The sequence below is a fragment of the Celeribacter naphthalenivorans genome, from assembly GCF_020524585.1.
Classification (GTDB): Bacteria; Pseudomonadota; Alphaproteobacteria; order Rhodobacterales; family Rhodobacteraceae; genus Celeribacter; species Celeribacter naphthalenivorans.
On sequence record NZ_JAIVLK010000001.1, the window covers coordinates 223,061 to 278,193 of the forward strand.

The window sequence follows — 55,133 nt, forward strand, 5'->3', positions numbered from 1 at the left end:
GTCATGTTGCCCACCGTGTCGCCCAACTGGCCCTTGATCAGCGCAAAATCGGCCTTCAGCCAGCTCTCGCGGACATACATTTTGCCGTCGAACTCTTCGGTCGGCTTGCCTTCGGCCAGTTCCGTGCCGAAGGACGTCGGAGTGTAGAACGCCGGGATGCCTGCGCCCGCTGCACGGATGCGTTCGGCAAGCGTACCCTGCGGCACGAGCTCCAGCTCGATCTCGCCGGCGAGGAATTTCTCGTTGAACGCTTCGGCGTTGGACGAGCGCGGGAAGGAGCAGATCATTTTTTTGACCATGCCCGCCTTGATCATCGCGGCGATGCCGATGTAGCCGTTGCCCGCGTTGTTGTTGATCACGGTGATGTTTTTCGGGCTGCCGGTGGCGCGGAAACGGTCGATCAGCGCGTGAATAAGCTCGATCGGCGCGCCGGAGCCGCCGAAACCGCCGATCATCACCTGTGCGCCATCGGGGATATCCGCGACTGCCTTGGCCACGGTAGAGATGGTTTTGTCCATGAGATCCTCCAAATTATGCGTTTGGATGTAGACCTCCCTTTGGGGGACGACGAGTCATTTTGTGCGCATCTTGACATTTGTTCGGATGTTGCGAAAAGTCGTTCGCATGGTGAACAAAGCGACAAGCAAATCCTCCGATACCATCTCATCCTTGGCAAAAGGCCTGCGGGTTCTCGAGTGCTTCGGAGCGCAAACGCCGAAGCTGTCGATCACCGATGTGTCCAAAATGACCGGGCTTGACCGGGCCACCTCGCGGCGCTGTCTTTTGACTCTGCACGCGGAGGGCTATGCGGATTACGACGGCAAGTTTTTTACGCTCACGCCGCGCACTTTGCGGTTGGGGATGGGGGCGATCTCGTCCCTGCCGCTGCCGCAGATCGTGCAGCCTTGGCTGGATCAACTGACCGAACAAATCGGGCAGAGTTGTTCCGTGTCGATCCTCGATGGCACCGAGATTGTCTATCTCGCCCGCGCGGCGCAGAAGCGGGTGATGTCCATCGGGCTCATGCCCGGCTCGCGTTTGCCGGCGCATTGCACCTCGATGGGGCGCATCCTGTTGGGGGCTTTGCCGGTCGAGGACGCCCGCGCGATTGTCGAGGCCTCAGACCTGTCGCCGCGCACGCGGTTCAGTGTCACCGACCCGGACGAGGTGATGAAGCGCATCGAAGAGGCACATGCCCAAGGTTATGCGATCAACGATCAGGAGGTGGAGATCGGGCTGCGCTCCATCGCCGTGCCGCTGGTCGACGGGCATGGTAAAATCGTCGCTGCGCTCAACACCGGCATGGCCGCGACGCAGGACAAGGCGCAGGCAATGGTGCCGATCTACCTGCCGAGACTTTTGAAAGTGCAATCGGGGCTGCGCCGCGTGCTTTAAGTGCGCAATCTAATCGAGAGATCGCGCGGTGATCGCCTCGGCGACTTCATCGGCAGTCTTGAGCGTGCGCACGACCAAAGGCACGAGCAAAGCCAACATGTTGCGCTCCAACCCACGCGCGCGCTGTGCCTCTCGGACCTCGTCGAACTGCGCGCGGATCAGCGGGATGAACCGCCAGACCAAAGACATGGCGAGCGCGATCTTGTCCTTTGGCACCCACGCGGGCGCACGGGACAGAAGCGCCATGATGCCCTCGGTGAACTCGCTGGCACGCGTCGTGTAGGTCACCAAAGCGGCGGCCAGCAGAAGCGCCATGAGGCGCAGCGTGACATAAACCGCCATCGAGAGACCCGCGAGCCAGAGCTGGGCGGCGAAGATAATCACGAGGACAAAGAGGGCGGGGCGGATCGCGGTAAAGGCGTCGCGGGGGCTGAGACCGGCTGCGCCATAGCCAAGCGCGACGAGCAGAAGTCCCAGCGTCAGTACGACAGGATGCGTGACGACAAAAAGCGCCGTGCAGTAGAGAAACAGGATCGCCAGTTTCCACGCCGGGCGCGCACGGTGCAGTAGGCTGTCGCCGGGGATGTAGAGGTCCGTCAGCATCCGCCCAAATCTTCGCAGAGTTTCCGGTAGGCGGGGATGACCTCTTCGGGGGGGCCATCGGCGTAGATGCCACCTTCTGCGATATGCAAAACCCGGTCGAACCCCGCGAGCAGGTCGAGGTCATGCGACACGACCACAGCGGGCTGGGGCAGGGTGGCCAGCACGCGCATGAATTGCATCTTGTTGCGCAGGTCCAAAAGCGTGGTCGGTTCGTCGAAGACGATCATTTCGGGCTCGGTCACCAACACGCCCGCCAGCGCGACCATCTGCTTTTCGCCGCCGGACAGTTGATGCGTCAGACGGCCCTTGAGATGGGTGAGCGACAGGTCGCTGAGCACACGCTCGATACGTGCGGCAACCTCGGCTTTCGGCAATTTGCGGGATTTGAGGCCAAAGGCCAGATCTTCCTCGACCAACGGATAAACGATCTGGTTGTCGGGGTTCTGGAACATGAAGCCGACATGGCGGCGCAGGTCGTCTTCGGTGTCAGAAAACCGGACCATGCCGGAAGTGGGTTTCTCCAACCCGTTGAAAAGCCGGAGAAACGTGCTTTTCCCGGAGCCGTTGTTGCCGATCACGCCGATGCGGCTCTCGGTCAGCTCCAAGGTGATCTCCGACAGGATCTCGCGCGTGCCTTTGGTCACGGAGACCCTGTCGAAATGCATGGACATCAGGCGGCTTGTCCGATGATCGGGTAGGATTTCTTGACCGTGACCATAACGGCAGCGGCGACGAGCGCCTTGACGATGTCGCCGGGGATGAAGGTCACGGAGCCCATGAAGGCCTTGGAAATCGGCACGCCCGCCATGAGGCTGATGCCCGGAATGCCGATGGCGTAAAGGACGCCGATGCCGCCGACCACACAGATCAGCGTGGCGGAGACGAAAGACAGCCCGTCCCAGTATTTCTCTGTCATCCAGCCGATGACGAAAGCGGCGACGAGCCAGCCCAGAAGGAAGCCTGCGGTCGGGCCGAAGAACACCGAAAGACCGCCGCGACCGCCCGACAAAAGCGGCAGGCCGATGGCGACGAGCACCAGAAGAAGAAGGATCGCCAAGCCGCCCCGTTTCGCGCCCAAGACGCCGCCTGCGAGCATGACGCCCAAAGACTGCGCCGTGATCGGCACCGGCAAAATCGGCAGGGCAATCGGCGGAAACACCGCCATTACGGCGGTCAAAGCCGCAAACAAAGCAATCAAGGTGATGTCGCGCGTGGTCATGGGATCTCCTCCACAGAGTGCCGGTTTGGATCGGCTACATAGCTTTGGCGCAGAGTGATAAGCGCCCGCTTCACCTTTGGTAAACCCCCTTTTTCGACAGGTTTCAGTTTGCTTTGCAAAATTGCGGAAAATCTCTGCAAAACCGGCTTTGAACGTGCGTGGCTGCAAAGTTATGCAAGAATTTTCCCATATTTTCAGACCTTTCGGTCAAGTTTTTCGCTGTCAATTGGACGAATGTCGATCCAAGCCGCGCGCGGAAAAGTAGCTTAGCCCGGCCATGACGCCAGCTGTGGCGAGGCAAAGCCAAAGCCCGCCCAGTTGATAAGACAGGCCAGACAAAAGCGTGCCCAACAGCCGCCCCGCCGCGTTGGCCATATAGTAGAAACCGACATCCATCGTCACGCGGTCCTCACCGGAGAAGGCGAGGATGAGGTAGGAATGCACCGAGGAGTTTACGGCAAAAACAAAGCCGAAGATCAGGAGACCCGCGACCAGTGAGATGGTGAGCCAAAGCGTCGGCGCGCCTGCGATCAGGGCGAGCGCGGCCAGCACAAAGGGGATGGGCGTCAATAGTCCGACCCATTTGACCGCCATCCGCGCACCGGCCGCGTCGTCTCCGGCGGCGCCCTTGAGGAACCTGGGCGCGATGCCCTGGACAAAGCCATAGCCGATGATCCAGAGCGCCATGAAGGCACCGACGATGAAAAAGGCCTGACGCGCGCCTTCGGGGGTGCCGTCGGAAAAGATCGCTTTGAAATAGATCGGGATGCCAACGACGAACCAGACATCGCGCGCGCCAAACAGGAACATGCGGGCGAGGGAGAGCTGGTTGATGCGGTGATCCTTCGACCAGATCGCGGAGATTTTCGTGCCTTTCTTGCCGGTCGGAAGGCCCTTGGGCATGAACACTGCCACCGCCACGAGGATCACGGCGAGGACCAAAGCCATGCCCCAGACCGCCGCTTTGAACCCTGCGATTGCAAGCAGTGCGGCCCCTAAGAAAAAGCCAAAGCCTTTGACCGCATTCTTCGATCCGGTGAGCACGGCGACCCATTTAAAGAGGCTGCCGTCGCCCTTCGGGGCCAAGATTTTGACCGCCGATTTCGACGACATTTTCGCGAGGTCTTTGGCGACGCCCGAGGCGCCTTGCACGGCCATGACGTAGATCACCGAGGCCGACACCGACCAAGCGGGATCAAGCCCGGCGAGGGCGGCCAAGGCCCCGATCTGGATCACCAACCCGGCGTAAAGCGTTGAGGTCAAACCGAAACGCGCCGCCAGCCAGCCAGCAGAGAGGTTCGTCACGATGCCCGCGATTTCGTAGAACAGGAACAGATAGGCCAATTGGATCGGCGAAAACCCCAGCCCGTTGAAATGCAACAGAACCAGCATCCTGAGCGCGCCGTCCGAGAGCATGAAGGCCCAGTAGGCCGCCGTGACGGCCATATAGGCGCGTAAGGGATTTTCCGCCGTTGCCGTAGTCATCACATGGCACTCGCAACCATGCGGGCGATGTCCGCGAGGCGGCAGGCATAGCCCCATTCATTGTCATACCAAGCGTAGATTTTCACCTGCGTGCCGTTGATCACCATGGTCGATTGCGCGTCGACGATGGAGCTGCGCGGGTCGTTGACGTAATCGGTCGACACCAACGGGCGGGTCTCAAAGCCGAGGATGCCTTTGAGCGCGCCTTCGGAGGCCGCTTTGAACAGGGCGTTGACCTCTTCAGCAGTTGTTTCGCGTTCCACTTCGAAAACGCAATCGGTGATCGACGCGTTGAGCAAAGGCACCCGCACCGCATGACCATTCAGACGGCCTTTCAACTCCGGGTAGATCAAAGTGATCGCCGTTGCTGAGCCCGTGGTGGTCGGGATCAGGTTCATCGAGGCGGCCCGCGCGCGGCGCATGTCCTTGGCCGGGCGGTCGACGATGGTCTGGGTGTTGGTCACGTCATGGATCGTCGTGATTGAGCCATGTTTGATGCCGAGGTTTTCGTGGATCACCTTCACCACCGGCGCGAGGCAATTCGTGGTGCAGGACGCCGCCGTCACCAGATCGTGCTCTTGCGGATCGTAAAGGTCGCTGTTCACGCCGTAAACGAGATTGAGCGCGCCACCGTCCTTTACGGGTGCTGAGACCACCACCTTTTTGACCCCCGCCTCGTAATATGGGGCAATCCGTTCGGCGGTCTTGAAATAGCCTGTGCAGTCAATCACCAGATCGACGCCCAACTCCGCGAGCGGCAGGTTCTCGATCTGCGCCTCCCGAGTCAGCAACATATGCGTGCCGTTCACAGTCAGACTGTCGGCGTCATAGGAAATCTCGGCCCCCCAACGCCCGTGCACGGAGTCGAATTCCAGCAACAGCGCATGCTGTTCCGGGTCTCCGGCCAGATCGTTGATCAACACGATGTTCTCACCCAGCCCGCGATCAAACAGGTCGCGCAGCGCGAGTTTTCCAATGCGGCCAAGACCGTTCAGAGCAATTTTAACCATGATAAATCCTTAGATATCAGAGAGATCGTCAATCTTTTTTTGCAGCGAAAGACGGTCCAGTTTTTCAATGGGGAGCGCGGTAAAGACCTCGATCCTGCGGCGCAGCGCCTCATAGGTCTGTGCAAAGGCCAAAGCACGCTCAGCCTCTGATCCGGTCGCTTTCACCGGGTCCGGCAGGCCCCAATGCGCGCTCAAAGGCTGACCGATCCACGGCGCGCAGTCTTCGCTGGCGGCCAGATCACAGACGGTGAAGGTGAAGTCGAAAGCGGGGGCGTCTTCGTCCTGAAAGTCGGTGACATCTTTCGGATGCAATCCGGCGGTGAGATGCCCGTGACGTTCCAAAAGCGCGCGGGTTTGTGGGTTGATCTCAACGCTCGGACGGGTGCCCGCGGAAAACGCTTCGAACCGTCCGGCGCCCAGTTTATTCAACAGGGCTTCGGCCATGATCGAGCGCGCGGAATTGCCGGAACACAGGAACAGCACCCGGTAGGGCCGCGTCTCGTGTTCGGGCAGGGCGCTCAGGCACATCTCGGGCCGCCCGCGACAGCAATCGTTGACCAGATAGCTCACCAGCCCGTCGCATTGCGCCATGTCCACGCCGTAAAACAGCGACCGCCCCTCGCGCGTCGCGGTGATCAGCCCGGTGTGCAACAGATCGGAGAGATAGCCCGAGAGCGTGTTGGGTTTCATCTCGAGCGCTTCGGCGATTTCCGTCGGGCGCACGGGGCGCGGGGCAAAGCGCATCAACAGGCGAAACACGGAGAGGCGACCGGGATGGCCGAGGGCGGCGAAGGCCTGGGGCGCATTGTGGGCGTCAAAGGGCATGGGCGACTCGCTTACTATTCGATAATTCGTGAATAATGGAAATATGAACTATGGCCAAACCAAATCCCTCGATCCTCGCGTGAAATTTTTATGACAGGCCAATCCTGTCGCTCGGACATGCCGACGAGGTGAGACACCCCGCCGCAGATGGGCGGCTTAAGAGTGGCCTGCGATTGCATCCCCTGTCGCAACGTGCCAGCAAAGGGCAGATCTGTAAAAACAGCACACAGCCTGTAAAGCACAGCCTCTAAAGCACAGCGGGATCACACGCGCATGACACGACCAAAGAAACGCCGCCCGGTCGCGCCGGATCGGCAAAGGCTCAAAACGCTTTTGGCCGGGGAAAACCGCGCGATCAAATTGGCCTCTTACATGACCGCTGCCTCGGCGCTCTTGTGGTTGCCGCAGGCGGCGGTCGTGGCGGGGGTGTTTGCGCGGTTGTTGACGGGCGAGGGCGGTGTCACGGTTCTGACCGGCGTGATCGCCTTTCTGGGCTTTGCCGCGCTGCGTTTGATGCTCAATTACCTCGCCGAAGGCCTGCTGTTTCGCGCGGGCCAAAACATCGTTACCCGGACGCGGCAGGAGATTTTGGTGCGCGAAGCGAACAGTCTCGGCACCTCGCCTCTGGGCGGTCCCGGAGCGCTCGCGGCCTTGGCGGGCGAAAAACTCGACGCGCTTTTGCCCTATATCACCCGCTACGCCCCCGCCCAGACCCGCGTGATGACCGTGCCTTTCGCCATCCTCGCGATTGCCTTTTGGCAAAGCTGGGCCGTCGGGCTGGTCTTTGTCATTGCCGGGCCTCTGATCCCTGTGTTCATGGCGCTGGTGGGCTATGCCGCCAAGGAGGCCTCCGAGCGCCAAATGCAGGAAATCGGTTCTCTGGGCGATCTTTTGGTCGACCGGCTGGCTGCCCTTGCGGACATCCGACTTTTGGGCGCCGCCCCGCGACTGATCGAGCGCTTTGAACAGGCCGCCGACGATCTGCGCGACCGCACCATGGCGGTGCTGCGCATCGCGTTTCTGTCCTCGACCGTGCTCGAATTGTTCGCTGCTTTAGGCGTCGCCATGGTCGCCGTCTGGGTCGGGTTTTCGCTTTTGGGGGAGCTGAGCTGGGGCGCTTATGGCGGCGGCATCACGCCTTGGGGCGGGATTTTCCTTTTGCTTCTGGCGCCCGATTATTTCCAGCCGCTGCGCGATCTCTCCGCCGCCTGGCATGACAAAGCCGCAGCGCTGGCCGTGGCGGGTGAATTGGACGCGTGGCAAGCCCATGAGGCCGAGACGCTTTTGGGCACCGGCGACAAGGTCGCGCCGCTCGCGGGGCCCGCTCGTATTCGCACCTCGGGTCTTTCGGTGACGCGGGGCAGTCGGGTGATTGCCTATCCCGATGCCGACATCCTCCCCGGCGCGCGGGTGGCCCTTTCCGGTCCATCAGGCGCAGGAAAAACCACACTTTTGCGGGTGTTGGCGGGGTTGGAACGTCCGAGCCGCGGGGCGGTCGAGGTTGCCGGGCAGGCCTTGTCCGACGACACCGCCGACGCTTGGCGCGCGCGCCTTGGTTGGATGCCGCAGGCGCCGATGTTCTTGGGTCGCTCACTGCGCCACAACATCGCTTTCGGCGCGCCTTTGAGCGCTGACTTGATCTCCGACGCGGCCCTGAAACAGGTGCTCGCAGCGCTGCCAAAGGGCGACTTGACCGTTCTGGGCGAGACCGGCGGCGGGCTGTCGGGCGGCGAAGCACGCCGCGTGATGCTGGCCCGTGCTTTGGCCGCGCGGCCCGATGTGGTGCTCGCAGATGAACCCACGGCGGACCTCGATCATGAGACCGCCGACCGGGTGACCGAGGCGCTTTTGGCGCTGGCGGACCGTGGCGCGACCCTGATCGTTGCCACCCATGACGCGCGGCTCATCGCCCGAATGGATCAGGTGATCGAGATTGCGCCAGAAGGGGGACGCGCCCATGGCTAAGCTTTGGCATATCTTCTGCCTCATGATGCGGGGGGAGCGCAGATCTTTGCTGCGCGGGCTGGCGCTGTCTGCGCTGGTCTTGATCATGGGCGCCTCGCTTCTGGGTCTCTCTGGCTGGTTCATCGTCGCGGCCTCTGCCGCTGGTCTCGCTGGTGTCGGCGCCGTTTTCGACGTGTTCCGCCCCTCCGCCATGGTGCGCTTTCTGGCGGTCACCCGCACCGCGACCCGCTATGGCGAGCGGGTGCTGACCCATGATGCCACATTGCGCGCCTTGGCCAAGCTGCGGGTCACGCTTTTGGCGGCGCTCTCGACCCGGTCGCATGACCGTTTGATCCGGCTCAGAGGCGCGCAGGCGCTCAACCGGATCGTCGCCGATGTCGATGCGTTGGACGGCGTGCCCTTGCGGCTGTTCCTGCCGCTGATCGCCGGCGGCGCGACGCAGGTTCTGGCGCTTGCTGTGCTGTCTTGGTTGGTCGATTGGCGGGTGGCCGTGGCGGTTTTCGGGATTTTCACCCTCGGCGGCCTTGGTGTCGTGCTTTGGGGTGTGCGCGGGGCGCGGGTGCCGTCGCGTCGGGCGGAAAGTGCCGCGCAGGCCTTTCGGGCGCGCTTCATCGATCTGGTCTCAACCCGTGAAGATCTCGCGCTCTACGGACAATTGCCGGATCAGCTTGTGGCCTGCCGCGATGCCGAGACGCGGCGTCAAACGGCGGCCACCACGACCGATCTGCGCGAGCGTCAGGCAGGTGCCGCGCTGATGGTGGTCTCGGCTCTGGCAGCGGCCTCTGCGCTCTGGATCGGTGGCACGTTGGCGGCGGCTGGCGAGATCACACCAGCGCGCGCGGCCATCGGGTTTTTCACGGCGCTGGCTTTGATGGAAACCGTGGCGCCTCTGCGGCGCGCGGTGGCGGAGATCGGGCGAATGATCGGGGCCGCGCGTCGCGTGACGGCGCAGACCGAGATGCCGGACCTGCCCGACGCTTTGCCTTGGCCGGAGGGGCCACAGAGCCTGACATTTTCTTCCGTTACCTTCGCGCGCGGCACGGCGCGGCCGGTGCTGTCCGATTTCAACCTCACCGTCGCCCCCGGCGAATGGGTTGCGTTGAAAGGCCCGTCGGGCGTGGGCAAAAGCACGGTTTTGTTGCTCGCTGCTGGTGCTTTGCGCCAAGTAAACGGCGAAGTCTGTTTGAATGATCAACCTGTTACGGCATTTTTACCCGGTGCCACCACATTGGTCGGACAACGGGCGGCGCTGATTCAAGGGACGATTGCGGAGAACCTGCGACTGGCCGCACCTGAGGCGACGGATGAGGCGCTTTGGGCGGCGCTTGCGGCCACGGCTCTGGACAAGGTGGTCGCGGGCAAAGGCGGGTTGGACGCGCGCCTCGGGCCACGCGGCGCGGGGCTTTCGGGCGGTGAGACGCGGCGATTGGTTTTGGCGCGGGCGATTCTGCGCCAGCCCTCTGTGTTGCTCTTGGATGAGCCGACCGAAGGGCTTGATACCGAAACCTCGGACAGGGTGCTGGCGGGGATTCGTGCGGCTTTGCCTGAGGCGGCGGTGTTGATCGCGGCGCACCGCGCGGAAGAGCAGGGGGCGGCGGACCGAATTCTGTCGCTCTGAGAGAGGCCAGAAGGGCCGGCCCTCACGCGTAAGTGAACGCAAAGCGCCCCAATTTGCCGGAGGCGCGCCGCCATGTCGCGGTCACAATAAGATATATCTATAATATTGCATTTATTGACTTGGTTATTTTGACCTGGGTCAAAGTCCCCAAGCCTGTGGCGTTTTAAATCGAAGCTACAAACATGCATCTGCGAGACATCTTTTTCAGTCTCGCGCAAAAGGAGCAAGGGAACATGGAGTTCGGACTAGTTGAGCTGTCGCGCCTGCAATTCGCGATGACAGCCATGTACCACTTTCTCTTCGTGCCGCTGACGCTTGGTCTGTCGATCATCGTGGCGATCATGGAGACGGTCTATGTCATGACCGGTCGCCCGATTTGGCGACAAATGACGAAATTCTGGGCGACGCTGTTCGGGATCAACTTTGTGCTGGGGGTGGCGACGGGGATCACGATGGAGTTCCAGTTCGGCATGAACTGGTCCTACTACAGCCACTACGTTGGCGATATTTTCGGCGCGCCGCTGGCCATCGAGGGGCTTATGGCCTTCTTCATGGAAGCGACCTTTGTCGGGCTCATGTTCTTTGGCTGGGACAAAATGTCGAAAGTGGCGCATATGATCGTCACCTGGCTTGTGGCCATCGGCTCGAACTTTTCCGCGCTCTGGATTCTCATTGCAAACGGCTGGATGCAGAACCCGGTGGGGGCCGAGTTCAACCCGGACACCATGCGGATGGAGATGACCAACTTTTTCGAAGTGGTCTTTAACGAAGTGGCGCAGGCCAAATTCGTGCACACCGTGTCCGCCGGTTACGTGACCGCCTCGGTCTTCGTGCTGGGTGTCTCTGCGTGGTACTTGCTCAAAGGTCGCCACACCGAGTTGGCCCGTCGCTCCATCGCGATTGCAGCCGCCTTTGGTCTGGCTTCGGCCTTCTCCGTTGTCATTCTGGGCGACGAGTCGGGCTACAACGCCACGCATACGCAGAAAATGAAACTCGCAGCCATCGAAGGCATGTGGGAAACCCAAGACGCCCCGGCCTCCTTCACGCTGGTCGGCATCCCGGATCGCGAAGCGCGTGAGACGCATTACGCCATCCACATTCCTTACGCGATGGGTCTGATCGGTACGCGGTCTCTGACGCAGGAAATCCCCGGCGTGGATCAGCTTGTGGCTGAAGCGGGCGAGAAAATCCGGTCTGGTATCATTGCCTATGACGCGCTGATGACGATCCGCACTGAGCGCGATGCAACGCCTGCCGAGGTGCGCGCCACCTTTGAGGAACATTCCGCCGACCTCGGTTTCGCCATGCTGTTGAAACGCTATGTCGAAGATCCGCGTCAGGCCACTGACGAACAGATCGCCATGGCCGCCGATGACACCGTTCCGGGCGTCGGGCCGCTGTTCTGGGCCTTCCGCATCATGGTGGGGCTGGGCTTTAGCTTCATCGCGGTGATGCTCTACTTCTTCTACCGCACCTCGTTCAAAGGCATGCAATACCCGCGCTGGGCATTGCGCGCGGCTGTGATTATCATTCCGGCACCGTGGATTGCCGCGGAGCTGGGCTGGTTCGTCGCCGAATTCGGGCGTCAGCCCTGGACCGTGGACGGCGTTCTGCCGACGGCTCTGTCGGCCTCGCATCTGTCGATCACCGATCTGCTGATCACGCTTGCTGGCTTTGTGATCTTCTATTCGGTGCTCTTCGTGATCGAGATGAGCCTGATGATCAAATATATCAAAAAGGGCCCCTTTATGGATGTCGAGGAAACCGATGCATGGATGGAACGCCATGCCGCGCGCCTCAGCTCCAATGATCCGGCCCTCAAACCTGCGGAGTAAGCTACGATGATCCTGCATGAATTTATGACTTTCGAAGTCCTCCGCGTGATCTGGTGGTTGCTTCTGGGCGTCCTTCTGATCGGGTTCGCGCTGACGGACGGGTTTGACATGGGCGTGGGCGCGTTGCTGCCCTTCGTGGGCAAGACCGACACTGAACGCCGCATTGTGATCAACACCATCGGCCCGGTTTGGGAAGGCAACCAAGTGTGGTTCATCTTGGGCGGTGGTGCGATTTTCGCCGCCTGGCCGATCCTCTATGCCGTGTCTTTCTCGGGGTTCTATCTGGCGATGTTCCTCGTGCTGGCGGCGCTGATCCTGCGTCCCGTGGGCTTCAAATACCGCTCCAAACGCGAAAGCGCGCGGTGGCGGAACAACTGGGACTGGGCGCTTTTCGTGGGCGGTGCGGTTCCGGCGTTGATCTTCGGCGTGGCCGTGGGCAACGTGTTGCAAGGCGTGCCTTTCCACATCACGCCCGACCTTTTGATGCCGCGCTATGATGGCAATGCGATCTTGAAGCTTCTGGGCCTGTTGAATCCCTATGCGCTTTTGGCCGGTGTCGTGTCGCTCTCCATGCTCTTGATGCATGGCGCGGCTTGGCTTGGGCTCAAAACCGAAGGCGTCGTGCAACAACGCGCGCAGAGCATCGGCACCATCGCGGGTATCGTCGCCGCCGTCACCTATGCGCTTGCCGGTCTGTGGCTGGCCTTCGGCATCGACGGGTTCCAAATTGTCGGTGAGGTGGTGAAAGACGGGCCAAGCAATCCGCTCTACTCCGAAGTGACCCGTGGTGGGTCCTGGATGCAGGCCTATTCCGACCGTCCGTGGATCGCGATCGCGCCGGTGATGGCGTTTGTCGGGATCGCCATGGCCGTCATGGGGCTGCGCAAGGGCAAAGAGGTCTCGACGCTTCTGTGGTCGAAACTGGGCATCACCGGGATCATCTCCTCGGTGGGCCTGACGATGTTCCCCTTCATCTTGCCCTCCACCGTCGATCCCAACAGCTCGCTCACCGTCTGGGACAGCTCCAGCTCGCACCTGACGCTTTTCGTGATGCTGATCTGTGCGATCATCTTCATGCCGATCATCCTCGCCTACACCTCCTGGGTCTACAAAGTGCTCTGGGGCAAGGTCACCGAGGATGAACTCGACAGCAACGCTCAAAGCTACTGAGAAAGGACCGACCATGTGGTATTTTGCCTGGATCCTTGGCCTTCCGCTCGCTGCTCTCTTCGCGGTCTTGAACGCGATGTGGCTTGAAATGCGCGAAGATGCGCGTCTGGCCGACGAGCACGACGACAAGTCCTGAAACACCGCCTGACCTAAACGTTGGCAAGGTCATTCGACCTGACCTTGCCATAAACGCTTTCGTCCCTTCAGGTGGCCTGCTCCGGGGGTGTCGTTCCACCGCCCCCGGAGCGCCTTACACCAAACTGCTCCGCCCGCCATCGTGGGCGGAATTTTCCGCACCAAAACATGCATACATATGCATGCTATGATATATGGTATGCGCAAATATGGAGAGAGACATGCACGACACGAATTCCCCCCAGATCGGGCGCCGGGGTTTCCTTGGGCTCGCCGCCGGGGCCACGGCGCTGGCCGCCACATCCGGTGAGGTCCGCGCCGCCAGCGTGCCGACCAACGCCAAGATCGTCATCATCGGCGCAGGCGCCGGTGGCACCGCCTTGGCCAACCGCCTCGTAGACCGCCTTGAGGGCGCCCAGATTACTCTGGTCGATCCGCGCAAAGAGCACCTTTATCAACCCGGCCTGACGCTCGTCGCCGCCGGTCTCAAGCCCGCCGATTACGTGGTGTCCGAGACCACCGACTGGCTGCCGAAAGGTGTCACCCTCATTCAGGAAAAAGCCGCCGCCATTGACCCCGTCGCGAAAACCGTTTCGACCGAGGGTGGCCAGACGCTCTCTTACGATTTCCTCGTCGTGGCCCCGGGCCTGATCCTCGATCATGACGCCATCGAAGGGTTATCCCTTGATATGGTTGGCGAAAACGGCATCGGCGCGCTCTATGCGGGCCCGCAATATGCCGCCGCCACCTGGAAGGCCGCCTCGAAATTCATCGAGGAGGGCGGTCATGGTGTCTTCACCCGTCCGGGCACCGAGATGAAATGTGCTGGCGCGCCTTTGAAACACACCTTTCTGATCGACGACCGTCTGCGTCGTGCGGGCAATCGTGGCAAGGCAGAGATCACCTACGGCGCCCATGACAGTGCGCTTTTCGGGGTGCCGATTGTCTCGGAAAAAGTCCGCATGCTGTTTTTGGACCGAGACATCGCGCCGGTCTATCAGCACACGGTGAAATCCATCGACGCGGGCGCGAAGCGTGTGACCTTCAACACCGCCGAAGGCACCGAGGAGATGGACTACGACTATATCCACCTGATCCCGCCGCAACGCGCGCCTGAGGTGATCCGCCAGTCCGGCCTGTCCTGGGCCGACAAATGGACGGATCAGGGCTGGGTCGAATGCGATATGGCGACATTGCAGCACCTGCGCTACCCGGAGATCTGGGCGCTGGGCGATGTCGCCGGTGTGCCAAAGGGCAAAACCGCAGCCTCCGTCAAATGGCAGGTGCCAGTGGTCGAGGACCAGATCGTCTCCGCCATCGCAGGCACTGAGCCGAGTGAGACCTATGGCGGCTATACCTCCTGTCCGATGATCACCAAGATCGGCCGTGCGATGCTGGTGGAGTTCGATTACAACAACAACCTCGTGCCGTCCTTCCCGGGGATCATCCCGCCGCTCGAAGAGCTGTGGATTTCCTGGCTGATGAAAGAGGTGGCGTTGAAAGCCACCTACAACGCCATGCTGCGTGGCAAGGCCTAAGGGAGAGCGACGATGAAAGATCTGACTTTTTCGACCCTCATTGCCGTGTTCGAAGAGATTTTCGGGCGGGGGCTGTTCTGGGCCATGGTGATCATCGCTGCCGTGGTGACGCTGGGCTATCTGTTCGTGCTGATCCGCGACCGCGCGGTGAGCTGGCGCAAGTTCCTCTGGGCACAGCTCTCCATGCCGGTGGGCGCCGTGCTGGCCGTCTGGTTCGTCATGGCGATGACGCACTCTGCACCGTCTGACATCGGCGGCGCGGTGGATCTCATCGTCTTCCTCGGCGTGGCCGTCATGGGCGCGGTCGGCATGGCGATCCTCGTTTACACGCTCGAGTCCCTCGTCAAACCGCCCAAAACCAATCGCGAATCCTGAGGCCGTTTCGTTCCGAACGCGCCAAAGGGTGGGCGCCCCCGGTGTGCGGACCGGGGGCGTCTCTTTGTATCTGACAGGCCGCAACCCGCGTAGACCTCGGCGTTTTGCTTTACATCAAGGGGCGGCTCCGGTAATCGCGGGGACGAAAAATAAAGGGTACGACCGGCTTATGTGCGACACGTCCATCATCATTCCCTGCCGCAACGAGGCGGAAAACATCGGCGCTCTGCTCGATGAGATCACCGAAGCCTGCGCCAATATCGGCCCCTTCGAAATCATCGTGATTGACGACGCCTCCGATGACGGCATGGCCGATATTTTGGCGGGGCGGATGGGCGTGATGCCGCATCTGCGGGTGATCCGCCATGACCGTTCCGGCGGCCAATCCGCAGGCGTCCACTCCGGCGTGCGCGCCGCGCGTGGTACAGTGTGCTGTACGCTCGATGGCGATGGTCAGAACCCGGGCACCGAAGTGCCCAATATGATCGCGCCGTTCAGTGGTCCGAATGCCGCAAACATCGGCCTCGTCGCCGGTCAACGCGTTGGGCGTCAGGACACGTTCTCGAAACGCTACGCCTCGAAATTCGCCAATGCTCTGCGGGCGAAAATCCTCAAAGACGGCACGCGCGACACCGGCTGTGGGCTCAAGGCCTTCCGCCGCGACGATTTCCTGAACCTGCCCTATTTCGATCACATGCACCGCTATCTTCCGGCGCTGTTTGCCCGCGATGGCTGGGAGATCGCCCATGTCGATGTCTCGCACCGCGCGCGCGGTGGCGGTCGGTCGCATTACTCGAACCTGCAACGCGGTCTGGTGGGCGTGGTCGATCTCATGGGCGTGGCCTGGCTTTTGAAGCGCCGCAAGAAATCGCGTCCGACCGAAGTCACGTCGCCCGCCAATTCGGCCCGCTCGGAGGGCTAACCGATGCAATGGCTGATGACGATCCTGCATGTCGAGACGGTGGCGGAACTGTGGTGGGTGCTTTTTGGCCTCTCCGCGCAGCTCATGTTCACCGCGCGGTTTCTGTTGCAATGGATCGCCTCTGAACGCGCCAAGAATTCGGTGATGCCGGTGGCATTCTGGTATTTCTCGCTCGCGGGCGGGGTGATGCTTTTGATCTATGCGCTCTACCGCAAAGACCCGGTTTTCGTTTTGGGCCAAGCCCTTGGCGTCGTGATCTACGTTCGCAATCTCTGGCTGATCTATGCAAATCGCCGCGCCAACAATGCCGTCTCGGACTGAGCCGCAAAGCTGGCGTCCTCTGGCGCTGATCTTCATTGCCGTGGCCGTCGCGCTGCGGCTTTTGGCCTTGGGATTTGATCGCACCGATCTCTTTGTCGATGAGGTGCAATATTGGTTCTGGGGCCAGAACCTCGATTTCGGCTATTACTCCAAGCCGCCGCTGATCGGCTGGCTGATCCGTCTCGTCACCGATCTGGCGGGCTCGGATGCCGCCTTTTGGGTGCGGATGCCGGGGGCCGTGCTGCATGGGGTCACGGCCTATCTGCTGGGCGCTCTGGCTGCGCGGCTCTCCGGACGTGAGGCAGCGATTTGGACCGTGGCGCTCTATCTGAGCCTGCCCTTCGTGGCGCTTGGCTCCGTCATGATCTCGACCGATACGGTGATGGCGCCGTTTTATGCCGCCGCGCTCCTGTTCTTTTTCCGCACCATCGAGACCCGCCACCTGCGCGATGCGCTGGCCGTCGGCATTTTCGCAGGCCTCGCTTTCATGGCGAAATACGCTGCGATCTATTTTCTCATTGGCTCTGCGCTGGTGATGCTCACCCAGCCGGGTCTGCGTCCGGGGTGGCGCAATCTCATGGTGATGATCGCGGGATTTGTCGTCACCATCCTGCCGAATGTGCTGTGGAACCTGTCGCATGACCTGACCACCGTGTCGCATACGATGGACAACGCGGGCTGGGTCCGCACCGGTGCTGCCTTTGATTTCGGCTCGATGGCGGAGTTCTTTTTCAGCCAGTTCGGCGTCTTCGGGCCCGTGACCATGGGCGCGCTCATCCTTGCCTATCTGCGCCCGAAAAAGGGGGCGCATACGGCGCTCGTGCTGTTTTCCATTCCGGCGCTTCTGACCGTGACCGTGCAGGCGCTTTTGGAAAAAGCCTATGCCAACTGGGCCGTCGCCACCTATTTCTCGGGGGTGATCCTCGCCGTCATGGTCTTGCCGCGGCTCGGTCGCTGGATCGCTTTGGGCGTCAATCTGATGCTTTGCATCCTCCTGCCGATCCTCATTGTTCTGGCGCCCTGGCCACAAACCGGCGCGGGGGCTCCGCTGCTTGAACGCTATCTCGGGCGTCATGCCCTCTCGGAGAGCATTCTGGCCTTGGCGCAAGAGCAAGACCTGCCGGTTGTCAGTGGCAATCGCGATATTCTGGCCGATCTCTTTTACATCGGTCGCGACAGTGAGGTCGCGCTCTACGCGTTGCCGGAAACCGGGCGGTCTTCGAGCTATTATGCGCAAAACTTTGCCCTGCCAGAGACGGTGTCTGGCGATGTCTTGGTGATCGGGGGGCGGACGCCGCCCTGTGAGGCCGAAGAGGTCGAAGGGCTGGTGCTTGAGGGGCTTTACGCGGGCGATGATCTTGCCGCCTGGCGCGTGCCTGCCGCCTGTCTTTTGGAAATGGGCCGTTAAAGAAAAGAGCCGCTCAGTGGGCTGGCGGCTCAAAAGGTGTTCGGTATTTGGCTCTGTATTGGTTCAGTGCCCGGTGGTTTTGAACACCACCGTCACCGTTCGCAGGATCAGGCTCACATCGGTCATAAAGCTCTGTTTGCGGTGGTAGAGATTGTCGAATTTCACACGCGCCACAAAGCTTGTCTCGCCACGTCCTGAAACCTGCCACATGCCGGTGATGCCGGGGCGCATCTCGAAATAGGCGCGACCTTTGGCCTTTTCATAGAGCATCTGCTGGCTCGGCATGAAGGGGCGCGGGCCGACAAAGCTCATGTCGCCTTTCAGCACATTGAGCACCTGAGGCAATTCATCGAGCGAGGTCTTGCGAATGAACCGCCCGATCTTGGTGATCCGGGGATCGTGGCGCAGCTTTTGATAGGTGCTCCATTCCTTCGCGATCTCCGGGTTCTCTTTACAGAGCTGAACCAGAAGCTGGTCGGCATTCACCCGCATCGAGCGCAGCTTGTAGAACTGAAACATCCGCCCGTCGCGCCCGATCCGCCTCTGGGCGTAAAAGGCCGGCCCGCCATCCATTTTGACCAGCACGGCAAGGGTCAGGATCACCGGGATGACGGCAGGTGCGACGAGCAAAAAGAACATCACGTCGAACAGGCGTTTGCCGAAAGACTCGTAGAGAGAAACATGGAAGTGAGGCAAATCTACCGCATGAGCAGACGTCGTGAAAGTTCTGTCGGATTTGGATGGATACACCACAATTTCCTCCGAGACGCGTCTTTCGACATTTATATGCGAATTAAATTTCCATGCAACTCTGAGTTGTCCGCAACTTCAATGCTGCACCTGAATATTCCTACACCATATGGGCAATTTTTCCTATCGTCTGGCAAGGAGATTTTAGGGGGGGATTGTTAACTTCGATATTTTTTTGGTCTATATTCACGGGGAATTGGCATAAAACGCACGCGAAAAGAAATCGAAAAAGACAAAACATGGTAAATGCGATCTGCGGCGTGCGCGGTTTTTTTGTTCGATTGACGTAAGGGTCAAGTTGATTCGTTTTCTGCAATGCAGCGCTCGTATGACGTGTATTTTGGCTGGCCATGACAAGTCAGACCCTGCAAAGAGACTTGCTCAGGCAAAATGTGCACAGACAACATGTGCGTCAGAAGATATAAGGCCGGGCGACGAGGCAGGTGAGCCTTGGTGTGAGCGGTCGGGAGGGCAAACAGGCATGACAGCGCGATGTGACACGAGACCATCAGGGCGGTTCAGGCCGTCTGATGCCGGTGCAGGGTCCTTTGAGACGACATGGCGTTCTCATGTGGCGGGTGAGCCGTGTTGAGTGCCGAGGCCACAGGATTGGGGCCGGAGGAATGGCAGGCCATCGCCCTCTCGCTCAAAGTCGCCTTTTGGGCGGCGCTTGCGAGCCTGCCGTTTGGCATCTTCATCGCTTACGCTTTGGCGCGCTGGGATTTCCCGGGGCGGCAACTGCTCAACGGTCTGGTGCATTTGCCTCTCGTTTTGCCGCCTGTGGTGACCGGCTATCTGCTCTTGATGACCTTGGGCACCCGCGCGCCGCTCGGGGCGTTTCTGGAAAATTTCGGCATCGTCTTTTCTTTCCGCTGGACCGGCGCCGCGCTGGCCGCCGCGATCATGGGCTTCCCGCTGATGGTGCGCGCCATCCGCCTGTCGATCGAGGCGGTGGATGGCCGTCTTGAAGAGGCCGCCTCCACCTTGGGCGCCTCGCCGTTGCGGGTGTTTTTCCGCGTTACCCTGCCGTTGTCCTGGCCCGGCATTCTGGCCGGCGCGGTTCTGGCCTTTGCCAAGGCTCTGGGCGAATTCGGCGCCACAATCACTTTCGTCTCCAACATTCCGGGCCAGACCCGCACCTTGCCCTCCGCGATCTACGCCTTTCTCCAGGTGCCGGGCGGAGAAAGCGCGGCGTTGCGGCTGGTCCTGATCTCCATCGCTTTGGCCATGGCGGCGCTCATTCTCTCCGAAGTTCTGGCCCGTCGCGTGTCGAAGCGCCTGTCCGAGGGAGGGCGCTCATGACCCTGCGTGTCGATCTCAAACACCGCTTTTCAAGCTTTTCTCTCGATCTCGGGTTTGATGTGCCAGACGGTATCACCGTGTTGTTCGGTCGGTCCGGCTCCGGCAAATCCACGGTGCTGCGGGCCATCGCGGGGATTTTCAAACCGGAACATGCGCGGATCGTCCTGTCGGATCGTGTGCTTTGTGACAGTGAGGCCGGGCCTTGCCTGCCGCCGCACAAACGTCGGATCGGCATGATCTTTCAGGATGCCCGGCTGTTTCCGCATCTCACCGTGGCGCAAAACCTCGATTTCGGACGGCGGTTCTCCAAGCGTGACGTGCCGCAGGGCGAAGTCTCGCAAATGGTCGAAATGCTGGGCATCGGTGCGCTTTTGGACCGTCGCCCGGACGGCCTCTCTGGCGGGGAACAGCAGCGCGTTGCCATCGGGCGGGCACTTTTGTCCGGGGCCGAGATGATCTTGGCCGACGAACCTCTGGCCGCGTTGGACGAGGCGCGTAAGGCGGAAATCCTGCCCTATTTCGAACGGTTGCGCGATGAGATCGCCATCCCCGTGCTCTACGTCAGCCACAGCCCCGCAGAAGTCGCCCGCCTCGCCACCACGGTGATCGCGCTTGAGGCCGGTCGCGTGATCGGGCAGGGCAGCGCCGAGGCGGTGCTGGGCGATCCTGCCGTTTTGCCGGTGGGAACGGGCGGCGCAGGGGCGCTGATCCGGGCCACGGTGCGGGCACATCACGCGGATGGGTTGACCGAACTTGATGCCGGGGGCGAGGCGCTGTTCCTGCCGCGTCTCATGGCCGATCCGGGGCATCCGGTCCGCCTGCGCATCGCGGCGCATGAGGTGATCCTGTCGCCTGACCGTCCCGTCGGGCTTTCCGCACTCAACATTCTCAGCGGCACGATTGTCGAGATTTCCGAAGCCCAAGGCTCTGCCGTCTTGGTGGCGCTTCAAACCGGGGCCGGGCGGGTCTTGGCGCGGGTGACGACACGTTCGGTCGCGGCCTTGGGGCTGCGTGTGGGTGCGCCCTGCCACGCGGTGGTCAAAACCGCCTCGATTGCCCAAGACAATCTCACCTGAGGCGCGAAGCGGCGATCCCGACGGAAAACCGCGGGGCGTCGCGACAACTGGCGACATTTCCTGAAAGTTCAAGGTGGGGTAGACTTGCATATGGCATGAAATTTGCATACATATGCAAAATATTGAATGTTAGGCTCTCGCCTGACGCCAGAATCGAGGTCAAAATGCGCCGCACCCTTTTGCTCACGATGATGCTTCTGCCCGGATCAATGCTGGTCGGACATCCCGCCCTCTCTGAAACCCTGTCGCTCACGCCGCAGCCGATCACCGAATGGAAACCGGTCTACGCCGAGGTCGAGCCCCGCGATCAGGTGCCCGCAAGGGCGCGGATCGGTGGCACGATCACCACACTCGATGTGACCGAGGGCGATCTGGTCGAGGCGGGCCAACGTGTGGCGCTGATCGAAGACACCAAGCTTGTGTTCCAGATCGACGGCATCGACGCCCAGCTCGACGCCTACACTTCCCAGCTTGTGAAAGCGCAGGACGATCTGACCCGGGGCGAGTCGCTGTCGGAACGCGGCGTCATTTCGACCTCTAGCCTGCAGGCGTTGCAGACAAATGTCACCGTCCTCGAAGGCCAGATCACCTCGCTTCAGGCCGAACGCCAAGTCGTGTCGCGCCAGATCGAAGAGGGCGAGGTTCTGGCGCCTGAGGCCGGTGTGGTCCTTGATGTGCCGGTGTCGAAAGGCGCCGTGATCATGAGTGGCGAACAGGTGGCCCTGATCGGTGCGGGGGGCACCTTCCTACGTCTCGGCGTGTCTGAGCGCTACGCGGATCGCTTGACCGAAGGCGATACCATTCAGATTTTGGGTGCGGGCGAGGCTCAGACCGGCACGCTCGCGAAAATTTATCCGCTGATTCAAGGCGGTCGTGTCGAAGCCGATGTTGAGGTCGAGAACCTCGATGCCCGCTTTGTCGGACGCCGTGTGCAAGTGCAGCTCCCGGTCGGCAGCCATGACGCGCTTTTGGTGCCGCAAACCGCGCTGACCCAATCTGGCGGCCTCGATTTTGTCTCTGTCGAGATCGAAGGTCATCAAAGCAAACGTGTCGTCGTGCCGGGCAATGAGGTGATGCTGGACGGTGTTGCCTATGTCGAAATTCTGAGCGGCCTGTCCGAGGGCGATGCGGTGGTGATCGACCATGAATAATCCACACGGACCGTCGGGCGCGCTAGGCATTGCCGGCCATCTGACCCGCAGCTTCATCCTCTCTCCTCTCACGCCGCTCTTTCTATTGGCCGCGCTGGCCGTGGGCATGATCGCACTGATCTCCCTGCCGCGCGAAGAGGAGCCGCAAATCTCCGTGCCCCTCGTGGACATCCATGTCGAAACCCCGGGGCTCAAGGCGCAAGACGGGCTCAAGCTCGTCACCGAACCGCTGGAGACCATCGTCAAGGGCATCGATCAGGTCGAACATGTCTACTCGGATAGCCGCGACGACCACATCATGGTCACCGCGCGCTTTGACGTCGGCGTGCCCTCCGAGACCGCCATCGTGCGAGTTCGGGACAAGATCATGGCTAATCTCGATCGCCTTCCTGTCGGGATCAATGAGCCGCTCGTGGTGGGCCGGGGCATCAACGATGTTGCAATCGTGGCGCTGACTTTTAGCCCGTCAGAGGACAACGCGGCGATGACGGCCGCCGATCTGACGCGGGTCGTCAAAGAGGTCGAGGTTCAGCTTGCGCGGATCGAAAATGTCGGTCTGACCTATGTGATCGGCGCCACCGAAGAGGCGCTCCGCGTCGCCCCCGATCCGGAAAAACTGGCGCTTTATGGCGTCACCCTGCAACAGCTCTCGAACAAGGTGGCGGGGGCCAATTCCGCAAGCCCCGCCGGGCTTTTGCGCGATGGCGGCGAACAGGTCGGGTTGATCGTCGGCAAGACGCTGACGACGCCCGAAGAGATCGGCAATCTCGAGCTGACCGCCCGCGATGGGCGCACCGTCTATGTGCGGGACGTGGCAGATGTCGCTTTTGTCTCCGATCTCGATGAGCACTATGTCGCGACGCTGACGCGCGCCGGGGCACAGGGCGAGGACGCCGGGGAAGATGGCCCGGTCGTCGCGATGGACATGGACGCCCCGATCATGCGTCGCCCGGCGGTGACCTTGGCGATTGCCAAACGGGCTGGCGCCAATGCCGTGGTCGTGGCCGATGAGATTCTGCACCGCGTCGAGACCATGAAGGGCGAGATCATCCCAGACAGCGTCGATGTCGAGGTGACCCGCGACTATGGCGAAACCGCCAATGAAAAGGCCAATGAGCTTCTGTTCCACTTGGCCCTTGCGACGCTCTCCATCGTCGGTCTCGTGCTGATCGCCATCGGCTGGCGGGAGGCCATCGTGGTCGCCATCGTGATCCCCGTGACAATCCTTCTGACGCTCTTCGCCTCCTATATCATGGGCTACACGCTAAACCGCGTGTCCTTGTTTGCGCTGATTTTCTCCATCGGGATTCTCGTAGATGACGCCATCGTGGTGATCGAAAACATCGCGCGGCACTGGGGGCTGAAGCGTCCGGGGCAGAACCGCTTTGGCGCGGCCATCGCCGCTGTGGCCGAGGTTGGCAACCCCACCATCGTCGCGACGCTCACCGTGGTGGTCGCACTTTTGCCGATGCTGTTCGTCTCCGGCATGATGGGCCCCTATATGTCGCCGATCCCGGCCAATGCCTCGGCTGCGATGATCTTTTCCTTCTTCGTGGCGGTGATGATCACGCCATGGCTGATGATGAAAATCGCGGGCCGCGCCGAGTTGCATCACGATGGCGATCATGCTGAAGGCGGTGTTCCGGGCGGCAAACTGGGCAAGCTCTACACCCGCATCGCCCGTCCGATCCTGCACAGCAAAGGGCATGCGTGGCTTTTCCTGATCGTGGTGATCGTGCTGTCCTTCGGTTCTCTGGGGGCGCTCTACACCAAACATGTGACGGTCAAACTTTTGCCCTTTGACAATAAATCTGAGCTGTCGGTGATGATCGATCTGCCGGAAGGCTCCTCCGTCGAGGCCACCGATGCCGTTGCGCAGGAGGCGGCAAAGCTGGCGATGACCCTGCCGGAGGTGATGTCGGCCCAAACCCATGCGGGCACGGCGGGCGCATTCAATTTCAACGGGCTGGTGCGGCATTACTATCTGCGTGAAAACCCGGAAATGGGCGAAGTGCAGTTGAAACTTCTGCCGAAAGGGGATCGCGACCGGACCTCGCATGACATCGCGCTGGAGCTGCGCGAGATGCTGCTCGAAGACATTTCCGTGCCGCCCGGCACCGCCATGAAAGTGGTCGAGCCGCCGCCGGGACCGCCGGTGATCTCGACGCTTTTGGCGGAAATTTACGGACCCGATGGGGCGACTCGTCGCGCCGTGGCTGGCAAGGTCCGCGAAGCTTTTGAAAGCGTGGATTTCATCGTCGACACCGATGACAATTACGGCGTTCAGGCGCGGCGTATCCGGGCGGAGATGAAACCTTCGGATTTGAATTTCTATCAGGTGGCGGAGGCCGATGCCGCGCAGACCTTGCAGCTTCTCAACAGCTACACCACGGTCGGCTATTCGCATCGTGGCGAGGGGCGGCGTCCGATCCCGATCGTCATCGGGCGGGACAAATCCGATCGCGTTCTGGATGCGACGGCGCTCTCGACACCGGTTCCCGCCAATGCTTTGCCCGGTGGGCGCGGTGTGGTCGAACTGGGGGATGTGATTGCGATCACCGAAGAGGAGACCTCGTTCCCGATCTTCCGGCACAATGGTTATGACGTGGTGATGGTACAGGCCGAGCTTGCCGGTGCCTATGAAGCGCCCCTCTATGGCATGCTCGCGGTGGCCGATAAACTTGATGAGATGGACTGGCCCGAGGGGATGAAGCCCGAGATTTCGATGCACGGTCAACCGACCGATACGTTGAAACCGGTGTTGTTGTGGGATGGGGAATGGGAGGTGACTTGGGTCACCTTCCGCGACATGGGGGCCGCTTTTGGTGTGGCGCTTTTGGGGATCTACATCCTTGTGGTGGCGCAGTTCGGGTCTTTCCGCTTGCCGCTGGTGATCCTGACGCCAGTGCCTTTGACGTTTCTTGGCATCATGATTGGTCACTGGCTGTTCAATGCACCGTTTTCTGCGCCCTCGATGATCGGTTTCATCGCTCTGGCGGGGATCATCGTGCGGAACTCGATCCTTCTGGTCGATTTCATTCGAAACGCTGATGAGGACGGGAAGGTGACGACGGATATCCTTTTGGAAGCGGGGGCCACCCGGTTCAAACCGATCTTGCTCACCGCAGTGGCGGCGATGATTGGCGCGGCGGTGATCCTGGCGGACCCGATCTTTCAGGGTCTGGCCCTGTCGCTGTTCTTCGGGCTGCTGTCTTCGACCGCTCTGACGGTTTTGGTGATCCCGGCGATCTATCGCATTTTCAAGATGTGATCTGGCTTACAAACCTATAAAAGAGGGGAGCGTTTTGCGCTCCCCTCTTTGTAGGTCGCGCTACGATGTTATGCCGATTTTGCGAAGGGAACCGCGCCGCCCTGTGGCGTACTGGCTGCGGTCGACACCGAGAAGAACGACAGGTCGCGCTCCATCGTATCAATGTTGTTGCGCAGGCTCATCGTCGCCGCATTGGTTTCTTCGGACATGGCGGCGTTCTGCTGGGTGGTTTGATCCAGCTGGTTAATGGCCGTGCTCAACTCGCCCAGTCCCGTCGCCTGCTCCGTGGTGGAGGTGGCAACATGTTCGATGCCCGCATGGATTTTCTCGGCGACCTCGCGAATGCGTGAGAGCGCCAAGCCCGCTTCTCGTACCAGTTCCACGCCGCCGGAAACCTGTTGGTTCGAGGTGGAGATGAGAGTGGCGATTTCGCGGGCCGCTTCCGAAGAGCGCTGCGCCAGCGCCCGTACTTCGGAGGCCACAACGGCAAACCCGCGTCCGGCTTCGCCCGCGCGCGCCGCTTCGACCCCTGCGTTCAAGGCCAAGAGGTTGGTCTGGAATGCAATGTCGTCAATGACGGAGGTGATCGAGGCCACTTGTTTAGATGAGTTCTCGATCTCATCCATCGCCGAAATGGCACGATCAACGACCTCTTCAGCTTGGACCGTGTGGTTTCGGGCCTCGCCCGAGCGCGATTGAACCGTATTCGCCGTCTCGGCGACGCCTTTCACGGAGGCGACAAGTTCGTCCAGAGCGGCCGCGCTTTCTTCCAGTGTGGCGGCCTGATGTTCGGTGCGGCGGGCCAGATCATCCGTCGCCTGGCCGATGGATTCGGATTCGGATTTCAGGATTTGAGCCCCATCCGCAATACCGCCGACAATGTCACGCAGCTGCGAGGCGGTTTGGTTGAAGTTCTGACGAAGAGTGTCGAATTCGCCCAGGTTCGTGTCCAGATAGACCGAGAGATCGCCCTTGGCCAGACGATCAAGGCCCGCCATCAACGTGTCGACCGTCACGCGGTAAACGGTTGTGTCCACGGCGAATTTGACAATTTTGACGACCTGCCCAGCGGCGTTTTTGATCGGGTTGTAGCTGGCGCGAATGGAGATGCGCTTGCCGCCTTTGCCGATGCGTTCGTAGTCATCGCTGAGCGCCTTGCCGGAGCGCAGGTCTGCCCAGAACTCTGTGTAGCTTTGGCTTTGAACGACTTTCGGATCGACGAACATGCTGTGATGCTTGCCGACGATTTCCTCCTCCGCATAGCCTAGGGCCTTGCAGAAATTATCGTTGGCCCGAAGGATCGTGCCGTCCGGTTTGAACTCGATGACCGCCTGAACCTTTTGAATGGCGCTAATCTGGCCGCAGGCGTCGGCCTCCATGTTTTTCGCCTGGGTGATGTCGAAGGCATATTTGACCACTTTGAAGGGCCGCCCCTCCGGGTCGATCAGGGTCTCATAGGTGGATTCGAGCCAGAGGATGTCGCCATTCTTGGCCCGGCGTTTCACTTGACCCTTTTCAGACGAGCCTTTGCTCAAGCGCTCCCAGAAGTCGCGATACGCCTGTGTGTCTGATTCACCGTCGGGCATGAACATGCGGTGATGGTTGCCCTTGATCTCGTCGAGCGTATAGCCCGTCGTCTGGAGAAACAGATCGTTGGCGTGCAGGATATTGCCCTTCAGGTCAAACTCGATGAAGGCCATGGAACGGCGGATGGCATCCTCTTTCGAGCGGTTGTCGCGCCGTTTCAGGTGCATCGTCGAAATTTCGCGCCCGATCACATAGATCGAGTCGATCTTGCCATCCATGCCGCGATGCGCGCTATAGGTGGCGCTGAACCAGATCTCTTCGCCTGCTTTGTTCAGGCGGGGCACGATGACTTTTTGGGTTTCACCGGCGCGAATACGGTCCCAGAGGGCTTTTGCCTCTTCCTTGTCCTTGGTGCGGACGAAGAAAGTGTAATCCTTGCCGACGGCCTCTTCGCGTGTGAAGCCGGTCGTCTCCAGAAACATATCGTTCACATGGCGCACGACACCATCCGGATCACAAGAGACGATGACATGTGTGTCGTCGAGGACATGTTCCAGAGCGGTGGTGGGAATGCTGTAAAGCTCCGCGCCGCGTTTCGCTTTCGACTTAAAGAACATCCGATTGTGCCCTCGTATAATGATCCTGATGTGACCAGACCTGCTGGTGAATTGTGGAACATCTTACGGAGCGCTTATTACTGATTGGTTTAAGAGGTCTTCCAAAAAATAAGGGCGCCCGAAGACGCCCTTATGGTTTTGCTTTTACAGTGTTTATTTAGCCGATGATTGCATTGAGCGTGGCCGAGGGGCGCATGATCGACGCCACTTTGGCCGGGTCGGCGTGGTAGTAGCCACCCATATCCGCCGGTTTGCCTTCTGCCGATTTCAGCTCATCGAGGATCACCGATTCTTTCTCGGCCAGAGCCGCGGCGATGGGGGCGAAATGCGCCTTCAGCTCGGCGTCGTCGTCCTGTGCGGCCATTGCCTCGGCCCAGTAGCGGGCGAACCAGTAATGCGAGGAGCGGTTGTCGTTCTGGCCGACTTTGCGCTCTGGCGATTTGTCTTCGAGAAGCAGTTTTTGCGTCGCGACTTCGACAGCGGCGCCCAGGACGCCAGCTTTCGGCATGGATTTCGACGTGGCGAGGAAGTTGTAGCTTTCACCCAGCGCACAGAACTCGCCAAGGCTGTCCCAACGCAGGTGGTTTTCTTCCTGAACCTGCTGAACGTGCTTCGGCGCGGAGCCACCGGCACCGGTCTCGAAGAGGCCGCCACCGTTCATCAGTTTCACGATCGACAGCATCTTGGCGGAGGTGCCAAGCTCCAGGATCGGGAACAGGTCGGTGAGATAGTCGCGCAGCACGTTGCCGGTGATGGTCACGACGTTCTTGCCCTTGCGCATCTCTTCCCAAGTAAAACGCGTGGCTTCGCGGGGCGCCATGATCGGGATGTCCTTGCCAGCTTCTTTGAGCGCCGGTTCGACATATTTGATCAGCTCGGCGTCATGCGCACGGTTGGCATCCAGCCAGAAGGCGCCGGTGCCTTCGACGTCGAAACGCTCGATGCCGGTTTTGATCCAGTCGAGGATCGGGGCCTTTTTCGCGGTGCAGGAGCGCCAGATGTCGCCCGCTTCGACCTCGTTCGACAGAAGCACGTCGCCACTGTCCAGAATGATGGAGACGGTGCCGTCGGCCTCCATCTCAAAAGTGGTCGGGTGGGAGCCGTATTCCTCGGCCTTCTGCGCCATCAGGCCGACGTTGGACACGGCACCACAGGTGGTGACGTCGAGCGTGCCGGTCTCTTTGAAATACTCCACCGTCTCGTCATAGACGCAGGCGTAGGAGTTGTCCGGGATGCAGCATTTGGTGTCGGCGGCCTTGCCATCCGGGCCCCAGCCGATGCCACCGGCCTTGATCACGGCGGGCATGGAGGCGTCGATGATCACGTCAGACGGCACGTGCAGGTTGGTGATGCCGCGGTCGCTGTCGACCATATACATCGCCGGTTTGGCGGCCAATGCGGCTTTCAGGTCGGCTTCCATCTCGGCATTGCCTGCGATGAGTTTTTCCAAAGCGCCGATGCCGGAGTTCGGGTTGAATTCGAGCTTGTCGCCGTGTTTGGCGAGGAAGTCTTCGAGGTACACAGACACGAAGTGACCAAAAATGATCGGGTCGGAGACCTTCATCATCGTGGCTTTGAGGTGCACGGAGAACAACACGCCCGGCTCCATCGTCGCGACTTCGTTCTTGATATAGGCGGTCAGCGCCTTGGCGGACATGAAGGTCGCGTCGACGATCTCGCCTTCGAGATATTTGAGGCCGGATTTCAGAACCGTTTCAGACCCGTCTTTCGCGGTGAAGACGATCTTTGCGCCACCGGCCTGAGCGGCGGTGATGGTGGTGGATTTCTCATTGGCAAAGAAATCCCCGCCCGGCATCGCGGCGACGGTGGTTTTCGAGGCGGAGGTCCACTCGCCCATGCGGTGCGGGTTGGCTTTCGCGTATTCTTTCACGGCCTTGGCGGAACGACGGTCGGAGTTGCCTTCGCGCAGCACCGGGTTCACTGCGGAGCCTTTGACGGTGTCGTATTTGGCGCGGGTGGCTTTCTCTTCGTCGGTTTGCGGATCAGCCGGGTAGGCCGGGATCGGGTAGCCTTGGGATTGAAGCTCTTTGATGGCGGCTTCGAGCTGCGGCACGGAGGCCGAGATGTTCGGCAGTTTGATGACGTTGGCGTCGGGGGTTTTCACCAATTCGCCAAGTTCGGCGAGGTCATCGGACACACGCTGGTCGTCGGACAGAAGATCTGGGAAGAGGGCGAGGATACGACCAGCCAGAGAGATATCCTTGGTCGCGACGCTGACACCTGCGGCGTCGGAGAAAGACGAGATGATCGGCAAAAGCGAGCCGCGGGCCAGCTCGGGGGCTTCGTCCACGATGGTATAGATGATGTCGGGTGTCTTGTCGGTCATAATGATCCTCCACGGTCACGGATTAGCAGCGGGCAAATGGCCCCGTCTGCGCTTGGCAAACCGGGTAGCGGAGTAGGGGGCGCAAGTCAATGTGTGCAACAGTATACTGCGACTGTGTGCAGCGATGTTTGCGCAGATCAGCTGTTGTGCTGTGCAAGGTTTTGCGGAGCCCCCGGGACAGCGATGTGAGCAGGTGAGCGGGTGCTGAACGCAATTGCTTAAATAGTAGGCATTTGCGCAGCAATTCACCGTCTGCCGTCGGGAAGACTCGCGAATCCGATTGTGAAGCGAATTCGCCGCGCTCTAAATTCATCCCATGAGTGAGAAAAACATCTTTGATGAAATGTGGGGCAGTGACGACGTTCTGCGTAGTCCCTACAGCGAATTTCAGAGCTGGTTTCAGGGCGAAGACCTGAAGCGGCTGCGTGCAAAACAACGCGAGGCGGAAGAGGTGTTTCGCCTGGCGGGGATTACCTTCAACGTTTACGGCCGCGCCGAGGCCGAAGAGCGTCTGATCCCTTTCGACATCATTCCGCGCATCATCGCAGGGCGCGAATGGCAGAGGCTTTGCAAAGGCATTGAGCAACGCGTCCGGGCGATCAATGCCTTCCTTCATGACATCTACAACCGTCAGGAAATCATCAAGGCGGGCCGTGTGCCCCAAGAGATGATCGCCAAGAACGAGGCCTTCCTGCCGCAGATGATCGGCATGACGCCGCCGGGTGGGGTCTATACCCATATCGTCGGCATCGACCTTGTCCGCACCGGGCCGGATCAGTTCTATGTGCTCGAAGACAACGCGCGCACGCCGTCGGGCGTCTCCTATATGCTGGAGAACCGCGAGACGATGCTTCAGATGTTCCCGGAGCTGTTCTCGCGCAACCGAGTGCAGCCGGTGCAAAACTACCCGACCAACCTGCGCCGCTCTCTCGCCGCCTGTGCGCCGCCCGCTTGCGAGGGCACGCCGACGGTCGCGGTGCTGACGCCGGGGATTTACAACTCTGCTTACTATGAACACGCCTTCCTCGCCGATCAGATGGGCGTGGAGCTGGTCGAGGGGCATGATTTGCGTGTGGTCAACGGCCGTGTCGCGATGCGCACCACGCATGGGTATAAACCGATCGACGTGCTTTACCGCCGGATCGACGACGATTTCCTCGATCCGCTGAACTTCAACCCTGAGAGTGCCTTGGGCGTGCCCGGCATCATGGATGTCTACCGTGCAGGAGGCATCACCATTGCCAACGCGCCCGGCACAGGCATCGCGGACGACAAGGCGATCTATAGCTATATGCCTGACATCGTTGAGTTTTACACCGGCGAAAAGGCGATCCTCGAGAATGTGCCGACTTGGCGCTGCTCAGAACCCGACAGCCTTGCCTATGTGCTCGACAATCTCTCTGAGCTGGTCGTGAAAGAGGTGCATGGCTCCGGTGGCTATGGCATGTTGATCGGGCCGACCTCGTCGAAAAAAGAGATCGAAGAGTTCCGCAAGAAACTCACCGCGCGGCCCGGAAATTACATCGCCCAGCCGACGCTGGCGCTTTCCACCGTGCCGATCTTTACCAAGACGGGGCTGGCGCCGCGCCATGTGGACCTGCGGCCCTTTGTGCTCTGTTCGCCCGAGGGGATTAACATCACCCCCGGTGGTTTGACCCGTGTCGCCTTGGAAAAAGGCTCGCTCGTGGTGAACTCGTCACAGGGTGGCGGGACCAAGGACACTTGGGTTCTGGAAGACTGAGGGGAGGACAGAGATGCTTGGGAAAACGGCAAATGGCCTCTACTGGATGTCACGCTATCTGGAGCGCGCGGAAAACACCTCGCGCCTCGTGGAAACCGGCCAGCGGATCGGCCTGACGCGGCTGGGTCAGGACGACGATGAATGGGCCTCGGTGATGCAATCGGCCTCGGTGCTGGCGGGCTATCAAGAGCACCACGACGAGGTGACGAAAGACGCGGCGATCAACTGGATGCTGCGGGAAAAGGCTAATCCGGCCTCCGTACTTTCGACCATTTCGGAAGCCCGCCAAAACGCCCGTATGGTGCGCACGGCGCTGACCCATGAGGTTTGGGAGGCGATCAACGGCTGTTACATGGCGGTGAAGGACGCACTGGCGCGCAAGGTGTCGGAACGCGATCTGCCGGCCGTTCTGGGCCTCATTCGGCAACGCACCGCCTTGGTGCGGGGTGCCACGCATGGCACGATGCTCAGAAATGAAATCTATGACTTCACCCGCACGGGCACCTTTCTTGAGCGTGCCGATGCGACCGCGCGGATATTGGACGTCAAATACTATGTGCTCTTGCCCTCGGCCTTTGCGGTCGGCTCGTCGATCGACAATGTGCATTGGGAAACCATCCTGCGGTCCGTGTCGGCGCGTGGCGGCTTTCGCATGGCTTACGGCTCTCAAGTCAACGCCCGCGACATCGCGCAATTCCTGATCCTCGACAAACGCATGCCGCGGTCGCTCAACTTCTGTGCGACGAAGATTCACAACAACCTGAGCTATCTCGGCGCCGATTACGACACGCCGCCGCAATCCTCTCTGATGTCGAAGACGCTGGTGGAGCGCTTCATGAACCATAATATCGACGATGTGTTCGAATATGGGCTGCATGAATATATCCAGACGGTGTTGAGCATGCTGGGCAAGCTCGGCCAGCAGATTGAAAAAGACTATCGGTTCTATGAGTAAATCCAGATGCGCCTGACCATTCGCCACACCACCCGCTACGCCTTTGATCATCCCGTCACTTACGGGCTGCAACAGTTGCGCAAGACGCCGAAATCTGGCCACGGACAGGAGGTGCTCACGTGGTCGACGACCGTGACCGGCGGGCAAAAGGAACTGTCCTATCATGACCATATGAACAATCTGGTCGAGTTGATTTCCTTTGAGAAAGACGCACAGGAACTGGTGATCACCTGCGAGGGCGAGGTCGAGATTGCGGACAACCATGGCGTCGTGGGGATGCATCGTGGCCCGTCGCCTCTGTGGCTGTTCGACACCGTGACGCCTCTGACCAAACCCGGCGCAGGTGTGCGGGCTTTGGTCAAACATGTCGAGGGCGAAACCGATCTCGAACGGCTCCACGCGCTGTCCAAATTGGTGGGCGAAGCGGTGAAATACGAAATCGGCAGCTCACATGCCGACGGCAGTGCCGAAGATGCGCTGCATGAGGGCAAAGGCGTCTGCCAAGACCACGCCCATGTCTTTATCTCCGCCGCCCGCGAAATGGGGTTTCCGGCGCGTTATGTGTCCGGCTACCTGATGATGAACGATCGCACCGAACAAGACGCCACCCACGCCTGGGCCGAAGCCCATGTGCGCGGCCTTGGCTGGGTCGGATTTGACGTCTCCAACGCGATTTGCCCCGACCAACGCTATGTTCGCGTCGCAACAGGTCTGGACTACCGCGATGCTGCCCCTGTAACTGGCACGCGATACGGCGGCGAGGGCGAATCCCTCACGGTCGAGATCGAAGTCGTACAGCAACAAGAGCAACAATAAGGACGGCACATGACCTATTGCGTGGGGATGATGCTCGATCGGGGCCTCGTCATGATGTCCGACACACGGACCAACGCCGGTGTCGACAATATCTCGACGTTTAAGAAGATGTTCACCTGGGAAACCCCCGGCGAGCGCATTCTGACCATCATGACGGCGGGCAATTTGGCCACCACGCAGGCGCTCGTGTCCTTGTTGGATGAGCGCACCAAAGCGCCGGAGGACCGCGAGCCCTCGATCCTCTCGGCGCCCTCGATGTTTCAGGTCGCCCGCCTTGTCGCCAAGACGCTCAAGGATGTGATCTCGACCCATGCCGACGCGGGCCAGCGCGCCGACAGCGCGTTTAATGCCACCGTGCTTTTGGGCGGCCAGATCAAAGGCTCCGAGCCGCGTCTGTTCCTGATCTATCCCGAGGGCAATTTCATCGAGGCGGGCTCCGAGACGCCGTTTTTCCAGATCGGTGAGACCAAATACGGCAAGCCCATTCTGGTGCGCGCCTATGATCCGCAGATGTCCTTTGAAGAGGCTGTCAAACTGATGCTCGTCTCTTTCGACAGCACGGTCAAAGCCAACCTCTCCGTGGGCTTGCCCTTCGACCTTCAGGTCATTGAGAAAGACACTTATCAGGTCGCCCATCAGCGCCGCATCACGGCGGACGATCCCTATTATCATGAGATTTCAACCGGATGGGGCGAGGCTTTGAAGGCAACTTTGGATGGGCTGCCCGGGTTTAAATTTTAAGGCGTCTCTAGGCTGAGGTTCGGTTTCGGCATCAGCCCCGGCTGCAAACCCCGCTCGACATAATCCCAGGTCGCCATGGCGATCATTGCTGCATTGTCCGTCGCCCATTTCATCGGCGGAAGGCACAGTTCGACGCCATGTCTCTCCGCGACGTTGCCCATCGCCTCGCGAAGCTGAGGCGAGGCGGCGACGCCTCCGACAATGACCAGAGACTTCGGTTTGCACTCTGCCAGCGCCCGATCCGCTTTGGCCGTCAAAACATCCATACAGGCCGCCACGAAAGAGGCTGACATATCCTCGACAGACACCTCCGGGTGCTTTTCGATATGCCGCGCGACCGAGGATTTCAGCCCGGAAAACGAGAACTCATAAGCGTCATTCTTCATCGGACGCGGCAGCCGCAACACGGGCGCTCCGGCCTTTGCCGCCTTGTCAATCGCCGGACCGCCGGGCATGCCAAGGCCCAGCATCCGCGCCACTTTGTCATAGCTCTCGCCCACGGAATCATCCCGCGTCGAGCCGAGCAGGCGATAGGACCAGGCGTCTTTCAACTCGGCAATCAACGTATGCCCGCCAGACACCAGCATGATCACCGCAGGAAACTCGGTCTTGCCGCTCTCAAGCGCCACAGACCGGATATGCCCCCGCAAATGGTTCACACCGTAAGCTGGAACGCCCCAACCCAGCGACAGCGCCTCCGCCGTCGACAGTCCGACCAAAAGCGACCCGATCAGGCCGGGGCCACGGGTCACGCCGATGGCGGTCAGGTCCTTCGGTTTGACTGATGCCTCGTCCATAACCGACTGAATTGTCGGCAAAATGGCTTCCAGATGCGCACGCGAGGCCAGTTCCGGATAGACCCCGCCAAAGGCCTCGTGAATCTCGAATTGCGACACGGTTTGGATCGCGGCGACATGGCCTGTGCGGTCCACCAAAGCGACAGAGGTGTCGTCACAAGAGGTCTCGATGCCAAGGATCAACTCGCTCATGCCAGCACCTCGTGAATTTTCTCTTCCGACACCACCCCATGGCGCAGGATGACGACCGGGTCTTGGGTGCAATCGACAATGGTCGAGGGGGCGGGGGCTGCGCCTTTTCCGGGCACGATGAGATCTGGCGCGCCAAAGAGTTGCTCTGCGGCCTCTTCCGTCGTCGCGGGCGGCTCGGCACCGGAGCGGTTGGCCGAGGTCACCATCAAAGGTCCTGATTTTTCAAGCGCTTCGAGCAACAGCGCATTGTTCGGAATGCGAACGGCAATCTCGGTGCGACCGATCAGCCAAGAGGGCACAAGCATCGGATCGAGCGCCAGAACCAGCGTCAAAGCGCCGGGCACATAGGGGCTGGCGAGAAGTTGCAAGGCACTCTCGGAGAGCACCGCGCCGAGGCCCGCGATCTGGTCGGCACCCGCCACCATGATCGGCAGGTTCTTGTCGCGCGGGCGTTGCTTGAGCGTGTAAATCTTTTCAATGGCTTGCGCGTGTGCGGGCGAGGCGGCGAGGCCCAGCACGGTGTCCGTGGGCAAAAGCACCACGCCGCCGGACCCGAGAACCTCTGCGATCTGATCAGAAGAAGGCATCATTCAAGCACCTCCACGATGGGATAGGCGCGGGCCTCCGGGCCGGGTGTTGCAGCGTCCAAGGCCCGTTCGAGCATCGTGTTCATGGCCGCCATATTGGTGACAGGCGCGTCATGACCCTCAACCTCGATATTCCCGGCAAGATCGTAATCGTCCAAGTTTGAAAGCTGCTCTAAGGCAGATTTCTCAAGACAATGTTCGTAATGTGCAAGTTTTCCATCCCGGAAAATTCCGAAATGCACATGCGGACGCGCCGCACGGCGCAGGATCGCGACGGGTTTTCCGGAACTCACCTCAGCCCCCAAAAGCTCAAACGCCGGAAGGGAGAGAACCGGAATGCCCCGCGCAAAGCCCAAAGCATTGGCGAAAGCCGCTGCCGTGCGCGTCACGCCCAAACCGCCGGGACCGATATCACAGGCGATGAGGCTCAGGTCTGACAAGGCGCCGCCACAGGCCGCAAGCCCGGTTTCCAACAACATGCGATACTCGCGCGATCCGCTCAGCGCGTCATCTTTCGATGAGTCGAAGACGATCTCACCGCCGCGCCCCAAAGCCAGTGCAGGCACGCCGTTCGAGGCCTGAATGAGCAATGTCATCGTCATTTCAGGGCTTCCAAAACCGGCATCCAGCGCGGCGCCTCTGCGGTGAAACTCACCTGCCGCTCTGTCTCGTGGTCACCAAAACCGATACGGATCGACAGCGGCGCATCGAAATAGTCGGCAATCCGCTCGCCCCATTCGATCACGGACATCCCGGTGTCGAAATACTCTTCCAAACCAAGGTGATAGAACTCCTGCGCGCCTTTCAGGCGATAGGCATCGACGTGAATAACCGGCCCCTTGGGCGTCTCGTAGATATTCGCAATCGTGTAGGTCGGGCTGGTCACGGCCTCGTTCGAGCCGAGCGCACGGACCAAGGCGCGGGTGAAAAAGGTTTTCCCTGCCGCCAAGGCGCCATCCAAAAGCACGACATCGCCGGGACGCAAAAGACCGGCCAGCGCAGAGGCGATCTGTGCCGTGTCCTCTTCGGAGGTAACCTGTTTGACGAGTGTCTGCGCCACGGATGAGCCCTTTCGTTGCAGGCGATTTAGGACAAAGCGCGGCAAAGGTCCATGGGGGAGGCGTCTACGCCCCAGTTTCAGGCGTCCGTATCAAGCCAGATCGTGATCGGCCCGTCATTGATCAGCGAGACTTTCATATCCGCGCCAAAGATGCCCTTTTCAGACGGCACGCCCTCGGCCACCAGACGGTCAGTGAAATAGTCATAGAGCGCCTTGCCTTCGTCGGGCGGGGCGGCGGTGGAAAAACCGGGGCGGTTGCCCTTGGTCTCGGCGGCGAGCGTGAACTGGCTGACGACCAGAGCCGTGCCGCTGATGTCGCGCACGGAGAGGTTCATCTTGCCCGCATCATCCTGAAAAATCCGCAGCTTGGCAATTTTGGCGGCCAGTTTATCCGCCTGCGCCTCGGTGTCGCCGCGCATGGCGCAGACCAGCACCAAAAGGCCCGGGCCGCTTTGGCCCACAGTCTCGCCATCGACGCGCACGGCGGCTTCTGAAATGCGTTGGATGAGGGCTCTCACGACAGGGTCTCCAGTTCATGTTGCCAGGGCGGATTTGCGCCCGCGCGGGACACGGTGACCGCCGCCGCCTGTGCCCCCAAAGTGAGAGCGGCGCGCAGCGCATCTTCGTCCAGCGCGGCAATCGCGTCTTTGGTCAATTTTCCCGCCCGTTGCAACCCCGCCAAAAGCCCCGCGTTGAACGTGTCGCCGGCGCCAACCGTATCGACCACCTCGACGCGGGTGCTTGCCACATGGGTGGTGCCGCGCGCCGTGACGCCTTTGACGCCATCCGCGCCCATGGTGAGGCAGACGAGCTTGACACCCTTGTCCAAAAGAGTGGCGATATGGGCGTCGATGTCATCCTCGCCCATGAGCCAGATGAGGTCCTCGTCAGAGAGCTTCACAATATCGGCGTGGGCCAGCATATGTTCCAATCGTGCACGATAACGGGCCTCATCGCGGATAAATCCGGGCCGAATGTTCGGATCCATCATGGTGACGTGTGTGGCCGCAGCCTCAACAAACAGCGCCTCATAGGCCGCACCACAGGGCTCGACGGGCAAGGAAATGCCACCGCAGAACAGCGCGTCCACAGTGTCAGGCAGGGCGGGCAGATCGGCCTCCGTCAACATCCGCCCGGCGGTGTTTTCATCGTAGAAGGCATAGGTCGCATGGCCATCGACCAGTTTGACGAAAGCGACGGTGCAGGGACGGTCGGCGGTGACGGCCAGGGAGGTGTCCACATGGCTCTCGGCAAGCTTGGCCTTCAAAAGATCGCCAAAGAAATCTTCAGAGAACCCGGAGAAAAAGCCCACATCCGCTCCAAGTCGCCCCAAAGCGACCGCCGTGTTGAACACGGCCCCGCCTGCGTAGGGCGCATAGGAGTCTTCGCCCAGCGTCGAAGTGCGGGGCAACATGTCGATCAGGGCTTCGCCTGCGCAAAGGATCATCTCTTCCTCCATGATTGATCTGTGATAGCGCTAGCATACGAAGCTCGCCGGAGTAAATGCACAGCGGAAGGCGCCGCCGGACTTATTGGTTCATCGCGATGATATAGCCGAAGACCGCAGCGACAATCGCCCCCGCCAAGACCGCAAAGGCAATCTTCCAAGCCGAATAGGGACGTTCGCCCTGCACCCGTCCGGTGCGACCGTTGACGACGAACCGGTAGGTCTTGCCGCGATATTTATAGGCCGTCATCCAGATCGGCAGGAGGATGTGTTTGAAGGTCACCGCAGAGACGGCAGTGTCCATGTCATGCACGCGCTGACGATCCCCGCCAATGTCGAATTTCACATCGCGCAAGATCACCCGGTCCATGTAATCGCGCGCGTCCTTGTAGCCGTCTTCCAGCGGCACCGAATAGGCGGTGGCGCGAAAACCCGCGAGATAATCGGGGATATAGGGCTCAAGTTCCGAGAGATCCCAAGGCTCAAGCCCCTCGGAAAACTGACGCGGCAGGGCGCCGGAGGCCAGAACTAGAACATCATCGAAAAACCGCGAGACACGCCCGGCCGCGGCCCGCCAGCGGGTGTGGCGCTTGCGCACGGTTTGGCGTTTGCCGTTTCGGGTGACGCTATGCGAGGTGTAGTAATCGTCGCCACGTTCGCCGCGATACTGCGTGGCCGTTTGGGCATCGAAAGTCCAATAGGGCAGGTAAACACCGGACATCCGGCGCCCCTTGCGGGCATAGGATTTCAACCCGTTCGGCGCGAACCAGAGGCTGCCGAGCCACTGAGACATCGCGTCATGCGCCGCCTCTTCGGTCAATCCAAAGGGCAGCAACCCATGCGGTTTGATCTGACGATGTGCGCCGGTGTCCGTGACGACCGGCGTGGCGCAAAACGGACATTCGGTGGCATGCAAATCCGCGTCGAATTCTACTTCTGCGCCGCAATTCGGGCATTGCGCGACACGGGTTTCTTCCATGTCCTGCTGGGGAAGCTGGGCCGAAAGCGCTGCTTGGAAATCCATCTCACGCGGGGCGCGCGCATTGCTGGTGTCCAGCGCTTCGGTGGCGCCGCAATGGTCGCAAGACAACAGCCCCTTCGCCGGATTGAACCGCATATCCGCGCCACAGGTGGTGCAGGGGAACCGATGTTCTACCATGTCGGTTTCGGGAGAAGTGCTTAAGTTCATGAGCATTTATCCAACGTTAAAAAACTTGTGGGATGGAGAGGCCGACCTTGGCGCGATTTAGGGAGATTGACCACATGACCACTCAGGACATCAAGGGCGAAGCGCAGATTCGGGACGCCATTTGTGCGCATAGCGCGTGGCGCCGCAAATTGGCGGACTGCATCGAGAAAGGGCAATTGGAGAAAACCTCTGACGAGATTTCCTGCAATGACAAATGCGACTTTGGCAAGTGGTTGGCACAACTGCGCCCGGATGCGCAAAACCCCGCCATGGAGAAATTCGAGATGATCGCGGGGCTGCACACGCGGTTTCATCGCGAGGCGGGGAAAATTGCGATCGAGGTCGAAAAAGGTGATCGCGATGCGGCGCGCGCGCTTTACGAGGCGCCGTCTTTTCGGCGTCTGACCAACTCTCTGGTGCTCAATCTTAATGACTGGCGACAGGATTTCAAAACCTTCATGTGAAGGACTGCGGTGGGGGGACGATGGCGAAAGCAGATCGGACATCACCGTTCCTTTTGCTCGACGCTGATGATCTGCGCGATCTGACTGCGCTCCGGTGTTGTGAACCGCAGGATTTGGCAGAACAGAAAAAGCCCATGTCCGTCACGGGTCAAACGCCCCGTGATCGTGGCGGCTTTGCCCTCCACAGTGATCTGCGTGACCGACAGGCTGGCGGGCGGCGTAAGCTGGCGCAGGGCGTCCAGGATATGCGCGCGCCCGACCACGCTTGGGTGGTTCGAGCGCTCCCAACTCGCCATGTCGGAGAGGGCCTCCGCGGCCAGTTGTCCGGCGCCGCTCATTGCAAGGGCCAGCTCCGCAAGTGCGCGCTCTGAGGGGCTGGGATCGCAGGGATAGCTGACCCGCGGAGACTGGCTCCGAGGCGCCGTAACACTGTCTTTTAAGCGCGATTGGCACATGGCGCGCTCCCTCTTCGCAAATCTTGCCCCGCGCAAGTCTGCGCAGGGCTCTCAAATCAGGTGGCTTGGCCAGATGGGCTCAGGCGCCCGGCGGCGGGGGCGGCGGCGCGATGGTGAACAATTGCGCCAGCTCCGTGACCTCTTCGGCCTTGAGCCAGCCGTCTTGGCCCGGCGTCCAGACAAAAGTCTCGCGTTTCAGCGCGCCTTTCGCGGCCATCTGCCCCATCTCGGCTTTCGAGTAGGGCCCTTTGGTCTCGCCACTTTCCGCGATGTGCCAGACATGTTCGACGGGCGGAGGCGGCGGCGTTTGCGCAGCCGGTGCTGAGGCGGCGGGACGTGCGCCCCAAGGACCGGCCTGTGTCTGTTGCGCCATCGCCATGCCCATGCCTGCGCCCATACCCGCGCCCATCGAGGCCGCCATGGCGGAGTTTTCCGCCCCCATGGCTTCGGCGGCGTTGAACTTCATGTAATTGTCGAGATTGCCGACGATGCCCATCGAGGTGCGCTTGTCCATCGCGGCTTCGACCGCTTCGGGCAAGCTGATGTTTTCAATGTAGAATTCCGGGATGGTCAGGCCGTATTCGGCGACCACTTTGGAGATTTCCGTGGCCACGAGCTTGCCCAGATCGGCGGTGTTCGCCGCCATGTCCAGAACCGGAATGCCGGAGCCCGCGACGATGCGCGAGAAGGACTGCACGATGATGTTGCGGATTTGATAGGAGATCTCGTCCATGGTGAACTCGCCATCCGTGCCGACGATCTCGGTCAAAAACAGCGCCGGATCGGCGACCTTGACCGTATAGGTGCCATAGGCCCTGAGACGCACCGGACCGAATTCCGGGTCGCGGCACATGATCGGGTTTTTCGTCCCCCATTTCAGGTCGGAGAACCGCGTGGTGTTGACGAAATAGACCTCGGATTTGAACGGCGATTTAAACCCGTGATCCCAATGCTGCAACGTCGTCAAGATCGGCATGTTGTTGGTCTCAAGCATGTAGAGACCCGGCGTGAAGACATCCGCCAGTTGCCCCTCATGCACGAAAACCGCCGCCTGACCTTCGCGCACCGTCAGCTTGGCGCCGTATTTGATCTCATGGCCTTCGCGTTCGAACCGCCACACCATCGTGTCGCGCGTGTCGTCTGTCCAATGGATGACGTCGATGAATTCGCCGGAAAGAAAATCGAAAATACCCATGGGGCCTCCTGTTGGTCAAATATCCTCGCCCATCAGCTCATATGCGATCTGGGTCGCAATCGGGCGGGCGGTTTCCGGGCGCATGCCAGGAGCAAGGCGCCGGTCGTAGAGAATGCGCAAAAGCAGCTCGTCGTGCCGCGTCAAAAGCGCGAATTCTTCGTCGTCGTTAAAGATCGAGGGCCGCGCATAGGGGCTATCGTTCGCAAGGCCGAGGCCTTGGGTGATTTCCTCGTGGAAACAGGATTTGCGCAGCAAATCAGGATGTTCCGCGCGAATGATCGCCACCGCCGAGCGATAGGCCCCATCATTGGCCGGATCAGAGGCGACCACCAGACAATAGGACGAACGCGGCATGTTGACGACCGACCGAATGGCGTCCTGACCGATGCCCGGGATCATCTGCGCCAGTCGCGGCCCGATGGCGCGGCGTTCGTTTTCATTGAGCACCAGCACGTGGAAATTCGGCTGAGACGACCGTGTGATCGAATGGCCCGAGGCGCGCGCCAGTCGCGCGATCAGGCTGTTGACGGTGGCTTCGTCCTTGGCCCGGGCTTCGGGCGCAACGGTGGCGCCGAACTCAAGCCCTACACGCACCGGCACCTGCCAACGATGCAGGTTCGAGGGCGTCATCTGCGCCACGAATTGCCCGTTCACCGAGGTGTATTCGTCATTCAAAGCAACAGCTTCGAAATTCGCGGCCAGTTGCCGGGCGTTGAATGGCGTGTCCGGCCCACCGCCATCGGTGCGGAGCAATTCATGGCCCAAAAGATCATTCTCTACCCGCGCGTAATAGCTTTCGAGCGCAAGGCTCTCGCTGCTGCGCTCGGGCGGCGCCTGAACGATCGGCCGCACCGCCGCCGCAGGGCGGGGCAGGGGTTTGATGTCGGGCGCTTGGACGCAGGCGGTGAGCACAGCCAAAGGCGCGAGCAGGGCCAGCCCGCTCACGCTTTTGCCAATCCGATGTCCCACCCGCGCGCGCATTTATGCCGGCACAGAGGGGCCAGAGGCGTTGCCGGTCGCCTTGGCAGAGGCCAGCGTGTCGCGCAGCTTCGTTTCCATCGCCTTGAGCTCGACCTCGGCCTCGGCACGCTTGCGCTTGCCTTCGTCGGCGATTTGCAGGCTCTCTTCGATGGTGGCGACCAGTTCCTCGTTGGCGGTTTTCACGGCCTCGATGTCGAAGACACCGCGCTCCATTTCCTCGCGCACGACTTTGTTGGCCTCGCGCAGGTTCTTGGCGTTGGCGGTCAGCAATTCGTTCGTAAGATCGGTCGCCTCACGCACGGATTTCGCGGCCTCCGACGAGCGCTGAATGGTCACGGCCTGTGCCAGTTGGGTTTCCCAAAGCGGCACGGTGTTGACCAGCGTCGAGTTGATTTTCGTCACGAGCGACTTGTCGTTTTCCTGCACCAGACGGATCGAGGGCAGGGATTGCATCGTCACCTGACGGGTCAGTTTCAGATCGTGCACCCGGCGCTCAAGGTCATCACGCGCGGCGCGCAGATCGCGCAACTCCTGCGCCTTGATCACCTGATCTTCCTCAGGGGCGGCATCGACGGCGGCGGCCAGCGCCGGAATGTCGGTCTCGTCCAGCTCCTTGAGCTTCAATTCCCCCGCCGCGATGTAGATCGCCAGCTGGTCGTAGAAGGTCAGGGTTTTGTCGTAAAGCATGTCCAACGACTTGATGTCCTTGAGCAATTTATGCTCATGGGTCAGCAGGTTGTCGGTGATCTTGTCGATCTGGCTTTGCACGTCTTCGAAACGGGCGACGAATTTCGCCATCGGCGCGGCGCGGCCCAGAAGTTTCTCCCACCAGCTCCGCTCACGACGCACGTCCAACTCAGAGACGGAAAAGCCGCGAATGGTCGTCACGATGGAGCGCAGGCTGTCACCCGCCGGTCCCACATCCTTGTTCTTGACGTCCTGCAACATCGCCTGCGAAATCACCTGCAACTCGGCTTGCGCCGCAGAGCCGAAGCGCACGATGGAGTTGGTGTCATGCATGTCGATCTCGGATTTCGCCTTTTCGACCTCCGCCGCCACAGGGGCCTCAATGGTCGTCGGGTCGATCAATTCGCCCTTCGGCTCGGCCAGCACGACGGCGGTGACCTCTTCGACGTCTTTCAAGGCCGCTTCGGCCTGTTGGCGGATGGTGTCGGACATGTTCGGTTCCCCTAATTCAAACTCATGACGTGATATTTTGTGTGACGCCTTCGCGCGCCAAACGGTCGCGCAGCACCTCAATCTCGATGTCGAGGTCCGTCTTATCGTCCAAAAGCAACGTTTTGTGACGGGCGTCGAAATTCGCTTCCAGATCGTCCAAAAGCGCGAACCAATCATTGCGCGCCTCGACATTGCGGCTCTTGCCCCAAAGATCGGCATATTTCGCCGTCGCATCGCGCGCGCCCAAGAGATAGACGCCAAGATACTTTCGCGCCGCTGTCAGATCGCGCGGATCGTCCTCGACCGTGCGGAACATGGCCCGCGCCGTGGCAATGAACTTTTCCAGCCGGTCCTGTGCCTGCCGGTCGCCGGTGCGTTCGAGTGCTGTGCGCATGGCTGTGAGATGTGCCTCGGCCTCATCCACCGCCTTGGCGACGCGGTCCTGTTGGAACAGGTCGATCTCGTCGAAGCCTTTGTTTTTCAACGGGTCCAAGCCAAAGGCGAGGCTATGCAATATGACGCCCAGCACGGCGAAAATCACCGTCTCAAGCGGCCCCCAGCCGAACCAGCCGACGAGACCTAGCCCGAGGCCGGTCAGAGCAGAGCCGAAAATTTTGCGGGGAATGGCCGGGCGGCGGGACACTTTGCGCGCCTCGTAAGCCTCTTCGGCCTTCAGCCCCTCGCGGGTCAGAAACGCCGCGCCGACGAGACAGCCAAGCGCCGCCAGATAGCCGGCCATGGTGACAGGCTCCGCCGTAAAAGCCTTCCACGCCAAGGGGATGGCCGCAAAGAACAACAGGTTCGAACGCGCGCCGACGCGGGTCGGTTTCTTGCCATCGAACGGACGCGCAGCAGGCGCCGCCGTCTCGCGGGGCCTGTCGGACAGATTGCCTTTCGGGGAGTGGGTGGACCCGTAGCGTTTCGCCATCACAGGCCCTGCGCCTTGATCGTCACGTAAAACGTCAGCGCAACCAACAGATAATAGGCGAGTTTTGAAAATACGCTGTCGCTCATGGGCACCCTTTCCAAAGCGGTTCTTATCACAAGATATAGAAAGGAATCGCCCTCGGTGAAAGGGTGAAGGGGAGCGCTTGTCGCGCTTTCCCCCTCAGTTTCGATTTAGCGCCCAGATTTCGGCGGTTTGCCGCCTCTGCCGCCGGGTTTGCCCGAAAATCCACCGGGTTTGCCGGAGGTGCCGCCACCGTGGGATTTGAACCCGGCCGAGCGCGGTTTGCCGTCACGCCCGCCGCCGTGGGATTTGAAGCCCTGGGATTTGAAGCTGCCCGGCTTGCCGCCGCGCTCCTCATTCCGATCATCCCGCTTGACGCCCGGTTTGCCACCAAAGGGTCTGTCGCCCGGCTTGCCGTCACGTGGCTTGCCCTTAAAGCCTTCGCCGCGCGGTTTGAAATCGCCATCGCGCGCACCATCACGATCCCGATTGCCGCCGGGACCACGTTTACCTTGGAAACCCTCGCCACGGGGTTTGAAGCCACCGGGTTTCGCGTCCCCGTCCTCGCGGCGCTTGAAGCCCTGGCTGCGCGGTTTGAACCCTTCGTCGCCGTCGCGTTTCCCTTTGAACGGCGGTTTGCCGCCCCGGTTGCCATCACGCTCGCTGCGGTCCCGGTCCCCGAAGGAAGGCTTCCCACCCGGTTTGCCAAAAGGCTTGCTACCTGATTTTCCGGCCGGTTTCCCACCCGGTTTTCCAGCCGGTTTCCCACCGCGCGCGTCATCGCGCCCACGCACCTCTTTGCGCGGACCGCCCGGCTTGCCACCACGCTCGACGGTGCGTTTGACCTTGCCGCCTTCGCCGATCTCAAGGTCCATGCCAAGCTGATCGCGCAGCACGCGGCCGCGCACTTCCTCGACTTGACCCGGCTGCAAAGTGCCCAAACGGAAGGGACCGTAAGAGAGGCGGATCAGGCGGTTCACGGTCAGGCCGATGTGCTCCATCGCGCGGCGAATTTCGCGGTTCTTGCCCTCGCGCAGACCGACGGTGAGCCAGGCATTGGCGCCTTGTTGACGGTCAAAGGCCACTTCCATCGGTTGGAAATTCTCGCCATCAATGGTGACGCCCTTGCGCAGCGGCTCCAACATGGCTTCGGTCGCGGTGCCTTTGACACGCACGCGGTATTTGCGCAGCCAGCCGGTGTCGGGCAATTCGAGTTTGCGCTTCAGCTCGCCATCGTTGGTCAACAGCAAAAGCCCCTCGGAGTTCAAATCCAAGCGCCCGACAGACATCACCCGCGGCAACTCTTTCGGCAGCTGATCGAACACCGTGTCGCGGCCCTTTTCGTCCTTGGACGAAGTCACAAGACCCAGAGGTTTGTGATAGAGCCAAAGCCGCGGCGGCTCCGGTTCGCCAACCTCTTTGCCATCGACGAAAATCTTGTCCTTCGGCAGCACATTGAGCGCAGGCGAGGCGACAACGCGCCCGTTCACCGTGACGCGGCCCTCTTCGATCAAGGCCTCGGCTTCGCGGCGCGAGGAAATGCCGGCGCGCGACAGCACCTTGGCGATGCGTTCGCCGGGAGGGGTCTTTTTCGGAGTCTTGGACGTATCAGTCATGGATCGGGCCTTTCGTTGGCGCGCTCATACTCCGCGCGGGGCCTTATGGAAAGAGAAAAGGCGGCCCACACCGGGGCCGCCACACTCAATTCTGCTGGTTTTTGAGCCTTAGAAGCTCATGACGTAGGAGACGCCAAAGACCCAAGGGTCAATCTCGGCCTTGCCGATTTTGGCGCCGTCGAGTTTCACATCGCTGTCGATGTCGATCCAGCGCACATCGGTCCGCAAAGCGCCGCGTTCGCTGATCTGGTAATCGAAACCGGCATGAAGCGCGACGCCCCAGGAGTCGGAGAGATCGAGATCGCTGCCTGCGATGGCGCCTTTGGCGGTTTCATCGAAGAAGGCGGTGTAGTTCACACCGACGCCGAGGAAGGGGGTAAAGGTCGAGCCGGTGTCGAAGTGATATTGCAAAGAGACGACCGGTGGCAGGTGTTGGGTCGAGCCGATTTCACCCATGCCAGACGCGCGGATATTGTGTTGGAACGGCCAGGCGCCCAGGACTTCGATGCCGAGGTTGTCTTTGATGAAATACTCAAAGGTGACCGTCGGGCGCAGGTTGTCGCCGACATTGAGATCGGTGGTGCCCAAAATGGTGCCGTTGTCGGAGTTCGGCATCACGCTGCCGAGACCGAGACCGAGGGTCATCGTGCCAGCCTCTTGCGCGAAGGCAAAGGTCGGCAGGGCGAGGGCGAGGGCCACGGTGGCGGCCATTACGGAAGTCTTGTTCATCTTGTATGTCCCAAACTGTCTTGAGCGCGGCGTTGCGCGCCTTTGCACAGATGTCAGGGGCAGTGTCTTAAAACTTTGATGTGCATCAATTTCGGTCCCGCTGCGGCAATCTGTCATGTCCGCGCTCGTCTTGGGCGTGCGGTGGGCGTGCGGCGGGCTTGCGCTCGACAGATTTGCACGGCAGGAAAGGGCATGTCGTTTCGCTCTTATATGGATGAGGCCTTGAAAGAGGCTCGGCTGGCGGAGGCCCGTGGCGAGGTGCCCGTGGGCGCCGTTGTCGTGTCGCCCGAGGGCGAGATCGTGGCGCGCGGCGGCAATCGCACGCGGGAGGACAATGATCCGACGGCGCATGCGGAGATTGTTGCGCTCCGGGCGGCCTGTGCCATTTTGGGTCAGGAGCGGCTTTCGGGGTTTGATCTTTATGTCACCTTGGAACCCTGTCCGATGTGTGCGGCGGCGATTTCCAACGCGCGCATCCGTAGGCTCTATTATGGCGCCTCCGATCCGAAATCCGGCGGCGTGGCGCATGGCGCGAAAATCTATAGCCATGCGCAGTGCCACCATGCGCCGGAGATCTATGACGGCATTGCGGGCGACGAGGCCGAGACGATGCTCAAGGCATTCTTTGCCTCAAAACGCTGAGCGCGCGATCCCAAAGAAAATCACAAAAAATGCACCCCCCGCGTAGGGAGCCCCTCTGGCGACCGTATTATGAGTATCGACGCCGCAAAGGAGTAACCAAATGCGCATCGGATACCGCGCCCTGATCGGGGTAACATTTTGTGCTTTCGGGCTGGCGGCCCCGGCGCTGGCTGCGACGACTGTCATGGCCTATGACACCAACGGCGACAGCGTGCTGACCCGCGCCGAGTTTCAGGGGCTGCAAATCGACAGCTTCAAGGTGCTCGATGCCAATGGTGATGGCTCCGTCACTCTGGCCGAGATCGACAGCCTCGCCGCCTCCAAGGACGTCAACGTCTCCGGCAAGCGTGTCATGGTGCGTGACACCGATGGGGACGGGGCGGTGACGCAGGCCGAATATCTCGCCGTCGCTCCCGGGTTCCAGAAGGCGGACGTCAACAGTGATGGCGTTCTGGCCGGCAAGGAAATCACCCGCGTGGCGAAGTTTCTCGCGCAGGCTGGGTACTAACCCCCCGCGTCACACGTCTCAAGATCACACTTGAAAGCCGGATCTTGTTCCCTCGATCACCCCGAGACAGCGGATCAATAGACATGGCCAAATGGCCGAAACCAAAGGAGTTTAACGATGAAAACTGTGACCAAATCCCTCTGCGCCCTCTCCCTGATCGTGCCGCTCATGGCCGCCACGCCGGGTTTTGCCCGTGGCCTGACCGTGACCACGAACAACGGCGGCGAAGTGTCGAAAGAACACACCTGCATTCAGGGCAACCAGATCGTGAGCTGTGAATCGGTGACCACCGGCACCACGGCCTCCGGCGAAAGCGTTTCGCGCGGTGTGGTGCGCACGACCGACGGCAACGGCACCGATGTCACCGCGACGGTGACTGGCCCCGCAGGCGGCTCCGGCTCCCGCGAGCGTGGCCTCAACGTATCCCGCTAACGCGGGGTCTGGCCCGGATCGCCATTTCCATCCCCCCCGTGATCCGGGCCAACATTTTAACGCGTAACCTTTGTGTTTCATGGTACCTCTGTTGACATCTTATCGCCTCTCTCAACCGGAGCCGCAGTTATGACTGCTCATCAGCCTCCCACGCAGGCAGATGCAAAAGCCGTAATGGCAGCGCTGGCCCGGGGCGAGCGCGCGGCCTTGGCGCGGTTGATTGCGATGTACGGCCCGGGCATCCGGCGCTATGCCGCGCAATCGCTGACGGTGGCCTCGGAGGCGGAAGATGTCGCACAGGAGGTGTTCTTGCGGGCCTGGCGCCATGCGGAACGCTACGATCCGTCCAAGGGCGCCGTGTCGTCCTGGCTCTACAGGATCGCGGTCAATCTGTGCATTGATCACAACAGGCGGGGGGGCTTTCGGCGGTTTGTCGGGATCGACAGCATGCCGGAGCCGGAAGACGATACGCCGGGGGCGGAGGTGGAATACGGCGCGCGTCAGAGATTGGCGCAGACCCAGGCCGTGATCCGCACATTGCCGACCCGGCAGAAACAGGCGATCCTGCTCAAGGCCGCAGGGGAGCTTTCGGGGGCGGAGATCGCGATGGCGCTCGGCACGAGCGAGGGGGCGGTGGAACAATTGCTGGTGCGCGCTCGAGCGACGCTCAGGGCCCGGCTGGAACTGGAGGAGTGATTCACCATGTCGGATCATGACAACACGACGAAGGCGAGTGATGCGGAATTCGACCGCGCGCTCTCTGCACTTTTTGCCCACCCCGAGGATGAGGATGTCGCGGAACTGTCCCGCGCGGTCCTGAGCCAGACCGTCACCGTGAACCGAACGCGCCATGAGGTTCAGGGCGATGTGCTCTCCGAACCCTTGCCCTGGGCTTTGGGCTTTGGCGGGCTGATGGCGATTGGCGTGGCGCTGGGCTATGTCCTCTCGTCCAGTGCGATCGGCGACGGGTTTCTTGCCTGGTTTGCCTTTGGCGATCTCTTGTCCGTGATGGGGGGCTTCTGATGTCTCATGCACACCGACCCCATCGCGTCTCGAAGGGGCGCATCGCCTTAATCGGCGTTCTGGCCGTTTCTCTTTTGGGCAATGCCGTTGCTTTGGGCGCCGTCTGGCGGTTCCAACAGGTGCGCGTCACCTTGATGGGCGACGAATCCGGACCGCCGCCTGCCTTCCCTGGAGACATCCGCCGCGAGTTGCGGGCGCATTTTCAGGACAATCGCGACAGCCTTTCTCCGCAGGTGCGTGCCGTCCTCGCCGCCCGCCGCGACGTGGTCGAAACCGGCACCGCCACGCCGTTTGACAAGGCCGCGACAGAGGCCGCAATGGAAGAGTTCCGACGCGCGCTGGACGAGGCTGTGCGTGAGGCGCAGGGGCTTGTCCTCGATGTTCTCGAAGCGCGCGCGTCGGAACAGTAGAGCTTAGATTTCAATCGGTTTCAGCACCTCGGGCACCTTCACCACGCCGTCTTTCAGCGCATAGACAAGCTCATCGCAGCTCTGCGCCAGAAGCGGGAAGGTGCCCCAGTGGCACGGGATCACCGTTTTGAAATCAAAGAACTTTTGACACACATAGGCGGCGCGTTTCATATCCATCGTGTAATGCCCGCCCGCGCACAACAGCCCGATGTCGGGTTGGTGCAGATCGGCAAACCATTCCATATCGGCCATGATATCGGTGTCGCCGGAAACATAGATCGTGTGGCCCTCGCCAGAGATCATAAAGCCCGCCGGATCGCCCGCATATTGCGGTGCGCCGTCTTTGAAATCAATCGACGACGAGTGCACGGCGTTGACCATGGTGACGGTGACCGCATCGTCGCCTTCGCCCAAAGTGATCGTGCCGCCCTTGCCAAATCCCGTGACCTGTGCGCCCTCTTTGCCGAGGATGATCGACAGCTCATGGATGCAATAGATCATCGCATCCGTGCCTTGCGCGACGGGCAGGGTGGTCGAGGCATGATCGCCATGGCCATGGGTGAGGAAAATCGCGGTCGCGCCCTCCGTCGCCTCCGCTTCACGGCCCTCGGGAAACGCCGGATTGCCCTCCAGCCACGGGTCGATCAGCAAGACCTGATCTGCAATTTCGATGCGAAAACCGGAGTGGCCCAGCCATGTGATTTTCATGAAAAACTCCCTATGTTGTGTGAGTAACCTAACACGGGAATGTCACACGTCCATGTTGACCGAGCAAATTGACGCCTATTGCGAACGCACGGATTTCACATTCTGGTCGGAACCGGTCAATGCGCTGACAAATGCGGCGTTTTTGATCGCCGCTTTGGTGATTTGGCCACGGGCGAAGGCCTATCCAATGTCGCGCGCTTTGGCGGTCGTGCTTTTCGTGATCGGCCTCGGCTCCTTCGCCTTTCACACCACGGCGACGCGGTGGGGGGCGATGGCGGACAGTTTGCCGATCCTGTTGTTCATCCTGCTCTATATTTTCGCGGCGACACGGGATTTCTTTGGTCTTGAGACATGGAAACCCGTCCTCGTGACGCTTCTGTTCTTTCCCTACGCCGCCGCCACCGTACCGCTTTTCTCGAACCTCGGTCTCGGCAGCTCGGCGGCCTATGCGCCCGTGCCGATGCTCATTTTCATCTACGCGATCCTCCTGCGACACCGCGCCCCTCAAACTGCTCGCGGTTTGGCCATAGGCGCGCTGATCCTCTGCCTCTCCATCGTGATGCGCTGGCTCGATGAGCCGATCTGCGCGGGCCTCCCCTTGGGCACGCATTTTCTCTGGCACATCCTTAACGCGCTGATGTTGGGCTGGATGATTGGCATCTATGCGACCCACCGAAGGGGGCAGCGCTAGGGCTGTGCGCTGCATAAGTGTTGCGAGGCTCCCAGAGACTTGCCATGTTGATGACGATTGAAGTGTATTGAGTAGGGTTAAGATGTCTTTAGAAACGCCGCGTTGGTCATGGATGCGCAGACGCCCCTCAATCCTCGAGTTGATCTATGGAATCGTGATCGCGCATTTGGTTGTGATCGTTGTGGTTTTTGCGCTCTCCGGCGACGGTGGAAGTCACGCCAGCACAGTGAGCGAAGAGGTATCTCTCATTCTGCTTCTCGCCGCGATGCCGTTTCTCACCCTCGGGCAAAAGGCAGTCACGGCGCTCTCCTTGGCGGGCATGCTGGCCATGGCCCTCGCCACCTATATGGCGTTTCGCCATGTGCCGGGGCCGATGTTGCGATTTGTCGTTGCTGCGCTCCTCTGTGGGTGGCTTGTCTTCGGGAGGTTCATCACCTCTTACGCGGGAATGTCTTGAGAAAATCTGCAAAAGCTTTGCTTATATCTCGTCGTCACGCGTCAAACCCGCCTTGAAGACAGCGTGGTCAGGCGCTAAAGCCTCATGTGACCAAGATTACGGAGCATTGCCCCATGTCCATCGACATTGATACCGCCCGCCGGGTGGCCAAGCTCGCCCGCATCCGCGTCGAGGAAGACGCGCTTCCGGCGCTGGCCTCGGAATTCAACGCTGTGCTCGGCTTTATCGAGCAACTCTCCGAAGTGGATGTCGAAGGTGTTGAGCCGATGACCTCGGTGACGCCGCAGCGTCTCAAGCGCCGCCAAGACGGTGTGACGGATGGCAATATGCAGGAGAAAATCCTGAAAAATGCGCCCGACGCGCGCGAGGGCTTCTTTGCAGTGCCGAAGGTGGTGGAATAATGTCTGATCTCAATAAACTCACGCTCTCTGCCGCCCGTGACGGTCTGCGCGCCAAGGAATTTACCTCCGCCGATCTGACCGAGGCCTGTCTCACCGAGATCGAAGGCGCCGGTGCGCTCAATGCTTTCGTGCACAACACGCCCGAGATCGCCCGTGAACAAGCCAAAGCCGCCGACGCGCGTCTGGCCGCAGGCGATGCGCCTGCCATGTGCGGCCTGCCGATCGGGATCAAGGATCTCTTTGCCACCAAAGGCGTGCCGACCCAGGCGGCTTCGGCGATCCTCGAAGGCTTCAAACCCGAATACGAGTCGACCATCACCTCGAAGCTGTTTGACGCAGGCGCGGTCATGCTGGGCAAGCTCAACATGGACGAATTTGCCATGGGCTCCTCGAACGAGACCTCGACCTATGGCAACGCGGTCAACCCGTGGCGCCGGGGCAATGAAGAGACCCCGCTGACGCCGGGTGGCTCCTCGGGCGGCTCCTCTGCGGCCGTTTCTGCCGATCTTTGCTTGGCGGCGACCGGCACCGACACAGGCGGCTCGATCCGCCAGCCTGCCGCGTTTACCGGCATCGTCGGCATCAAACCTACCTACGGGCGGTGTTCGCGCTGGGGTGTTGTGGCCTTTGCCTCGTCTTTGGACCAAGCCGGTCCGATGACCAAATCCGTGCGCGATGCGGCGATCATGTTGGAGGCCATGTGCGGTCACGACATGAAAGACAGCACCTCCGCCGATCTGCCCGTGCCGAATTTCGAGGCGCTTTTGACCGGCGACATTCGCGGCAAGAAAATCGGCATCCCGAAAGAATATCGCCTCGACGGCACGCCGGACGAGATCGTCAAACTTTGGGACGATGGCGCCGCGATGCTCAAGGACGCCGGTGCCGAGATCGTCGATATTTCCCTGCCGCACACCAAATACGCGCTGCCGACCTATTACGTCATCGCGCCGGCTGAGGCCTCTTCGAACCTCGCGCGGTATGACGGCGTGCGCTACGGCCACCGTGCGACGCTCGCGGCGGGCGAGGGCATCAACGACATGTACGAGAAAACCCGCGCCGAAGGCTTTGGCAAAGAGGTTCAACGTCGTGTCATGGTCGGCACCTATGTGCTCTCGGCTGGCTTCTACGACGCCTATTACAACAAGGCGCGCAAGGTCCGCACGCTGATCAAAAAGGACTTCGAGGACGCTTTCGCCGCTGGTGTCGATGCGATCCTGACGCCCGCGACACCGTCCCCGGCCTTTGGTCTGGGCGAAGTGTCCGACTCTGACCCGATCCAGATGTATCTGAACGACGTTTTCACCGTGACCGTGAACCTCGCGGGTCTGCCGGGTATTTCCGTACCCACGGGCGTGTCGGCCACCGGCCTGCCGCTCGGGCTTCAGCTTATCGGCAAACCTTGGGAAGAGGGCGATCTGCTGAATATCGCGCATTCGCTCGAGGGGGCCGCAGGCTTTGTTTCCAAGCCTGAAAAATGGTGGTAAGAGGCGGTCTAATTCGCCTCTTTTGGAGCTTTTGCCCCCATGCGCCTGACTGTTGCTCTGATCTCTTTGGCGGCTCTTGCCGCCTGTGAAACCCCGGTTCCCAATAGCGGCGCCGGGGTCGGTTTCGGCTCTTATGCCGATTATCAGGCCAACCGCGAGGCGCAGTTGATTGCGGGCGGAGAAGGCAGCGGGGCAGGGCGCACAGCCTCCAGCCTCGACACTCAAGCGATCTCCGCCGAGGCCTCTGCCGCCATCGACGCCGCAGAGGCAGGAAGTGCTGCGCCCACGGGCCCGGCGCCCTCCGCCGTCACCAATGCGGTCGGCATCTCGTCCGAGAATGACTTCTCGGCCGTGTCTTCTGAGCGCTCGATCGAAGAGGACGCCGCCCTCGTCGCCGCCAACAAAGAAGCCTATGTGACGATCCAGCCGACGGCCCTTCCGTCGCGCCCGAATTCGGATGCGGGCATCATTGTGGAATTCGCGCTTTCGACCACCAACAGCGTCGGTCAGGCGCTTTATTCCCGTCTGATCCCCGGTGCCGAATCGCGCGCCGCGCGCAATTGTGCGAAATACCCGTCCCCCGATCTGGCGCAGGAATATTTCCTCAAAAACGGCGGGCCTGAAAAGAACCCGCAGGGCCTCGATCCCGATGGCGATGGCTTCGCCTGTAGCTGGGACCCCGCGCCCTTCCGTCTGGCCGCCAAACGCTAAGATGCCCTCTAAGCTTGTGATCCAAGAGCACCCGTCGCCGAATTTCGGCGAACGGCGCGACGGCGCGCGGCCTGACTTGTTGGTGATCCACTACACGGCCATGGCGACGGCCGAGGCGGCTTTGGAGCGGCTGTGTTCATCCGAGCATGAGGTCTCCGCGCATTACCTGATTTGTGAGCAAGGGCAGGTGTTCCGCCTCGTCGATGAAGAGATGCGCGCTTGGCATGCCGGTGTGGGGCAATGGGGCGATGTGACGGATGTGAATTCGCGCTCCGTCGGGATTGAATTGGCGAACCCGGGGACAACGCCCTTTGCCGCCGCGCAGATGGCGGCTTTGGAGGCGCTTCTGGCGGATATTCTGGCCCGCCACGCGATCCCGCCGGAGCGCGTCATCGGCCATTCCGACATGGCGCCAGAGCGCAAGATCGATCCCGGTCCTCGGTTTGACTGGAAAAGACTGGCTTTGCAGGGTTTGTCTGTATTTCCGAAAGAAATGGAGGGCATCGAACCCGATGAGGTTCGATTTGTGCAAGATTTGCAGGCCTTCGGATACCCGGAAACGCCGCTTGAGGCACTCTTGCCTGCCTTCCGAAGCCGTTTTCGCCCACGTCATCACGGCCCCCTCGATGGTCTCGATATGACACTGGCGCGCGATCTCGCCACCCGCTTTCCCATTGACCACGGCAAGCTGACCGCCTAAGTCGC

Annotated in this window: 57 protein-coding genes (1 of these 57 cut by a window edge); 32 read left to right on the forward strand and 25 right to left on the reverse strand. The window is 60.8% G+C overall.

Going from position 1 to position 55,133, the window contains the following annotated elements; all coding sequences use genetic code 11:
- A protein-coding gene (locus LC094_RS01130; protein WP_226549345.1) for a 3-oxoacid CoA-transferase subunit A crosses the window boundary here: on the reverse strand, positions 1 to 518 show its 5' portion. The gene continues 202 nt to the left of window position 1, outside the view; the window shows 518 of its 720 coding nt (coding positions 1-518); the start codon lies at positions 516 to 518; its stop codon lies beyond the left edge, outside the window.
- A 106-nt stretch (positions 519 to 624) separates the two neighbouring features.
- Between LC094_RS01130 and LC094_RS01135 the strand changes: the two genes are divergently transcribed.
- Entirely contained in the window at positions 625 to 1,395 is a 771-nt protein-coding gene (locus LC094_RS01135) for an IclR family transcriptional regulator domain-containing protein (protein ID WP_226549348.1), read from the forward strand.
- Positions 1,396 to 1,404: 9 nt separating this feature from the next.
- On the opposite strand, the gene LC094_RS01140 is transcribed toward LC094_RS01135, so the two are convergent.
- From LC094_RS01140 to LC094_RS01165, 6 genes are all read right to left on the reverse strand, one after another.
- Complete coding sequence (locus LC094_RS01140) at positions 1,405 to 1,998, reverse strand: energy-coupling factor transporter transmembrane component T family protein (protein WP_226549351.1); 594 nt, start codon at positions 1,996 to 1,998, stop codon at positions 1,405 to 1,407.
- A complete protein-coding gene (locus tag LC094_RS01145) occupies positions 1,992 to 2,669 on the reverse strand; it encodes an energy-coupling factor ABC transporter ATP-binding protein (RefSeq protein ID WP_226549354.1) in 678 nt (225 codons plus the stop codon). The genes LC094_RS01140 and LC094_RS01145 overlap by 7 nt, the downstream gene beginning before the upstream one ends.
- Positions 2,669 to 3,217: a biotin transporter BioY gene (locus tag LC094_RS01150; protein WP_226549357.1), complete on the reverse strand. Its 549-nt coding sequence runs from the start codon at positions 3,215 to 3,217 to the stop codon at positions 2,669 to 2,671. The genes LC094_RS01145 and LC094_RS01150 overlap by 1 nt, the downstream gene beginning before the upstream one ends.
- A gap of 222 nt (positions 3,218 to 3,439) precedes the next feature.
- Entirely contained in the window at positions 3,440 to 4,702 is a 1,263-nt protein-coding gene (arsJ, locus tag LC094_RS01155; protein ID WP_226549360.1) for an organoarsenical effux MFS transporter ArsJ, read from the reverse strand.
- Positions 4,702 to 5,712 carry an ArsJ-associated glyceraldehyde-3-phosphate dehydrogenase gene (locus tag LC094_RS01160; RefSeq protein WP_226549364.1) on the reverse strand — a complete coding sequence of 337 codons (1,011 nt, stop codon included), beginning with the start codon at positions 5,710 to 5,712 and terminating at the stop codon, positions 4,702 to 4,704. Before LC094_RS01160 ends, arsJ begins: the two co-directional genes overlap by 1 nt.
- Before the next feature lie 9 nt (positions 5,713 to 5,721).
- The gene (locus LC094_RS01165) at positions 5,722 to 6,537 is read right to left on the reverse strand and encodes an arsenate reductase/protein-tyrosine-phosphatase family protein (RefSeq protein ID WP_226549367.1); all 816 of its coding nucleotides are present in this window, start codon (positions 6,535 to 6,537) and stop codon (positions 5,722 to 5,724) included.
- Between the two features lie 273 nt (positions 6,538 to 6,810).
- On the opposite strand from LC094_RS01165, the gene cydD reads away from it, so the two are divergent.
- From cydD to LC094_RS01215, 10 genes are all read left to right on the forward strand, one after another.
- Positions 6,811 to 8,502 (forward strand): thiol reductant ABC exporter subunit CydD, encoded by a 1,692-nt coding sequence (cydD, locus tag LC094_RS01170; protein ID WP_226549370.1) that lies wholly within the window; start codon positions 6,811 to 6,813, stop codon positions 8,500 to 8,502.
- Entirely contained in the window at positions 8,495 to 10,120 is a 1,626-nt protein-coding gene (locus LC094_RS01175; RefSeq protein ID WP_226549373.1) for an amino acid ABC transporter ATP-binding/permease protein, read from the forward strand. The genes cydD and LC094_RS01175 overlap by 8 nt, the downstream gene beginning before the upstream one ends.
- Before the next feature lie 233 nt (positions 10,121 to 10,353).
- Positions 10,354 to 11,955, forward strand: a complete 1,602-nt coding sequence (locus tag LC094_RS01180; RefSeq protein ID WP_226549376.1) for a cytochrome ubiquinol oxidase subunit I — start codon at positions 10,354 to 10,356, stop codon at positions 11,953 to 11,955.
- A 6-nt stretch (positions 11,956 to 11,961) separates the two neighbouring features.
- Positions 11,962 to 13,125, forward strand: a complete 1,164-nt coding sequence (cydB, locus tag LC094_RS01185) for a cytochrome d ubiquinol oxidase subunit II (RefSeq protein ID WP_226549379.1) — start codon at positions 11,962 to 11,964, stop codon at positions 13,123 to 13,125.
- Between the two features lie 13 nt (positions 13,126 to 13,138).
- The gene (gene cydX / locus LC094_RS01190) at positions 13,139 to 13,261 is read left to right on the forward strand and encodes a cytochrome bd-I oxidase subunit CydX (protein ID WP_226549382.1); all 123 of its coding nucleotides are present in this window, start codon (positions 13,139 to 13,141) and stop codon (positions 13,259 to 13,261) included.
- Positions 13,262 to 13,481: 220 nt separating this feature from the next.
- Positions 13,482 to 14,798 carry an NAD(P)/FAD-dependent oxidoreductase gene (locus LC094_RS01195; protein WP_226549384.1) on the forward strand — a complete coding sequence of 439 codons (1,317 nt, stop codon included), beginning with the start codon at positions 13,482 to 13,484 and terminating at the stop codon, positions 14,796 to 14,798.
- Positions 14,799 to 14,810: 12 nt separating this feature from the next.
- Positions 14,811 to 15,173, forward strand: a complete 363-nt coding sequence (locus LC094_RS01200) for a DUF5368 domain-containing protein (RefSeq protein ID WP_226549386.1) — start codon at positions 14,811 to 14,813, stop codon at positions 15,171 to 15,173.
- 169 nt (positions 15,174 to 15,342) lie between these two features.
- Positions 15,343 to 16,095 carry a glycosyltransferase family 2 protein gene (locus tag LC094_RS01205; RefSeq protein ID WP_226549388.1) on the forward strand — a complete coding sequence of 251 codons (753 nt, stop codon included), beginning with the start codon at positions 15,343 to 15,345 and terminating at the stop codon, positions 16,093 to 16,095.
- Between the two features lie 3 nt (positions 16,096 to 16,098).
- Positions 16,099 to 16,416 (forward strand): lipid-A-disaccharide synthase N-terminal domain-containing protein, encoded by a 318-nt coding sequence (locus LC094_RS01210; RefSeq protein WP_226549390.1) that lies wholly within the window; start codon positions 16,099 to 16,101, stop codon positions 16,414 to 16,416.
- Positions 16,400 to 17,824 carry an ArnT family glycosyltransferase gene (locus tag LC094_RS01215; RefSeq protein WP_226549392.1) on the forward strand — a complete coding sequence of 475 codons (1,425 nt, stop codon included), beginning with the start codon at positions 16,400 to 16,402 and terminating at the stop codon, positions 17,822 to 17,824. Before LC094_RS01210 ends, LC094_RS01215 begins: the two co-directional genes overlap by 17 nt.
- A 63-nt stretch (positions 17,825 to 17,887) precedes the next feature.
- Here LC094_RS01215 and LC094_RS01220 read toward each other — a convergent pair whose 3' ends face one another.
- A complete protein-coding gene (locus LC094_RS01220) occupies positions 17,888 to 18,520 on the reverse strand; it encodes a sugar transferase (protein WP_226549394.1) in 633 nt (210 codons plus the stop codon).
- Between the two features lie 642 nt (positions 18,521 to 19,162).
- Between LC094_RS01220 and modB the strand changes: the two genes are divergently transcribed.
- The 4 genes from modB to LC094_RS01240 all read left to right on the forward strand — a co-directional run bounded on the left by modB (position 19,163) and on the right by LC094_RS01240 (position 25,374).
- Positions 19,163 to 19,876, forward strand: coding sequence for a molybdate ABC transporter permease subunit (modB, locus tag LC094_RS01225; protein ID WP_226549396.1), 714 nt, complete (start codon positions 19,163 to 19,165; stop codon positions 19,874 to 19,876).
- A complete protein-coding gene (gene modC / locus LC094_RS01230) occupies positions 19,873 to 20,952 on the forward strand; it encodes a molybdenum ABC transporter ATP-binding protein (RefSeq protein WP_226549399.1) in 1,080 nt (359 codons plus the stop codon). Before modB ends, modC begins: the two co-directional genes overlap by 4 nt.
- 164 nt (positions 20,953 to 21,116) lie before the next feature.
- A complete protein-coding gene (locus LC094_RS01235; RefSeq protein WP_226549401.1) occupies positions 21,117 to 22,103 on the forward strand; it encodes an efflux RND transporter periplasmic adaptor subunit in 987 nt (328 codons plus the stop codon).
- Complete coding sequence (locus LC094_RS01240) at positions 22,096 to 25,374, forward strand: efflux RND transporter permease subunit (protein ID WP_226549403.1); 3,279 nt, start codon at positions 22,096 to 22,098, stop codon at positions 25,372 to 25,374. Before LC094_RS01235 ends, LC094_RS01240 begins: the two co-directional genes overlap by 8 nt.
- Before the next feature lie 68 nt (positions 25,375 to 25,442).
- Here the strand turns inward: LC094_RS01240 and LC094_RS01245 are convergent, their stop codons facing one another.
- Together LC094_RS01245 and LC094_RS01250 are read right to left on the reverse strand one after the other, a co-directional pair.
- Positions 25,443 to 27,518, reverse strand: a complete 2,076-nt coding sequence (locus LC094_RS01245; protein WP_226549405.1) for a methyl-accepting chemotaxis protein — start codon at positions 27,516 to 27,518, stop codon at positions 25,443 to 25,445.
- 157 nt (positions 27,519 to 27,675) lie between these two features.
- The gene (locus tag LC094_RS01250; RefSeq protein WP_226549407.1) at positions 27,676 to 29,865 is read right to left on the reverse strand and encodes an NADP-dependent isocitrate dehydrogenase; all 2,190 of its coding nucleotides are present in this window, start codon (positions 29,863 to 29,865) and stop codon (positions 27,676 to 27,678) included.
- Between the two features lie 316 nt (positions 29,866 to 30,181).
- Between LC094_RS01250 and LC094_RS01255 the strand changes: the two genes are divergently transcribed.
- Genes LC094_RS01255 through LC094_RS01270 form a run of 4 tightly spaced genes read left to right on the forward strand, consistent with a single transcriptional unit; the run spans position 30,182 to position 34,118 of the window.
- Complete coding sequence (locus tag LC094_RS01255) at positions 30,182 to 31,606, forward strand: circularly permuted type 2 ATP-grasp protein (protein ID WP_226549409.1); 1,425 nt, start codon at positions 30,182 to 30,184, stop codon at positions 31,604 to 31,606.
- A gap of 13 nt (positions 31,607 to 31,619) precedes the next feature.
- Positions 31,620 to 32,561 carry an alpha-E domain-containing protein gene (locus LC094_RS01260; RefSeq protein WP_226549411.1) on the forward strand — a complete coding sequence of 314 codons (942 nt, stop codon included), beginning with the start codon at positions 31,620 to 31,622 and terminating at the stop codon, positions 32,559 to 32,561.
- Between the two features lie 6 nt (positions 32,562 to 32,567).
- The gene (locus LC094_RS01265; RefSeq protein ID WP_226549412.1) at positions 32,568 to 33,377 is read left to right on the forward strand and encodes a transglutaminase family protein; all 810 of its coding nucleotides are present in this window, start codon (positions 32,568 to 32,570) and stop codon (positions 33,375 to 33,377) included.
- Between the two features lie 9 nt (positions 33,378 to 33,386).
- Positions 33,387 to 34,118, forward strand: a complete 732-nt coding sequence (locus tag LC094_RS01270) for a proteasome-type protease (RefSeq protein WP_226549414.1) — start codon at positions 33,387 to 33,389, stop codon at positions 34,116 to 34,118.
- Here the strand turns inward: LC094_RS01270 and tsaD are convergent.
- From tsaD to LC094_RS01305, 7 genes are all read right to left on the reverse strand, one after another.
- Positions 34,115 to 35,107: a tRNA (adenosine(37)-N6)-threonylcarbamoyltransferase complex transferase subunit TsaD gene (gene tsaD, locus LC094_RS01275; RefSeq protein WP_226549417.1), complete on the reverse strand. Its 993-nt coding sequence runs from the start codon at positions 35,105 to 35,107 to the stop codon at positions 34,115 to 34,117. The two genes, LC094_RS01270 and tsaD, sit on opposite strands and share 4 nt — an antisense overlap.
- The gene (locus LC094_RS01280) at positions 35,104 to 35,697 is read right to left on the reverse strand and encodes an L-threonylcarbamoyladenylate synthase (protein WP_226549420.1); all 594 of its coding nucleotides are present in this window, start codon (positions 35,695 to 35,697) and stop codon (positions 35,104 to 35,106) included. Before LC094_RS01280 ends, tsaD begins: the two co-directional genes overlap by 4 nt.
- Positions 35,694 to 36,296, reverse strand: coding sequence for a hypothetical protein (locus LC094_RS01285; protein ID WP_226549423.1), 603 nt, complete (start codon positions 36,294 to 36,296; stop codon positions 35,694 to 35,696). Before LC094_RS01285 ends, LC094_RS01280 begins: the two co-directional genes overlap by 4 nt.
- Complete coding sequence (gene tsaE / locus LC094_RS01290) at positions 36,293 to 36,754, reverse strand: tRNA (adenosine(37)-N6)-threonylcarbamoyltransferase complex ATPase subunit type 1 TsaE (protein WP_226549426.1); 462 nt, start codon at positions 36,752 to 36,754, stop codon at positions 36,293 to 36,295. Before tsaE ends, LC094_RS01285 begins: the two co-directional genes overlap by 4 nt.
- Before the next feature lie 77 nt (positions 36,755 to 36,831).
- Complete coding sequence (gene dtd, locus LC094_RS01295; RefSeq protein WP_226549429.1) at positions 36,832 to 37,272, reverse strand: D-aminoacyl-tRNA deacylase; 441 nt, start codon at positions 37,270 to 37,272, stop codon at positions 36,832 to 36,834.
- Complete coding sequence (locus LC094_RS01300; protein ID WP_226549432.1) at positions 37,269 to 38,201, reverse strand: carbohydrate kinase family protein; 933 nt, start codon at positions 38,199 to 38,201, stop codon at positions 37,269 to 37,271. The genes dtd and LC094_RS01300 overlap by 4 nt, the downstream gene beginning before the upstream one ends.
- Positions 38,202 to 38,283: 82 nt before the next feature.
- On the reverse strand, positions 38,284 to 39,390 hold the full coding sequence (locus tag LC094_RS01305) for a primosomal protein N' (replication factor Y) - superfamily II helicase (RefSeq protein ID WP_226549435.1): 1,107 nt from the start codon (positions 39,388 to 39,390) through the stop codon (positions 38,284 to 38,286).
- A gap of 74 nt (positions 39,391 to 39,464) precedes the next feature.
- Here LC094_RS01305 and LC094_RS01310 point away from each other — a divergent pair, with 74 nt between their 5' ends.
- Entirely contained in the window at positions 39,465 to 39,854 is a 390-nt protein-coding gene (locus LC094_RS01310) for a CZB domain-containing protein (RefSeq protein WP_226549437.1), read from the forward strand.
- A 41-nt stretch (positions 39,855 to 39,895) separates the two neighbouring features.
- Here the strand turns inward: LC094_RS01310 and LC094_RS01315 are convergent, their stop codons facing one another.
- From LC094_RS01315 to LC094_RS01345, 7 genes are all read right to left on the reverse strand, one after another.
- Positions 39,896 to 40,309, reverse strand: coding sequence for a hypothetical protein (locus LC094_RS01315; protein ID WP_226549439.1), 414 nt, complete (start codon positions 40,307 to 40,309; stop codon positions 39,896 to 39,898).
- A 79-nt stretch (positions 40,310 to 40,388) separates the two neighbouring features.
- Positions 40,389 to 41,504, reverse strand: coding sequence for an SPFH domain-containing protein (locus LC094_RS01320; RefSeq protein ID WP_226549441.1), 1,116 nt, complete (start codon positions 41,502 to 41,504; stop codon positions 40,389 to 40,391).
- Between the two features lie 15 nt (positions 41,505 to 41,519).
- Positions 41,520 to 42,485 carry a DUF2927 domain-containing protein gene (locus LC094_RS01325; RefSeq protein ID WP_404814956.1) on the reverse strand — a complete coding sequence of 322 codons (966 nt, stop codon included), beginning with the start codon at positions 42,483 to 42,485 and terminating at the stop codon, positions 41,520 to 41,522.
- On the reverse strand, positions 42,486 to 43,664 hold the full coding sequence (locus LC094_RS01330) for a toxic anion resistance protein (RefSeq protein WP_226549445.1): 1,179 nt from the start codon (positions 43,662 to 43,664) through the stop codon (positions 42,486 to 42,488).
- Between the two features lie 22 nt (positions 43,665 to 43,686).
- On the reverse strand, positions 43,687 to 44,592 hold the full coding sequence (locus tag LC094_RS01335; RefSeq protein ID WP_226549448.1) for a 5-bromo-4-chloroindolyl phosphate hydrolysis family protein: 906 nt from the start codon (positions 44,590 to 44,592) through the stop codon (positions 43,687 to 43,689).
- 191 nt (positions 44,593 to 44,783) lie between these two features.
- Complete coding sequence (locus LC094_RS01340) at positions 44,784 to 46,229, reverse strand: pseudouridine synthase (protein WP_226549451.1); 1,446 nt, start codon at positions 46,227 to 46,229, stop codon at positions 44,784 to 44,786.
- A 108-nt stretch (positions 46,230 to 46,337) separates the two neighbouring features.
- A complete protein-coding gene (locus LC094_RS01345; RefSeq protein WP_226549453.1) occupies positions 46,338 to 46,958 on the reverse strand; it encodes an OmpW/AlkL family protein in 621 nt (206 codons plus the stop codon).
- Between the two features lie 192 nt (positions 46,959 to 47,150).
- Here LC094_RS01345 and LC094_RS01350 point away from each other — a divergent pair, with 192 nt between their 5' ends.
- The 6 genes from LC094_RS01350 to LC094_RS01375 all read left to right on the forward strand — a co-directional run bounded on the left by LC094_RS01350 (position 47,151) and on the right by LC094_RS01375 (position 49,973).
- On the forward strand, positions 47,151 to 47,600 hold the full coding sequence (locus tag LC094_RS01350; protein ID WP_226549455.1) for a nucleoside deaminase: 450 nt from the start codon (positions 47,151 to 47,153) through the stop codon (positions 47,598 to 47,600).
- A gap of 100 nt (positions 47,601 to 47,700) precedes the next feature.
- Positions 47,701 to 48,108 carry an EF-hand domain-containing protein gene (locus LC094_RS01355; RefSeq protein WP_226549457.1) on the forward strand — a complete coding sequence of 136 codons (408 nt, stop codon included), beginning with the start codon at positions 47,701 to 47,703 and terminating at the stop codon, positions 48,106 to 48,108.
- Positions 48,109 to 48,225: 117 nt separating this feature from the next.
- The gene (locus tag LC094_RS01360; protein ID WP_226549459.1) at positions 48,226 to 48,540 is read left to right on the forward strand and encodes a hypothetical protein; all 315 of its coding nucleotides are present in this window, start codon (positions 48,226 to 48,228) and stop codon (positions 48,538 to 48,540) included.
- A 129-nt stretch (positions 48,541 to 48,669) separates the two neighbouring features.
- Entirely contained in the window at positions 48,670 to 49,236 is a 567-nt protein-coding gene (locus LC094_RS01365; protein WP_226549462.1) for an RNA polymerase sigma factor, read from the forward strand.
- A 6-nt stretch (positions 49,237 to 49,242) separates the two neighbouring features.
- Positions 49,243 to 49,563: a hypothetical protein gene (locus LC094_RS01370; protein ID WP_226549465.1), complete on the forward strand. Its 321-nt coding sequence runs from the start codon at positions 49,243 to 49,245 to the stop codon at positions 49,561 to 49,563.
- Positions 49,563 to 49,973 carry a periplasmic heavy metal sensor gene (locus LC094_RS01375; protein WP_226549468.1) on the forward strand — a complete coding sequence of 137 codons (411 nt, stop codon included), beginning with the start codon at positions 49,563 to 49,565 and terminating at the stop codon, positions 49,971 to 49,973. Before LC094_RS01370 ends, LC094_RS01375 begins: the two co-directional genes overlap by 1 nt.
- A 3-nt stretch (positions 49,974 to 49,976) precedes the next feature.
- Here the strand turns inward: LC094_RS01375 and LC094_RS01380 are convergent, their stop codons facing one another.
- Positions 49,977 to 50,681, reverse strand: coding sequence for a metal-dependent hydrolase (locus LC094_RS01380; protein WP_226549470.1), 705 nt, complete (start codon positions 50,679 to 50,681; stop codon positions 49,977 to 49,979).
- A gap of 52 nt (positions 50,682 to 50,733) precedes the next feature.
- On the opposite strand from LC094_RS01380, the gene LC094_RS01385 reads away from it, so the two are divergent.
- From LC094_RS01385 to LC094_RS01410, 6 genes are all read left to right on the forward strand, one after another.
- Positions 50,734 to 51,372, forward strand: a complete 639-nt coding sequence (locus LC094_RS01385) for a ceramidase domain-containing protein (RefSeq protein ID WP_226549473.1) — start codon at positions 50,734 to 50,736, stop codon at positions 51,370 to 51,372.
- A gap of 82 nt (positions 51,373 to 51,454) precedes the next feature.
- Positions 51,455 to 51,829, forward strand: coding sequence for a hypothetical protein (locus tag LC094_RS01390; protein WP_226549476.1), 375 nt, complete (start codon positions 51,455 to 51,457; stop codon positions 51,827 to 51,829).
- 113 nt (positions 51,830 to 51,942) lie between these two features.
- Positions 51,943 to 52,230, forward strand: coding sequence for an Asp-tRNA(Asn)/Glu-tRNA(Gln) amidotransferase subunit GatC (gene gatC / locus LC094_RS01395; RefSeq protein WP_226549478.1), 288 nt, complete (start codon positions 51,943 to 51,945; stop codon positions 52,228 to 52,230).
- Complete coding sequence (gene gatA, locus LC094_RS01400; RefSeq protein WP_219783705.1) at positions 52,230 to 53,717, forward strand: Asp-tRNA(Asn)/Glu-tRNA(Gln) amidotransferase subunit GatA; 1,488 nt, start codon at positions 52,230 to 52,232, stop codon at positions 53,715 to 53,717. The genes gatC and gatA overlap by 1 nt, the downstream gene beginning before the upstream one ends.
- Before the next feature lie 39 nt (positions 53,718 to 53,756).
- A complete protein-coding gene (locus LC094_RS01405; protein ID WP_226549482.1) occupies positions 53,757 to 54,428 on the forward strand; it encodes a hypothetical protein in 672 nt (223 codons plus the stop codon).
- A gap of 1 nt (position 54,429) precedes the next feature.
- The gene (locus LC094_RS01410) at positions 54,430 to 55,128 is read left to right on the forward strand and encodes an N-acetylmuramoyl-L-alanine amidase (RefSeq protein WP_226549484.1); all 699 of its coding nucleotides are present in this window, start codon (positions 54,430 to 54,432) and stop codon (positions 55,126 to 55,128) included.
- Positions 55,129 to 55,133: the final 5 nt, after the last annotated feature.

Excerpts from the sequence above, each read along its gene's own strand:
- LC094_RS01350 (WP_226549455.1), top strand. The coding sequence starts at position 47,151 with ATGTCGTTTCGCTCTTATATGGATGAGGCCTTGAAAGAGGCTCGGCTG.
- LC094_RS01315 (WP_226549439.1), bottom strand. The coding sequence starts at position 40,309 with ATGTGCCAATCGCGCTTAAAAGACAGTGTTACGGCGCCTCGGAGCCAG.
- LC094_RS01340 (WP_226549451.1), bottom strand. The coding sequence starts at position 46,229 with ATGACTGATACGTCCAAGACTCCGAAAAAGACCCCTCCCGGCGAACGC.
- LC094_RS01385 (WP_226549473.1), top strand. The coding sequence starts at position 50,734 with ATGTTGACCGAGCAAATTGACGCCTATTGCGAACGCACGGATTTCACA.
- LC094_RS01405 (WP_226549482.1), top strand. The coding sequence starts at position 53,757 with ATGCGCCTGACTGTTGCTCTGATCTCTTTGGCGGCTCTTGCCGCCTGT.
- LC094_RS01355 (WP_226549457.1), top strand. The coding sequence starts at position 47,701 with ATGCGCATCGGATACCGCGCCCTGATCGGGGTAACATTTTGTGCTTTC.
- LC094_RS01205 (WP_226549388.1), top strand. The coding sequence starts at position 15,343 with ATGTGCGACACGTCCATCATCATTCCCTGCCGCAACGAGGCGGAAAAC.
- LC094_RS01390 (WP_226549476.1), top strand. The coding sequence starts at position 51,455 with ATGTCTTTAGAAACGCCGCGTTGGTCATGGATGCGCAGACGCCCCTCA.
- gatC (WP_226549478.1), top strand. The coding sequence starts at position 51,943 with ATGTCCATCGACATTGATACCGCCCGCCGGGTGGCCAAGCTCGCCCGC.
- LC094_RS01360 (WP_226549459.1), top strand. The coding sequence starts at position 48,226 with ATGAAAACTGTGACCAAATCCCTCTGCGCCCTCTCCCTGATCGTGCCG.
- LC094_RS01305 (WP_226549435.1), bottom strand. The coding sequence starts at position 39,390 with ATGAACTTAAGCACTTCTCCCGAAACCGACATGGTAGAACATCGGTTC.
- LC094_RS01180 (WP_226549376.1), top strand. The coding sequence starts at position 10,354 with ATGGAGTTCGGACTAGTTGAGCTGTCGCGCCTGCAATTCGCGATGACA.
- LC094_RS01285 (WP_226549423.1), bottom strand. The coding sequence starts at position 36,296 with ATGACGATGACATTGCTCATTCAGGCCTCGAACGGCGTGCCTGCACTG.
- arsJ (WP_226549360.1), bottom strand. The coding sequence starts at position 4,702 with ATGACTACGGCAACGGCGGAAAATCCCTTACGCGCCTATATGGCCGTC.
- LC094_RS01200 (WP_226549386.1), top strand. The coding sequence starts at position 14,811 with ATGAAAGATCTGACTTTTTCGACCCTCATTGCCGTGTTCGAAGAGATT.
- LC094_RS01255 (WP_226549409.1), top strand. The coding sequence starts at position 30,182 with ATGAGTGAGAAAAACATCTTTGATGAAATGTGGGGCAGTGACGACGTT.
- LC094_RS01260 (WP_226549411.1), top strand. The coding sequence starts at position 31,620 with ATGCTTGGGAAAACGGCAAATGGCCTCTACTGGATGTCACGCTATCTG.
- LC094_RS01215 (WP_226549392.1), top strand. The coding sequence starts at position 16,400 with ATGCCGTCTCGGACTGAGCCGCAAAGCTGGCGTCCTCTGGCGCTGATC.
- LC094_RS01335 (WP_226549448.1), bottom strand. The coding sequence starts at position 44,592 with ATGGCGAAACGCTACGGGTCCACCCACTCCCCGAAAGGCAATCTGTCC.
- LC094_RS01135 (WP_226549348.1), top strand. The coding sequence starts at position 625 with ATGGTGAACAAAGCGACAAGCAAATCCTCCGATACCATCTCATCCTTG.
- LC094_RS01240 (WP_226549403.1), top strand. The coding sequence starts at position 22,096 with ATGAATAATCCACACGGACCGTCGGGCGCGCTAGGCATTGCCGGCCAT.
- LC094_RS01160 (WP_226549364.1), bottom strand. The coding sequence starts at position 5,712 with ATGGTTAAAATTGCTCTGAACGGTCTTGGCCGCATTGGAAAACTCGCG.
- LC094_RS01210 (WP_226549390.1), top strand. The coding sequence starts at position 16,099 with ATGCAATGGCTGATGACGATCCTGCATGTCGAGACGGTGGCGGAACTG.
- LC094_RS01175 (WP_226549373.1), top strand. The coding sequence starts at position 8,495 with ATGGCTAAGCTTTGGCATATCTTCTGCCTCATGATGCGGGGGGAGCGC.
- LC094_RS01325 (WP_404814956.1), bottom strand. The coding sequence starts at position 42,485 with ATGCGCGCGCGGGTGGGACATCGGATTGGCAAAAGCGTGAGCGGGCTG.
- LC094_RS01145 (WP_226549354.1), bottom strand. The coding sequence starts at position 2,669 with ATGTCCATGCATTTCGACAGGGTCTCCGTGACCAAAGGCACGCGCGAG.
- modC (WP_226549399.1), top strand. The coding sequence starts at position 19,873 with ATGACCCTGCGTGTCGATCTCAAACACCGCTTTTCAAGCTTTTCTCTC.
- LC094_RS01165 (WP_226549367.1), bottom strand. The coding sequence starts at position 6,537 with ATGCCCTTTGACGCCCACAATGCGCCCCAGGCCTTCGCCGCCCTCGGC.
- cydB (WP_226549379.1), top strand. The coding sequence starts at position 11,962 with ATGATCCTGCATGAATTTATGACTTTCGAAGTCCTCCGCGTGATCTGG.
- LC094_RS01320 (WP_226549441.1), bottom strand. The coding sequence starts at position 41,504 with ATGGGTATTTTCGATTTTCTTTCCGGCGAATTCATCGACGTCATCCAT.
- LC094_RS01195 (WP_226549384.1), top strand. The coding sequence starts at position 13,482 with ATGCACGACACGAATTCCCCCCAGATCGGGCGCCGGGGTTTCCTTGGG.
- LC094_RS01380 (WP_226549470.1), bottom strand. The coding sequence starts at position 50,681 with ATGAAAATCACATGGCTGGGCCACTCCGGTTTTCGCATCGAAATTGCA.
- LC094_RS01310 (WP_226549437.1), top strand. The coding sequence starts at position 39,465 with ATGACCACTCAGGACATCAAGGGCGAAGCGCAGATTCGGGACGCCATT.
- LC094_RS01300 (WP_226549432.1), bottom strand. The coding sequence starts at position 38,201 with ATGATCCTTTGCGCAGGCGAAGCCCTGATCGACATGTTGCCCCGCACT.
- gatA (WP_219783705.1), top strand. The coding sequence starts at position 52,230 with ATGTCTGATCTCAATAAACTCACGCTCTCTGCCGCCCGTGACGGTCTG.
- LC094_RS01150 (WP_226549357.1), bottom strand. The coding sequence starts at position 3,217 with ATGACCACGCGCGACATCACCTTGATTGCTTTGTTTGCGGCTTTGACC.
- cydX (WP_226549382.1), top strand. The coding sequence starts at position 13,139 with ATGTGGTATTTTGCCTGGATCCTTGGCCTTCCGCTCGCTGCTCTCTTC.
- LC094_RS01330 (WP_226549445.1), bottom strand. The coding sequence starts at position 43,664 with ATGTCCGACACCATCCGCCAACAGGCCGAAGCGGCCTTGAAAGACGTC.
- LC094_RS01375 (WP_226549468.1), top strand. The coding sequence starts at position 49,563 with ATGTCTCATGCACACCGACCCCATCGCGTCTCGAAGGGGCGCATCGCC.
- LC094_RS01270 (WP_226549414.1), top strand. The coding sequence starts at position 33,387 with ATGACCTATTGCGTGGGGATGATGCTCGATCGGGGCCTCGTCATGATG.
- LC094_RS01365 (WP_226549462.1), top strand. The coding sequence starts at position 48,670 with ATGACTGCTCATCAGCCTCCCACGCAGGCAGATGCAAAAGCCGTAATG.
- LC094_RS01140 (WP_226549351.1), bottom strand. The coding sequence starts at position 1,998 with ATGCTGACGGACCTCTACATCCCCGGCGACAGCCTACTGCACCGTGCG.
- LC094_RS01410 (WP_226549484.1), top strand. The coding sequence starts at position 54,430 with ATGCCCTCTAAGCTTGTGATCCAAGAGCACCCGTCGCCGAATTTCGGC.
- LC094_RS01265 (WP_226549412.1), top strand. The coding sequence starts at position 32,568 with ATGCGCCTGACCATTCGCCACACCACCCGCTACGCCTTTGATCATCCC.
- tsaD (WP_226549417.1), bottom strand. The coding sequence starts at position 35,107 with ATGAGCGAGTTGATCCTTGGCATCGAGACCTCTTGTGACGACACCTCT.
- LC094_RS01235 (WP_226549401.1), top strand. The coding sequence starts at position 21,117 with ATGCGCCGCACCCTTTTGCTCACGATGATGCTTCTGCCCGGATCAATG.
- LC094_RS01280 (WP_226549420.1), bottom strand. The coding sequence starts at position 35,697 with ATGATGCCTTCTTCTGATCAGATCGCAGAGGTTCTCGGGTCCGGCGGC.
- cydD (WP_226549370.1), top strand. The coding sequence starts at position 6,811 with ATGACACGACCAAAGAAACGCCGCCCGGTCGCGCCGGATCGGCAAAGG.
- LC094_RS01370 (WP_226549465.1), top strand. The coding sequence starts at position 49,243 with ATGTCGGATCATGACAACACGACGAAGGCGAGTGATGCGGAATTCGAC.
- LC094_RS01245 (WP_226549405.1), bottom strand. The coding sequence starts at position 27,518 with ATGTTCTTTAAGTCGAAAGCGAAACGCGGCGCGGAGCTTTACAGCATT.
- LC094_RS01345 (WP_226549453.1), bottom strand. The coding sequence starts at position 46,958 with ATGAACAAGACTTCCGTAATGGCCGCCACCGTGGCCCTCGCCCTCGCC.
- LC094_RS01250 (WP_226549407.1), bottom strand. The coding sequence starts at position 29,865 with ATGACCGACAAGACACCCGACATCATCTATACCATCGTGGACGAAGCC.